Source organism: Pseudomonas sp. Irchel s3h14 (assembly GCF_900187425.1).
Taxonomy (GTDB): domain Bacteria; phylum Pseudomonadota; class Gammaproteobacteria; order Pseudomonadales; family Pseudomonadaceae; genus Aquipseudomonas.
On record NZ_FYDJ01000001.1, the window covers coordinates 453,027 to 508,747 of the forward strand.

A 55,721-nucleotide genomic window follows, 5' to 3' on the forward strand; every position below is an offset into this window, starting at 1 on the left:
CCTGGCAATTGCCGACCTGGCGAACGCCGCCAACATGAGCGCCCGCAACTTTTCCCGGGTGTTTGCCAAAGAGGCGAAAGTCACCCCGGCGGAATTCGTCGAACGGGCCAGGGTGGACGCGGCGCGGGTGCTGCTTGAAAGCACCCACTCGCCGCTGAAGACCGTGGCCTATCAGTGCGGATTTCGCGATGCCCAGCACATGCGCAGTGTGTTCAATCGCAGGCTGGGCGTGACACCGCAGCAATTCAGGCTGAACTTTGCGGCGATGGTTTGACCTGACATTGTTGTTGCCTGTCAGGGCCTCTTCGCGAGCAAGCCCGCTCCCACACTGGACCGAGTTGCCCAGGCAGACACGGTTCAATGTGGGAGCGGGCTTGCTCGCGAAGGCGTCAGCCCGGCCAACGAAAATCTATTGAGCCGCTCTCGCTGGCAACAGTTTCAACGTGCTGCGCGTGTTGGCCGTGACTTCTTCGTCGTTGAGGTGCGCCTGGTAGTAGATCCCTTCGATATACGCCTCAGCCTGGTCGTCATAGTGGCTGTCGAACGGCACGCCACTCTGGCCAACCGGGTTGACGGTCAGGCTGTGGGTCGGGTCGGCGAAGTCGATCAGGCGACGGGTCGAGGGACCATAAGTTACTGGCCACGGCGCCGGGCCGATTTTGGCCGAGAGGTTGTTCGGTACTTCGTGAGTGCCAGGTGCCGCGAACGGGCCGACATTGAAGATACGATCCAGCGGCTTTTGCTGCCCCAGCGGATGGCCATGGGTCAGCGTATGGGCCTTGCCCCACTGCCATTGCGCGAAATCGGCGCCGAGGGTGATCTTGAGGTGAGCGATGCTCGCCTGCCACGCAACCTTGACCGTATCGGCGCGGGTTTCCTTGCCGAGGGTGTTGCGGTTGTCCCACCACGGTGAATCGGCCGTCGCGGCCAGGCGAGGCAGTGCGGAATCAATCACCCGGGTCGACAGCAAAGTCTCGAAGAAGTCATTGCCCAGTTCATCGTGCATCGTCGCGTCAGCCAGATTGAACAGGAACTGGTTGAACAGCGTGGCGCTGGTGGAATCGAGCGGGTAGTCGCCTTTCCATTGGGCCAATTGCTCAACCAGTTTGAGCTCGGCGGGATCGCTCACCCCTTCACGCAGTACGGGCAGCAACGGCGCCAACAGGCGCGGGCCGTAGGCGGTGGTGGTACCCAGTTGCAGCTTCTGGCTGGCGTCCAGATCCCACTTGATGGTTTTGTCGCTGAGCTGGCGATTGAGCTGCTGACCTCGATCGGCCAGGTTGTAGTAACCGGGAATCTCCATGCCGGTCGGCGACACTGGCTGGAAGTTGGCCGAGACGATGTAACCGCGTGCCGGATTCTCTTCCTGTGGGTTGGCGCTGAACGGGTAGAAACCTTCCTTGTCCGCGTCGGCGGTGCTGCCGTCGAGAATGAACCCCGGACGCACACCCGCCGGACGTTTTGGCAGTTGCGCCGCTGCCCACCAGCCGATGTCGCCCTTGGCGTTGGCCCAGACGATGTTCAGGCCCGGCGCCTGAACCTTTGCGGAAGCACTGCGCGCTTTGGCCAGGGTGTCGGCGCGGTTGAGCTGGTAGAAGCCCTCAAGGATCGGATTCTGGCTTTCGAGAAAACCCCACCACATGGCGATCGGCGTTTTGCCGACGCTGCTGCCCAGCGCATCGTTGACAATCGGCCCGTGGGGCGACTGGCGCAGCACCACTGTTACCGGCGCCTGGCCCTTGACCGCGATCTGCTGTTCGCTGGTCACCATGTCCACCCACTTGCCGCGATACCAGACCTGATTGGAGTTGTCCGGGTTGACCTTCTCGGCGATCAGGTCCAGGTCGTCGTTCTGGAACATGGTGATGCTCCAGCCGAAGTCGCGGTTCATCCCGAGGGAGGCGAACGGCATCAATGCCTGATAATGGCCGTAGAGCTCAAAACCCGGCGCCGAGAGCTGCGCTTCATACCACACCGACGGTGCGGAAAAGCGGATATGCGGGTCGCCGGCCAGCAGCGGTTTGCCGCTTTTGGTACGACTGCCGGAGATAGCCCAGGCATTGCTGCCCTCGAACTGCGGCAAGCCATTGTCTGCCAGTGACTGTTCGCTGAGGCGGGCGAGGGCGTTGAGGTCTTTCCAGTCGGTACTGGCGAGGGGTGGCATGGCACCGCTGCGGTTTTTCGCCAGCACGCCCTTGGGCTGCCAGTCGAGATCGAAGACGTTCAGGTAGTTGGCGCCCAACTGATCGCGCACGTAGGTCAGCAGCGGTTCGGTGCGAAACGCTGCGGCAAAACTGTAGGCCATGTAACCGGTAATACTGATGGTGTCTTGGGCGGTGAACGGGCGTTTGGGAATGCCCAGTACATCAAACTCCGCAGGTTTTGGATGGCTGTCCTGATACTGGTTGATGCCATCCAGATAGGCTTGCATGGCGATATAGGCCGGCGACTGTTTGTCCATGTTCGCCAGGTAGGTGTCGGCACGTTCGCGAATGCGCAGGCTGCGCATCAGCTTGTCGGTATCGAGCAGTTTCGGGCCCAGAACCTCGGCCAGCTCGCCGCGGGCGAGGCGGCGCAGGGCTTCCATCTGAAACAGCCGGTCCTGGGCGTGCACGTACCCGAGGGCACGGTACAGGTCGGTTTCGTTCTCGGCGCGGATGTGCGGGATGCCGCGCTCGTCGTAGCGCACGGTGACCGAACCTTGCAGGTGTTGCAGCTCCACCATGCCCTGGCGTGTCGGCTGCTTGCTGTAGACGTACCAACCTGCACCTGCGGCGAGCGCAACAATCAGCAGGGCGAGGACGGTCAGGCTACGTTTCATGGTGATTCCTTGTTGTTATCAGTGGCTGCAGTTCCCTGGCGCCACTGTTTACCACGGCTTGCCGACATGGCCATCGCACTTAGGAGGGATTCGCGTCTCCTGTCAGCCTTACTTCACTGCGTCGACAGGCCACGGGCAGTAACAACCCACTGCCAGTGTGTGCGTGGCATTCACCGCGCGGCCTTCGTTCAACGCTTGCAGAATCGGTTCGATAAAGCTGTTGTTCGAATTGCAGGTCAGGCCTTCGCTGTACGGGCCGAAATATGCCAGTTTGCCGCTGCGATCCCAGATCGCCACGGCCGGGCTCGCGGGGATCTGTTCGGAGCCTGGCAAAACGGCGATGCTTTTCAGGCTGCTTAAGGTGTTCGGTAACTGCCCGTGGCTGCCAGGCTTTTGTACCGCATAAAACTCCACGCCTTGCGGTACATAGTGCTCAACCAGTTCGCTCAGGTGTTGTTGGTTACCGACGTTGCACGGGCAGGCCGGGTCCCAGAAGTGCACGAGGCGGATGGCGCCGGGGCCGGCGAGATTGTCGGGCAGGCGCAGCGGGTCACCGGAGAACACCGCGGTGTGCTCGCTGAACGCTCGCAGGTAGCGCCCCTCAAACCAGTCGTAAGCAGCCCACAGCACGCCGGCACACACGAGGGCGAGCAGGCTGGCAAGCAGTGTGGCGCGGTAGGGCGAGCGCATGGATTTCAGTCCTCGAAGGTGCGCTAGCTTGCCATGCTTGCCCCAACAGATGAATATCGCAGGCCCATAAAGTCCGTTTCGCGTTCTGGAATTGCTCATGTCTGCCACTTTCGACTCCGATCATCTGCGTGCCAGCCTGCGGCCGCTGGCCGACTGGCAGCCGCTGTCGGAGGAAGCGCTGGCTTACCAGCGTTTCTACGGGCTGGATTTTGCGGGGCGCAACGTGCGCAGTGGCCTTGGGCGTTTCGCGGTCGATGGTTATGAAGTGGTCAGCCATGTCTGGTGGCCCGAGCGGGCGAAGGCGACGCTGTTTTTGTTCCACGGTTTTTACGATCACACCGGGCTTTACCGGCATGTGATCGAATGGGCGCTGGATCAGAATTTCGCGGTGATTGCCTGCGACCTGCCGGGACACGGGCTGTCCAGTGGCGAACGGGCCAGCATCAAGGATTTCACCGAGTATCAGGACACGCTGCAAGGGTTGTTCACCGAAGCGCAATCCCTCGATCTGCCGCAGCCGTGGCACCTGTGCGGGCAAAGTACTGGCGGCGCGATCGTGATTGATCATGTGCTCAATCAGGGCGCCAGCAGTCCGGCCCAGGGCCAGGTCATTCTGCTATCGCCGTTGGTAAGACCGCGGGCTTGGGGCTGGTCGCAACTCAGCTATTACCTGCTCAAGCCTTTCGTCAAAGCCATCGCCCGGCGCTTCAGCGAGAACTCCAACGACCCGGATTTTCTGCCCTTCCTGCAAGCCGATCCGTTGCAGCCGTTACGTTTGCCGACCGCCTGGGTCGGTGCGTTGGCGCGCTGGATCAAACGCATCGAAGCCGCACCGTACAGCATGCGGCGACCGCTGATTGTGCAGGGGCAGGCGGACATGACCGTGGACTGGGAGCATAACCTTGAAGTGTTGCGGGGCAAGTTCGATCGGCCGCAGGTGTTGATGTTGCCTGAGGCGCGGCATCACCTGGCGAATGAGACGCTGGCGTTGCGGCGGGAGTATTTCGGGTTTTTGAGCAAGCGGATTAAAGGCCGGAATCTTTAGCGGCTGTGGCGGCCCCTTCGCGAGCAAGCTTTGCTCCTACGGATTTGGGTCGTTCGCAAAAATGGCGATCCCCCACCGATCCGTAGGAGCAAAGCTTGCTCGCGATAGCGATCTATCAGGCACCGAAGATTATTGGGTGAGGCTCGGCGTATCCTGCCCCACCGCCAACCCCGCGCGAATCGCCGCCAATGCGGCCTGGTAGTAAGCCTTGCCCTCGGTGGACTCGGCGAAGGTCGCGAACTCTTCCAGCTCTTCATCCGACAGGTCGCGATAGACATACAACAGCGTGTTGTTCAGGTCGCTACCGATCTGGTCCATCAAGCGCTGACGCTGACCGTTCAACATGCCTTGAGCCTGACCACCGCCGAGCAGGCCGGGGATCATCGAACTGAGGCTGTCGGCCGCAACGCCGGCAATCGCCAGGCTGACTTCCGCGCCAGCCTCGCGAGCGGGCAGGGCCTGGGCCAGATGACCGATGATCAGCATGCGGCTGTCGCTGGCCTGAATCTTGGGTAAGCCCTTGGCGTTTTTTGCCAGCTGATCGCGACGGGTCGCGAGCAATTCGGCGGCCACGATTTTCTTGCCCAAGGGTGACTGAAAGAACGTCAGCGCAGGTTTCGGATCGGCGAGGGTCTTGCGCAATTGCGCTTCGGCGCGCTGGTCCACGGCCTGAGGGGCAAAGCGCTGATTGCTGTTATTCACCAGCGCCTGGAACACTGCCGGCGGCAGGCTGTTCTGGTACCGCTGCTGAGCGGCCGAGAGAGCGTCGTTGAAATGCGCGCGTTGTTCTGGCCAACCGGCGACCTTGTACAACTGGTCGTGGCCGTCTGCCCAAGCGGGCAATACACAGAACATCAACAGTGAAAAAAGCAAACGGCGCATAGGGACTCCTGTCAGCAGGCGACTATTCTCCGTGTGGCATTCGTCCTTGTCGAGAATTCGTATCAACCCGCTGCGCGGCTCTGTCGGATTTTCAGGCACAGGAATACTATGCGCGGCATGCGAATACCCTCTGATCACCCGCTGCTGTTACGTATCGTCGACGACCTGGCCGAACACGGCTGGTCGCAGCAGAATATTTTCCTTCCTCTGGGTCTGACCCGGGAACTGGCGGCTGAGTGCCGTAAACGTGCTGCCGAGGGCGAATTGGCCCCGGCCGCCGTGGGTCGAGGGGCAACATCCGAGATTCGCGAGGGGATTCGCGGCGATCATATCCAGTGGATCGAGCCCGGCCAGGCGTTGGCGTGCGACAGCTATCTGGATTTGATGGACAGCCTGCGCGAGGCGATGAATCGCGGTTTGTTTCTGGGCCTGGAAGATTTCGAAAGCCATTTCGCGCTGTACCCGCCCGGCGCGTTCTACCTCAAACATGTCGACCGCTTTCGCGACGACGACCGGCGCATGGTGTCGGCGGTGGTTTATCTCAATGACGACTGGCTGCCCGAGCACGGCGGCCAGTTGCGCATGTACCTGGGTGAAGGCGTCGAGCACGATGTAGTGCCTGCCGGCGGATGCCTGGTGGTGTTCCTGTCGGGTGAAGTGCCCCACGAAGTCCTGCCCGCGACCCGGGATCGCCTGTCGTTGACCGGCTGGTTCCGGCGGCGTGGCAACGAGCCGTTCTGATCATGCAAAAAATTCTGGTTAGCCGCTGTCTGCTGGGCCACCGCGTACGTTACGACGGCGGGGCGAGTGGGCCGTTCGATCAGCTTCAGCAGTGGCTTGATGAAGGTCGGGTGGTGCCGTTGTGTCCGGAGGTTGCTGGCGGGTTGCCGACGCCAAGGGCGGCTGCGGAAATTCCGGGCGGGCAGGGTATTGAAGTGCTTGATGGCCATGCCTCAGTGATCACCACCGAGGGCGAGGACGTCAGCGCCGAGTTTCTCTCGGGGGCGTATCAGGCGTTGGAGCTGGTGCAAAAGCACGGCATCCGCATTGCCGTGCTCAAGGCCAACAGCCCGTCTTGCGGGAATCTGTTGACTTATGACGGGACGTTCAGTGGGGTGAAGGTGAGTGGCGAGGGAGTGACGGCGGCGTTGCTCAGGCGCCATGGCGTGCAAGTCTTCAGTGAGCTGGAGTTGCCGCAAGCGGCGGCAGCCCTGGCAACCCTGAACTAACGCCCTACACAAAACCATTGTAGGAGCTGAGCTTGCTCGCGATGAGGCCATACCAGTCAACATCAATGTTGAATGTTCGACCGCCATCGCGAGCAAGCTCAGCTCCTACAGGTTCCAGCGATTTCAGGGTTTCGGCGCCACACTCGTATCCGCCCCCAACCACTTCTGTTCCAGTGCCTCCAATCGCCCATCCGCCTTGATCCGCTGCAACGCATTCTCCAGGCTGGCATGAAACGCCGGGTTACCCTTCTGAAACGGAATCGCCAGGCTAACCGGCGAGCTGTCTTTTGGTTTTTCTTCAGTCAGCGATTGCACCAGCAGGATTGAGCGTGGTTCTTCCTTCTGCGCGATCAATTGCGTGTTGGTGTGAATGTAAGGTTCGCTGAAGTCGAAACGATCCTCGAGGTCCGGGGTCACTGCTATGTGGTTGATGGCGACGTCGTACTTGCCGGTTTCAACACCTTGCAACAGATCGCTGGAATCGGTAACGACGAAGTCGGCCCGTACGTCCAGTTCGTCAGCCAGCAGTTGCCCCAATTCGACTTCGAAGCCCGTAAGTTTGCCATCTTCCTTGAAATTGAAGGGCGGTGTATTAGCCTCAAGGGCAATACGCAATTCGCCTCGGTCGTTTACATCGTCAATCAGTTCGGCATGAGCCAAAGGGCTCAGAAGGGGTAGCAGGCAGATCAGGCCAGGCAAAAAACGCATGGTCACTCCTTTGAATTCATTTATCGCGATGCTCTGATTCAGGCTCGCTTTGCTATGGTTGTCGAGTGCCTTCGACAACGATTGGCCGTGAAGTTGTCATGGCCACACGGATTTTACGGAAAAACTGGAGAAGAGAATGAAAACCTTTATGTCACGAGCAGCATTGGCTGGCCTGTTGATGGGTGCTTCGATGCTGGCAACGGCTGCTACACCGGCTCCCAAAGGTGCAGAAGTGTCCATCGTTTCTCCTGCGGATGGAGCCACGGTTCCGCAAACCGTCGTCGTCAAGTTTGCTGTCGAGAACATTGCGCTGGCGCCAGCGGGCGATGTCACCAAGAACACCGGCCATCACCACTTGCTGATCGATGTCGATGAACTGCCAGCCGCCGGTGCGCCGATCCCCAACGATGCCAACCACCTGCATTTCGGCAAGGCGCAGACCCAGGCTGAAGTAACGCTGACGCCGGGCAAGCACACCTTGCAGCTGGAACTGGGCGATAGCGGCCACATGCCGTTCGATCCGCCGATCGTGTCGGAGAAAATCACCGTCAACGTTAAGTAACATCAGTCGCGCCCATGAAAAAGGAGACCCGAAGGTCTCCTTTTTTTGTCGCTCAAGTCACTATCAGAACAACACGCGGCAACGAATGGTGCCGTTGATGTGCTGCAGCTTCTCTTGCGCCATTTCCGAGTAATCGGCGTCGACGTCGATCACGACGTAGCCGACTTTCTCGTTGGTTTGCAAGAACTGACCGGAGATGTTGATACCGTTTTCGGCGAAGACCTTGTTGATCTCGCTCATCACACCCGGAATGTTCTCGTGGATGTGCAGCAGACGGTGCTTGCCAGGGTGAGCTGGCAGGGCCACTTCCGGGAAGTTCACCGACGATACCGAGGTACCGTTGTCGCTGTACTTGACCAGCTTTTCAGCCACTTCCAGACCGATGTTGGCTTGCGCTTCAGCGGTGGAACCGCCGATGTGCGGGGTCAGGATCACATTGTCCAGGCCTCGCAGCGGGCTTTCGAACTCTTCTTCGTTGGAGCGAGGCTCTACCGGGAATACGTCGATGGCCGCGCCGATCAGGTGCTTGTCCTTGATCGCGTCCGCCAGCGCTTGCAGTTCAACTACAGTGCCGCGAGCCGCGTTGATCAGAATGCCGCCCTTCTTGATCGCACGGATTTCTTTCTCGCCGATCATCCACTGGGTCGCAGCGGTTTCCGGAACGTGCAGGGTGACGATGTCGGACATGCCCAGCAACTCGGTCAGGCTGGCAACTTGCGTTGCGTTGCCCAATGGCAGCTTGGTCACGGTGTCGTAGAAGTACACCTGCATGCCCAGGCCTTCAGCCAGGACCGACAGTTGAGTGCCGATCGAGCCGTAACCGACGATGCCCAGCTTCTTGCCACGGATTTCGAAGGAGTTGGCTGCGCTCTTGATCCAGCCGCCACGGTGGCAGGAAGCGTTCTTCTCAGGGATGCCGCGCAGCAACAGGATCGCTTCGGCCAGCACCAGCTCGGCAACGGAGCGAGTGTTGGAGTACGGAGCGTTGAACACTGCGATGCCGCGTTCGCGGGCAGCATTAAGGTCAACCTGGTTGGTGCCGATGCAGAAACAGCCGACAGCGACCAGTTTCTTCGCGTGATCGAAGATCTCTTCGGTCAGTTGAGTGCGGGAGCGAATGCCGATGAAGTGAGCATCAGCGATCTTTTCCTTCAGCTGGGCTTCCGGCAGAGAACCTGTGAGGTACTCGATGCTGGTGTAGCCCGCCGACTTGAGGACGTCGACAGCCGATTGGTGGACGCCTTCGAGAAGAAGGAACTTGATCTTGCTCTTATCGAGAGAAGTCTTGCTCATCTGCGTAAACCTGTATCCCGGAGAAAAATGGCAGGAAATAGCCAGCAGACGCTGACCCGGACGGCAGGAAAGCCGTCGCCACAGAATAGCCGTTGGGCACTATCCTGCGGGGTCGGTATGCTAGCATATGCACCCCGCTAAACACTCATTCCTGCGACGTGAAGCGTTCTCAGGATGACCATGAATTGTTCGAGAGTTCTGTCGATGACCAATCCTGCCCTGATTGAAGAGCTGAAGACCCTGGTTGAGCCTGGCAAGGTGCTGACCGATGCCGACTCCCTGAATGCTTACGGTAAGGATTGGACCAAGCATTTCGCCCCGGCCCCGACCGCCATCGTGTTCCCCAAGACCACCGAGCAGGTTCAGGCCATTGTTCGTTGGGCCAATGAGCACAAAATTGCGCTGGTACCGTCCGGCGGTCGCACCGGGCTGTCCGCCGCGGCCGTGGCTGCCAATGGCGAAGTCGTTGTGTCCTTCGACTACATGAACCAGATCCTCGACGTGAACATGACCGACCGCACCGCGGTCTGCCAGCCGGGCGTGGTCACCGAACACTTGCAGAACGTCGCCGAAGAAAAAGGCCTGTACTACCCGGTGGATTTCGCCTCCGCAGGTTCGAGCCAGATTGGCGGCAATATCGGCACCAATGCCGGCGGAATCAAGGTGATTCGCTACGGCATGACCCGTAACTGGGTCGCTGGCATGAAAGTGGTCACCGGCAAAGGTGATCTGCTGGAACTGAACAAAGACCTGATCAAGAACGCTACCGGCTACGACCTGCGTCAGCTGTTCATTGGCGCTGAAGGCACCCTCGGTTTTGTGGTCGAAGCCACCATGCGTCTGGACCGCGCGCCGAAAAGCCTCACCGCGATGGTCCTTGGCACCACCGATTTCGACTCGATCATGCCGGTGTTGCACGCGTTCCAGAGCAAGCTCGACCTGACCGCTTTCGAATTCTTCTCCGACAAAGCCTTGGCCAAGGTCATGGGCCGGGGCGACGTACCCGCGCCATTCGAAACAGATTGCCCGTTCTACGCGCTGCTGGAATTCGAAGCGACCACCGAAGAAGTGGCCAACCACGCCCTGGAAACCTTCGAGCACTGCGTTGAGCAGGGTTGGGTGCTGGACGGCGTGATGAGCCAGAGCGAAACCCAGCTGCAGAACCTCTGGAAGCTGCGCGAATACATCTCCGAGACCATTTCCCACTGGACGCCGTACAAGAACGACATTTCGGTCACTGTGTCGAAAGTCCCGGCGTTCCTGAAGGAAATCGACGCGATCGTCGGCGAACACTACCCGGATTTCGAAATCGTCTGGTTCGGCCACATCGGCGACGGCAACCTGCACTTGAACATCCTCAAGCCGGAAAACCTGAGCAAGGACGAGTTTTTCGCCAAGTGCGCGACCGTCAACAAGTGGGTGTTCGAAACCGTCGAGAAGTACAACGGCTCGATTTCCGCCGAACATGGCGTGGGCATGACCAAGCGTGATTACTTGACCTACAGCCGCTCGCCGGTCGAGATCGAGTACATGAAAGCCGTCAAAGCGGTGTTCGATCCGAACGGCATCATGAACCCGGGCAAAATTTTCGCTGTTTGACTTTTGAATTTAAGAGCTACGAAACAGGAGTCGGTAATGAGCTATCAGCACCAGTATGTCGACGGTACGCGTATTCACTTCCCGCTGGGGAAAGTGGTGTGCATTGGCCGTAACTACGCCGAACACGCCAAGGAACTGGACAACCCGGTGCCTACAGAGCCGCTGCTGTTCATTAAGCCGGGCAGTTGCGTAGTGCCGCTGGAAGGTGGTTTCAGCATTCCGACCGAACGTGGTTCGGTGCATTACGAAGCGGAAATCGCGGTGTTGATCGGCAAGCCTTTGTCGACCAAACCGAGCCGTGAAGAAGTGCTCGATGCTATCTCCGGCTTCGCCCCGGCCCTTGACCTGACCCTGCGCGACAAGCAGGCCGAGCTGAAAGCCAAGGGCCTGCCGTGGGAAATCGCCAAGTCCTTCGACGGTGCGGCGGTGATTGCGCCATTCGTGTCCGGTAGCACGTTCGCCGACCTGACCGACATCGGCATCCGCCTGACCATCAACGGCGAAGTGCGCCAGGACGGCAACAGCAGCGCAATGCTCAATCCGATCGTGCCGATGATCCAGCACATGGCCGGCTGCTTCTCGCTGCAGGCCGGCGACGTGATCCTGACGGGTACGCCGGTTGGCGTCGGTCCGCTGAATGTCGGCGATGAACTGGTGATTGAATTGCCGGGCGCCAGCAGCTTCACCAGCAGCGTCCGCTGATCCAGAAGCGCTGGTGATCGTTCCCACGCTCTGCGTGGGAATGCATCCCGTGACGCTCCGCGTCACATCCTGAAGCGGACGCGGAGCGTCCATGGCGGCATTCCCACGCAGAGCGTGGGAACGATCACTGTGCAGGGCTTTCCCGCCATTTCCCGTTTTTTTCACATCTCGTCCGGATAATTCCGGGACTTGCGGCGTCTTAGCCGGTCCCAATTGTGCTATTACCCTTAGCCTGAATTTCTGGAACGCATCCCTCGATGGTCACCCAACCACTGCCCAAGCTTAAAACTGCCCGCCGCTCGCGCTTTGTCATGCGTTGGTATTCCTGGCTTTTGCTGGTAGCCGCCGCCGCGTATGGCCTCGCGTTTGCGATGCACTGGGATGACCGAGGCGTGCTCTGGGTGCTGGAGCGTTTCGAAAGCCCCGCCGAACGCCAGGAGAGCATCTGGCTGCCGGATTACCGGGCAGTGATCGATGCCAAGGTGCTGCCGGGCATGGAAAAGGACGAGGCGTCGGACCTGGCCTACGACCCGCAGTCCAAAACCCTGTTTTCAGTCATGGGCAATAAACCGTTCCTGGTCGAGCTGACATTGCAGGGCGACGTGCTGCGCAAGATGCCGTTGGTGGGCTGGAGCAACCCGGAAGGCGTGACTGTAATGGGCAACGGTCTGCTGGCCATCGTCGATGAGCGCGAACACATGCTCTCCATCGTCAAGGTCGATGCCGATACCCGCGAGCTGAACATCGCCGACTTCCCGAAATACGACCTCGGCCCTTCGAAGGACCAGAACAAGGCCTTCGAAGCCATCGTCTGGGATTCGCGCAATCAGCAAATGTTGCTGGGTGAAGAGCGTCCACCAGCGTTGTTCACCTGGAAAAGCAACGACGGCCAGACACTCACCGGTGACAAGCAGAAACTCGCCAATGACGAACTGGACATCCGCAACCTCTCGGCGCTGGCCATCGACCCGCGCACCGGGCACACCCTGGTGCTGTCTGCCGACTCCCATTTGTTGCTGGAGCTGGACGAGAAGGGCGAGCAGGTCAGCTTCATGACCTTGCTGGGCGGCTTCAATGGTTTGAAGAAGACCATTCCTCGCGCCGAAGGCGTGACCATGGACGATGCGGGCACGCTGTACCTGGTGAGCGAACCAAACCTGTTCTACCGCTTCGAAAAGCAGAAATAAGCCCGCCGTGAGGGTGGCGCGCGGTCCCCTGTTGGGGTACACCTGCGGGACCGCGGCCAGTGGCCATTAAGCTTCAATTCAGACTGTCGTGGTATTTCATCCCCCCGTCCTGATTCCGAGCTTGCCCGAATGCGCCGTCTTGCCCGCCCCAAACCCCTGATTCTGATCCTGTCGGTCATTGCGTTGATCGCGCTGGTTGCGGCCGGCCAGTACCTGCGCCTGTTCGAGCGCGCCTGGTTCAACCTGCACACCCTTTGGCAGCCAGTGAACGGTCAGTCCATCGCTCTGGATCAGTACCAGGTGGCGGTTGAGGCGCGAGTCATTGTCGGGCTGGACGACGATGTCTCGGCGCTGACTTTCGATCCGGTGCGCAAAAGCCTGTTCACCGTCACCAACAAGAACTCAGAGCTGATCGAACTGTCGCTGGACGGCCAGATTATTCGACGCATTGCGCTGATCGGGTTTGGCGATCCGGAAGCCGTGGAATTTATCAGCGCCGACACTTACGTGATCACTGACGAGCGTCAGCAACGGCTGATCAAGATTCATCTGGAGACGGACACAACGTTCCTCGACGCAGCGGATGCCGAGCAGATGACCCTTGGCGTGCACATGAGCGGCAACAAGGGCTTCGAAGGTCTGGCTTACGACTCGGTGGGCAAACGGTTGTTTGTCGCCAAGGAGCGCGACCCGATGCTGATCTACGAAGTGCACGGCTTTCCCCATTACAACCCGGAAAAATCCTACGCGGTGCACGTAGTGAACAACCCCAAGCGCGATGCCGGGATGTTCGTGCGAGATCTGTCGAGCCTGCAATACGACGAGCGCAGCGGCCATCTGTTGGCGTTGTCGGATGAGTCGCGGCTGATTCTGGAACTCGATGTGGACGGGCGACCGCTGAGCACCCTGTCACTGAGCAAGGGGCGTCAGGGGTTGCAGAAGACAGTGCCGCAAGCGGAAGGGATCGCCATGGATGACGACGGCACGATGTACCTGGTGAGCGAGCCGAACCTGTTCTACGTCTTCAAAAAACCAGCATTGTAGGCTTCTGTAGGAGCAAAGCTTGCTCGCGATGAACGATAACGCGGTGTGCCAGACGCACCGCCATCGCGAGCAAGCTTTGCTCCTACAGAAGCGGAAAAAATCAGGCCTTGAGGGTTTTCACGCCTTCGCTGGTGCCCAGCAGCAGCAAATCTGCTGGACGTGCCGCGAACAAACCGTTGGTGACCACGCCGACGATGGCGTTGATTTGCGTCTCCAGCTCCACCGGGTTGGTGATCCGCATGTTGAACACGTCGAGGATGATGTTGCCGTTGTCGGTCAACACGCCTTCACGGTAGACCGGGTCGCCGCCCAGCTTCACCAGTTCGCGGGCCACGTGGCTGCGGGCCATCGGGATCACTTCCACCGGCAGCGGGAACGCGCCGAGTACCGGCACCAGTTTGCTGCCATCGGCAATGCAAATGAACGTCTTGGCCACGGCCGCCACAATCTTCTCGCGGGTCAGGGCTGCGCCGCCGCCCTTGATCAGGTTCAGGTGCTCGTCGCTTTCATCGGCGCCATCGACGTAGAACTCCAGGTCGCTGACGGTGTTCAGCTCATACACCGGAATGCCGTGGCCCTTGAGGCGGGCAGCGGTGGCTTCGGAACTGGCGACCGCGCCGTCGAACGCGCCTTTGTGCTTGGCCAGTGCGTCGATGAAGCAGTTGGCGGTGGAGCCGGTGCCGACCCCGACGATGCTCTTGTCGTCGAGTTTCGGAAGGATGAAGTCGACGGCGGCCTGAGCCACTGCCTGTTTGAGTTGATCCTGGGTCATGCGGGCTCCGAAGCGGGCAAGGGGAGAACGGAAAGGCCGGCATTATAGCCCCATGCCGGGCTAAAACCTCTTGATTCGTGTGGTCGCCCGGCCGAAAGCCGGGTTAGACTCCTTGGCCCTGCCCAACCCGCTCAGTGATGCTTTCCGATGCTCGAACAGTACGTCAAAAAGATCCTCACCTCGCGCGTTTATGACGTTGCCGTAGAAACCCCATTGCAGACTGCCCGCCAGCTCTCCGAGCGGCTGGGCAACAGTGTTTGGCTCAAGCGCGAAGACTTGCAGCCGGTGTTCTCGTTCAAGATTCGCGGCGCCTACAACAAGCTCACACAGCTTTCCGATGAAGAGCGCGCTCGCGGTGTCGTCACTGCTTCCGCGGGCAACCACGCGCAAGGCCTGGCCCTGGCGGCGAAAGTGTTGGGCGTGAAAGCGACCATCGTGATGCCCAAGACCACCCCGGAAATCAAAGTCGAAGGCGTGCGTTCACGCGGCGGCAAAGTGGTGCTGCACGGGGATTCGTTCCCGGAAGCCCTAGCCTACTCGCTGAAACTGGTCGACGAAAAAGGCTACGTCTACATCCACCCTTACGACGATCCCCACACCATTGCCGGGCAGGGCACGGTGGCGATGGAGATTCTGCGCCAGCACCCTGGCCGTCTGGACGCGATCTTCGTCCCGGTGGGCGGTGGCGGATTGATCGCCGGCATCGCGGCGTACGTGAAGTACTTGCGGCCTGAAATCAAAATCATCGGCGTCGAGCCGGACGATTCCAACTGCCTGCAAGCCGCCATGGCCGCTGGCGAACGTGTGATCCTGCCGACCGTGGGCCTCTTCGCCGATGGCGTCGCAGTGGCGCAGATCGGTCAGCACACCTTTGATATCTGCAAAGACTATGTCGATGAAGTGATCACTGTCAGCACCGATGAAATCTGCGCGGCGATCAAGGACATCTACGACGATACCCGCTCGATCACCGAACCTGCCGGCGCCTTGGGCGTGGCCGGGATCAAGAAATACGTCGAGCAACGCGGCGTCACCGGTCACACCTTTGTGGCCATCGACTCTGGCGCCAACGTCAACTTCGACCGCCTGCGCCACGTCGCCGAGCGCGCTGAACTGGGCGAGGGCCGCGAAGCGATTATCGCTGTGACGATTCCCGAGAAACCGGGCAGCTTCAAGGCGTTCTGTGAAGCCATCGGCAAGCGCCAGATCACCGAATTCAACTACCGCTACAACACCGGCAGCGAGGCGCACATCTTTGTTGGCGTGCAGACGCACCCGGAAAACGATCCGCGCAGTGCGCTGCTGGCCAGCCTGACCGAGCAGGGTTTTCCGGTGCTCGACCTGACCGACAACGAATTGGCCAAGTTGCACATCCGCCACATGGTCGGCGGCCGTGCGGCTCATGTGGTTGATGAAGTGATTCTGCGCTTCGAATTCCCGGAGCGTCCGGGTGCGCTGTTCAACTTCCTCAACAAGCTCGGCGGGCGTTGGAACATCTCGATGTTCCACTACCGCAACCATGGCGCGGCGGATGGTCGTGTGGTCGCGGGCCTGCAAGTGCCTCACGATGAACGCCACCTGGTGCCCGCAGCGCTGGAAGAAATCGGCTACCCGTACTGGGACGAAAGCGACAACCCGGCCTATCAACTGTTTCTCGGCTGAGCGGCTACGCTGATGGCCAGGCCATAAGGAAATCGAACAATGGAAACGTTAACCGCCCTGAAAGTCGCTCATATGGTGGCGACGGTGTTGCTGCTGGTCAGCGCACTGGGACTGGCGATCTGGGTCTGGCGCACGCGACGCAACGGTGATGCGACTGCTCCTGCGCGGACCTTGCAGCGGCCGCGGGTGTTTATCTGGCTGCTGATGGGCCTGGCATTGCTGAGCATGCCATTTACGGGATGGTGGATGGTGCATCTGGTGGGCTGGCCGTTGGGACAGACGTGGTTGCTGGCGTCCAGTGTGCTTTACACCGTGGCGGCATTGGGCTGGTTCTGGTTGCTGGTGCGGCTTAACAAACTGCGCACCGTTCCGGGTGGCAACGGCAAGTTCACCTTTGCCTTGGCGTTGTTCAGTTTTGTCTGCTTTATCGCCATTGCGGGGTTGATGGGCGCCAAGCCTGTTTAAGGCTTGAAACCGGGTTGACCCCTTCGCGGGCGAGCCTCGCTCCTACAGATTATGCGTCGTGTGACCAACACAAATCCTGTAGGAGCGAGGCTTGCCCGCGAAGGCGATTTCAATCGCGCAACGACATCACCGGCCAGCCACGCTTCTCAGCTTCGGCCCGCAGATTTGGATCAGGATCGACCGCAACCGGATTGGCCACTTGCTTAAGCAGCGCCAAATCATTCATCGAGTCGCTGTAGAAATAGCTGTCCTCCAACGAATACCCGGTTTCTTCCAGCCAACGATTCAACCGCGTCACCTTGCCTTCACGAAAGCACGGGACGTCGGTGCTGCGCCCGGTGTAGCGGCCATCAACCATTTCACATTCCGTGGCGATCAGGGTTTCGACGCCCAGACGCTGGGCAATTGGCCCGGTAACAAAACGGTTGGTGGCGGTGATGATCACCAGTTTGTCACCCGCCTTGCGGTGCTTGGCCAGCAGTTCGAGACCCTTGGGCAACACAATCGGCTCAATGCAATCGCGCATGTAATCCTGGTGCCATTGACCCAGCGTGGCCATCTCGGTGCGGCCGAGCACTTCCAGGCAGAAGTTCAGGTAAGCGTCGTTATCCAGCTTGCCGGCCAGGTAATCCTGATAGAACTCATCGTTGCGCGCCTTGTAGGCGACGGCGTCGAGGAAGCCGCGCTCGCACAGGTAATCGCCCCAAGCGTGGTCACTGTCACCGCCCAAGAGCGTGTTGTCCAAGTCGAATAAAGCCAGCCGCATTGCAGTTACTCGCTGAAAAGTCTGTAGAAAGGCGTCCAGAATACGGACTTTTCACAAGAGTGCACATAAGGTAGACCGGCTCGTTGCTGCTATCACAACCTTTGTGGAACAATGCGGCGACATGCGTTTGCGAGGTTGTTGCCGTGATCGACCCCGATGGTTTCCGCCCCAATGTCGGGATCATTCTCACGAATGATGCCGGACAGGTGCTATGGGCTCGCCGTATCAATCAAGATGCCTGGCAGTTTCCACAGGGCGGGATCAACCCCCAGGAGACGCCGGAAGACGCCTTGTACCGCGAGTTGAACGAAGAAGTGGGTCTTGAGCGCGAAGATGTTGAAATTCTCGCCTGCACCCGGGGCTGGTTGCGCTATCGTTTGCCGCAACGTCTGGTCAGGACGCACAGCCAACCGCTGTGCATTGGCCAGAAACAGAAATGGTTTCTCCTGCGCCTGGTCTCCAACGAGCAGCGGGTGCGGATGGATTTGACCGGTAAACCGGAATTCGATGGCTGGCGCTGGGTCAGCTATTGGTATCCGTTGGGCCAGGTGGTGACATTCAAGCGCGAAGTGTATCGACGCGCTCTCAAAGAGCTTGCCCCGCGCCTTTTATCGCGCGACTGACGACGGAGTTCGACCCCGAGCCATGCTCAATACGCTGCGCAAGATCGTCCAGGAAGTTAACTCCGCCAAGGATCTCAAGGCGGCGTTGGGGATTATTGTGTTGCGCGTCAAAGAGGCCATGGGCAGCCAGGTCTGCTCGGTCTACCTGCTTGACCCTGAGACCAACCGCTTCGTGCTGATGGCCACCGAGGGCTTGAACAAGCGCTCGATCGGCAAAGTCAGCATGGCACCCAACGAAGGTCTGGTTGGCCTGGTCGGCACGCGTGAAGAACCCCTGAACCTCGAAAACGCCGCGGATCACCCGCGCTACCGCTACTTCGCCGAGACCGGTGAAGAGCGCTACGCCTCATTCCTCGGGGCGCCGATCATTCACCACCGCCGCGTCGTCGGCGTGTTGGTCATTCAGCAAAAGGAACGTCGCCAGTTCGACGAAGGTGAAGAAGCCTTCCTCGTGACCATGAGCGCGCAGCTCGCCGGCGTTATCGCCCACGCCGAAGCCACCGGTTCGATCCGGGGTCTGGGCCGTCAGGGCAAGGGCATTCAGGAAGCCAAGTTCATCGGCGTACCGGGTTCGCCGGGTGCGGCGGTCGGTACCGCGGTGGTCATGCTGCCGCCGGCCGATCTGGATGTGGTGCCCGACAAAACCATCACCGACATCACCGCCGAACTCGGGTTGTTCAAGACAGCTATCGAAGGCGTGCGCGCCGACATGCGCGCCTTGTCGGCCAAGCTCGCGAACCAGTTGCGCCCGGAAGAGCGCGCGCTGTTCGATGTCTACTTGATGATGCTCGACGATGCCTCGCTCGGCAGCGAAATCACCACCGTGATCAAGACCGGTCAGTGGGCCCAGGGCGCGTTGCGTCAGGTGGTCACCGAGCACGTCAACCGTTTCGAATTGATGGACGACGCCTATCTGCGTGAGCGCGCCTCCGACGTCAAAGACCTCGGCCGGCGCTTGCTGGCTTATCTGCAGGAAGAGCGTCAACAGACCCTGGTCTACCCCGACAACACCATCCTGATCAGCGAAGAACTGACGCCGGCAATGCTCGGCGAGGTGCCGGAAGGCAAGCTGGTCGGTCTGGTGTCGGTACTCGGTTCCGGCAACTCCCACGTGGCGATCCTGGCGCGAGCCATGGGTATCCCGACGGTGATGGGCCTGGTCGACTTGCCGTATTCCAAGGTCGACGGCATCCAGATGATCGTCGACGGCTACCACGGCGAGGTCTACACCAACCCCAGCGAAGTGTTGCGCAAGCAGTTCGCCGAAGTGGTCGAGGAAGAGAAGCAACTGGCCCTCGGGCTGGATGCACTGCGTGACTTGCCGTGCGTGACCCTCGATGGTCACCGCATGCCGCTGTGGGTCAACACCGGCCTGCTGGCGGACGTGGCGCGAGCGCAGAAGCGTGGCGCTGAAGGCGTTGGCCTGTACCGCACCGAAGTGCCGTTCATGATCAACCAGCGCTTCCCGAGTGAAAAAGAGCAGTTGGCGATTTATCGCGAGCAACTCGCCGCGTTCCACCCGCAACCGGTGACCATGCGCAGCCTGGACATTGGTGGCGACAAGTCGCTGTCGTACTTCCCGATCAAGGAAGACAACCCGTTCCTCGGCTGGCGCGGTATTCGCGTCACGCTCGACCACCCGGAAATTTTCCTGGTGCAGACCCGCGCCATGCTCAAGGCCAGCGAAGGCTTGAACAATCTGCGGATTCTGCTGCCGATGATCTCCGGCACCCACGAGCTGGAAGAAGCCCTGCACCTGATTCACCGGGCCTGGGGCGAAGTCCGCGACGAAGGCTGTGACGTGCCTATGCCGCCGATCGGCGTGATGATCGAAATTCCGGCGGCGGTTTATCAGACCAAGGAGCTGGCGCGGCAAGTGGACTTCCTGTCGGTCGGCTCCAACGACCTGACCCAGTACTTGTTGGCGGTGGACCGAAACAACCCGCGGGTAGCCGACCTCTACGACTACCTGCACCCAGCGGTGCTGCAAGCCCTTCAGAGCGTGGTGCGTGATGCTCATGCCGAAGGCAAGCCAGTAAGTATCTGCGGTGAGATGGCCGGCGATCCGGCAGCGGCGGTGCTGTTGATGGCGATGGGCTTCGACAGCCTGTCGATGAACGCCACCAACTTGCCGAAAGTGAAGTGGATGCTGCGTCAGATCAACCTGAGCAAGGCCAAGGAATTGCTCGCCGAGCTGATGACCATAGACAACCCGCAAGTTATCCACAGCTCGCTGCAACTGGCGCTGAAGAACCTTGGGTTGGCGCGGATGATTAATCCGGCTTCGGCGAAAACCCTCTAAACGTTCAGCGGCCCCTTCGCGAGCAAGCCCGCTCCCACATTGGATTTGTGATCGACACAGATCCAATGTGGGAGCGGGCTTGCTCGCGAAGGGGCCAGACCAGACAACACCAATCTAAACCCGCACCTCAACCTCCCCCAAATGCCCGCCATACGGCCCAAAACTCCGTTCAACCATCCACCGCGTCCCATCCGCCTGAACAATCAGCGCCGTACTCGCTCGCGTCCCATAAGTCGGACTGGCAATAAACACACTCGACAGCAACGTCTCGGTGGCCAACCCGACCCCGGTATCCGGCAATTCGGCAAAGGGCGCAGTCTGCGGATCATTCAGCAACGCCAATAAAGCCTGAGGTTGCGGATCGTCCAGCACCTCCTCCAGCGCTGCCCGTGCCTTGAGCAGTTTCGGCCACGGCGTATCCAGCCCCGCATTCGACAAACCATAAACCCCCGGTGGCAGCATCACCGCCTCAGTCTCCCGGGCATTGAAGTGCCACAGTTCGTTGGAATTACCGACCAGCAGGTTAAATCCGGCATATTCCAGCGAACGTCCGCCAACGTCCGCCAAGTAGTCATCTATCGGCATATCCCCGCTAAGAAATCGCGCCACAAGCTCCCCCCGCGACTTGCGCGCGGGCGGCTGATGCGGATCGCGGATATTGGTCAGTGCGGCGAAGCGTCCATTGGCGCCAACACCGAGCCAGGTGCCTCCCGCCTCCAGATCGCGTCCGGCATGCACGTGCGGTGCTTCGGGCCATTGCGCCAGGGGCAGGCTGGGCCGTGCATAGAATTCGTCGCGGTTGGCCGCCACGATCAGCGGCTGGGCGTGACCCGGTCGCCAAGCGAAAACAATCAGGCACATAAGGTAGTCCTTGTGTGTTTTCTGCCCACTCTACTCAGTCATCGTGTGGGTATCCATCGCCATCCAGTGGAGCTTGAGGCCATGCATCCGTTACCATGCCGCTCTCATTTGGGGATGCACATGGAATTTCTGCTCTATCTGGCGCTCGGCGCCTGCGCAGGTGTGCTGGCCGGGCTGTTCGGGGTCGGCGGCGGGATCATTATCGTTCCGGTGCTGGTTTACAGTTTCAAGCTGCAAGGGTTCGATCCGTCGATCCTCACGCACCTGGCGGTCGGCACGTCCCTGGCGACAATCATATTTACCTCGGTCAATGCGATCCGCGAACATCATCGCCGCGGTGCTGTGCGTTGGCCGATTTTTGCCTGGATGACCCTCGGTATTCTCATCGGTGCCGGTTTCGGCGCGCTGACGGCTGAAGCGATCTCCGGGCCCAACCTGCAGAAAATCATTGGCGTCTTTGCGCTGGTCATCGCTGCGCAGCTGGCACTGGATTTCAAACCCAAGGCCAGCCGAACGGTGCCGGGTAAAGTCGGTCTGACCGTGGCCGGCAGTGTGATTGGCTGGGCCTCGGCGATTTTCGGGATTGGCGGCGGTTCGCTGACGGTGCCGTTCCTGACCTGGCGCAGCGTACCGATGCAGCAAGCCGTGGCGACTTCATCCGCCTGCGGCTTGCCGATTGCCTTGTCCAGTGCATTATTTTTCATGATTCTGGGCTGGCATGATCCATTGCTGCCGGCCCATAGTCTCGGTTTTGTTTATTTGCCGGCGTTGCTGGGGATCGCCCTGACCAGCATGTTTTTCGCCCGACTCGGCGCCCGACTGGCCCACAGCCTGTCGCCGAAGTTGCTGAAAAGACTGTTCGCCGCTTTGCTGTTCTGCGTGGGCCTGAATTTCCTGCTCTGACGCACCGCAATCCTGACTTAATCCTGGCGTGACAGCGTCGCCCGGGAATTTTAAAGGTTTCAACTCTAACAAGGAGTCGCAATGCTGCCTTACCCGCAGATCGACCCGGTGGCATTGGCCATCGGTCCGCTGAAAATCCACTGGTACGGCTTGATGTACCTGATCGGCATCGGCGGCGCCTGGCTGCTGGCGTCGCGCCGGTTGAACCGCTTCGACCCGACCTGGAGTAAAGAGAAACTCTCCGACATGGTGTTCTGGATGTCGATGGGGGTCATTGTCGGCGGCCGCTTGGGTTATGTGCTGTTCTACGATCTGAGTGCTTACCTCGCCAACCCGCTGTTGATTTTTGAAGTGTGGAAGGGCGGCATGTCGTTCCACGGCGGCTTCATCGGCGTGATGTTGGCCGCGTTGTGGTTCGGTAAAAAGAACGGCAAGTCGTTCTTCCAGCTGATGGACTTCGTCGCACCGATGGTGCCGATCGGTCTGGGCGCCGGACGTATTGGCAACTTCATCAACGCCGAGTTGTGGGGCAAGGCCACCGATGTGCCGTGGGCGATGGTCTTCCCGACCGATCCGGCGCAACTGGCGCGTCACCCGTCGCAGCTGTACCAGTTCGCCCTCGAAGGCGTGGCGCTGTTCGCCATTCTCTGGTTGTTCTCGCGCAAGCCGCGGCCGACCATGGCAGTGTCCGGGATGTTCGCGCTGTTCTATGGCATTTTCCGTTTCATCGTCGAATTCGTCCGGGTGCCGGACGCGCAACTGGGCTATCTGGCCTGGAACTGGCTGACCATGGGTCAGGTACTGTGCGTACCGATGGTCGTCGGCGGTCTGTACTTGATCTGGCTGGCGTATCACCGTGCACCGGCGGCTCCAGCGGCAGCTGTATAAATTCGAATCCCGGGGCGACGGTCCCGGGTTCAAGGACACAGGTAACTCATGAAGCAATATCTCGAACTGGTCGCCCACGTCATCAAGAACGGCACCAAGCAGGCCAACCGCACCGGCGTGAACACCATCAGCTTCCCTGGCGCGATGCTGCGTTATGACCTGAAGGAAGGTTTCCCGGCGATCACCACGCGCAAGATGGCCTTCAAATCGGCCATCGGCGAGATGTGTGGTTTTCTGCGCGGGGTGAACAACGCCGCCGAATTCCGTGCGCTGGGCTGCAAGGTCTGGGATCAGAACGCCAACGAAAACGCCCAGTGGCTGGCCAACCCGTTCCGTCAGGGCGAAGATGACCTCGGCGAGATCTACGGCGTGCAATGGCGCAAATGGCCGGCGTACAAGCAGATCCCGGTCAGCAACCAGGCCGCCATCGAGCAGACCCTGAGCCAAGGTTATCGTCAGATTGCTGAAGGCGAAGAGGGCGGTCAGGCTTACGTGGTGCTGTACAAGGCGATCGACCAGATCCGCCAGTGCGTCGACACCATCATCAAAGACCCGGGCAGCCGCCGCATTCTGTTCCACGGCTGGAACGTCGCCCAGCTCGATGAAATGGCTTTGCCGCCGTGCCATCTGCTGTACCAGTTCCACCCGAATGTCGAGACGAAGGAAATCTCCCTGACCCTCTACATCCGTTCGAACGACCTGGGCCTGGGCACGCCGTTCAACCTCACCGAAGGCGCCGCGCTGCTGAGCCTGATCGGTCGCTTGACCGGCTACACGCCGCGCTGGTTCACCTATTTCATCGGTGATGCCCACGTCTACGAAAACCATTTGGACATGCTGAATGAACAGCTCAAGCGCGAGCCGTTCCCGATGCCGAAACTGGTGATTAGTGATCGTGTGCCGGAATTTGCCAAGACCGGTGTGTATCAGCCGGAGTGGCTGGAGTTGATCGAGCCGAGCGATTTCTCGCTGGAAGGCTACGAGCACCACGCGCCAATGACTGCGCCGATGGCGGTCTAAGCCTTAACACCGACCAAATGTGGGAGCGGGCTTGCTCGCGAATGCGTCGTGTCAGTCAACGATGATGTCGACTGGCATACCGCTTTCGCGAGCAAGTCGGATCGCCGCACCGCCGCTCCCACATTTGATTTTCGGTGGCCTTAGTGACCGTGGCTTCTCCCTACATGAGAATGCTCAACCTCCGTCGCCACAACCCCGCCGCTGACCTCCAACCGCTGCAAAATCCCGCACTGATCAATATCCGGCCCTTCGCTGCAACGTTGGCGCAGGTCGAGCAGTTGTGTCTGCAACGCCAGCAACCCATCGATCCGCGCCTTGACGTGATGAATGTGTTCGTCGATCAACGCATTCACGCTTTCACACTGATCCTGCGGACTGTCACGCAGGGCCAGCAGGCTGCGGATTTCTTCCAGCGTCATGTCGAGGGTGCGGCAGTTGCGGATGAAGGTCAGGCGCTCGGCATGAGCCTGGGTGTAGACGCGGTAGTTACCGTCGCTGCGGGCCGGTTCCGGCAGCAGGTTTTCGCGCTCGTAGTAGCGGATGGTTTCCACGGCGCAGTCAGTGAGTTTGGCCAGTTCTCCGATCTTCATGACGGCAATCTCCAAATAGGTGCTTGACCCTATAGTGGCTACAGGGTCTTTACTTGGCAACAGGCACCTTTCCGGACGCGACCCAATGAGCGATTCCCTTCACACGCACAAACCCGAAGACGGGCATAATCACGATCACAAGCTGCAGCCTGTGCAGAAGAAGCATGACCACGGCGGCCACGGGGATTCCTGCTGTTCCTCAAAAGTGGCGGCACCGTCGCTGATCAAATTGAGCGAAACCCCAACGGCCGGCGCACGGCTGAGCAGCTTCCGCATCGACGCCATGGATTGCCCGACCGAGCAGACGCTGATCGAGAACAAACTCGGCAAACTCGTCGGCGTGCAGCAACTGGAATTCAACCTGATCAACCGCGTGTTGGGCGTCACCCATGATCTGCCGAACACCGCGCCGATCATCGACGCCATCAAGTCCCTCGGCATGCAGGCCGAGCCGCTGGAACAGGGCGTTGAACCGCCAGCGCCGGCCCCCGAGAAAAAGCCCTGGTGGCCCTTGGCGCTGTCGGGTGTTGGCGCACTGCTCGCAGAAGTTATCCACTTCACCAACGCTGCGCCGAACTGGGTCGTGGCAGTCATTGCGTTGATCTCGATCCTCAGCGGCGGCCTCGGCACCTATAAGAAGGGCTGGATCGCACTTAAAAACCTCAACCTGAACATCAACGCACTGATGAGCATCGCGGTGACCGGCGCGATCCTGATCGGTCAGTGGCCGGAAGCGGCGATGGTGATGTTCCTGTTCACCGTGGCCGAGTTGATCGAAGCCAAGTCGCTGGACCGGGCGCGCAACGCCATCGGCGGCTTGATGCAGATGGCCCCGGAACAGGCCACGGTGCAGCAGGCTGACGGCAGTTGGACCGAGCAGGACGTCAAAGCGATCGAGCTAGGCGCGCGAGTGCGGGTACGTCCCGGTGAGCGGATTGGTCTGGACGGTGAAGTGGTGGCTGGCAGTTCAACCATCGATCAGGCGCCGATCACCGGTGAAAGCTTGCCGGTGGAGAAGACTGTCGGCGACAAGGTTTTCGCCGGGACCATCAATCAGGCCGGTTCCCTGGAGTACTCGGTAACCGCAGCGGCCAACAACTCGACCCTGGCGCGAATCATCCACGCCGTCGAACAGGCCCAGGGTGCGCGGGCACCGACCCAGCGTTTCGTCGACAGCTTCTCGAAAATCTACACTCCGGCGGTGTTCATCCTGGCCCTCGCGGTGGCGGTGATTCCGCCACTGTTTATGGGCGCGCTGTGGTTCGACTGGATCTACCGGGCGTTGGTGTTGTTGGTGGTTGCCTGCCCATGTGCGCTGGTGATTTCCACCCCGGTGACCATTGTCAGCGGCCTCGCGGCGGCGGCGCGCAAAGGCATTCTGGTGAAGGGCGGCGTTTATCTGGAGGGCGGTTACAAGCTCGATTACCTGGCCTTGGACAAGACCGGCACGATCACACACGGCAAACCGGTGCAGACCGATTACCTGTCGCTTGATCCAACTGCCGATGAATTGGCCCCGGCGATTGCGGCGGCGCTGGCCGGTCGCTCCGATCACCCAGTGTCCTTGGCCATCGCCAACGCGGCTGTGGATAAACAATTCGCGCCGCTCGTTGTGGATAACTTCGAAGCGCTGGCCGGTCGCGGTGTGCGCGGCGAAATCAATGGTCAGGTTTACCACTTGGGTAATCACCGTTTAGTGGAAGAACTGAACCTGTGCTCGCCCGAACTGGAAGAAAAGCTGTTCGCGCTGGAGAAACAGGGCAAGTCCGTGGTGCTGCTGCTCGACAAATCCGGCCCATTGGCGCTGTTCGCCGTGGCCGACACCGTGAAAGAGTCCAGCCGCGAGGCGATCCAGCAACTGCACGACCTGGGCATCAAAACCCTGATGCTCACCGGCGACAACGTCCACACCGCTCAGGCGATTGCCGCGCAAGTCGGCATCGACGAAGCCAAGGGCGATCTGCTGCCGACCGACAAGCTGCAAGCCATCGAAGCCCTTTATGCACGGGGCCATAACGTCGGCATGGTCGGCGACGGCATCAACGACGCACCGGCGCTGGCGCGAGCCGAGATCGGTTTTGCCATGGCGGCGGCGGGCACCGATACCGCCATCGAGACTGCCGATGTCGCCCTGATGGACGACGATCTGCGCAAGATTCCGACCTTCATCCGGCTGTCCCGACAAACCTCAAGCATCCTCAAACAGAACATTGCCCTGGCATTGGTCATCAAAGCGATCTTTCTTGGGGTAACCTTCGCCGGGATCGCCACCATGTGGATGGCGGTGTTCGCCGACATGGGCGTGAGTCTGTTGGTGGTGTTTAACGGTTTGCGCCTGCTGCGCAAATAGACGATGAGGAAAGGGTGTGCTGAGTGCCGAGCTGAAGGCGTTTTACATGGTTGCCCGCCTGGGCAGCATTACCCTGGCGGCGAAAAAACTCGGCCTGAGCCAACCCACGGTGACCACGCAGATTCGCAATCTGGAAAGTCAGTACTCGGTTGAGCTGTTCTACCGTGGCGGCCGCCGCCTCAGTGTCAGCGATGAAGGCGCGCGGTTGCTGCCGATGGTCAAGGCGCTGTTGCAGCAGGAAGCCGACATCGAGTTTTTCCTGCGTAACAGCGGTCAGGTCCAGGGCACGCTGCGCATTGCGGCCACGGCGCCTTACTACATCCTCGATCTGGTGAAGACCTTTCGCGAACGCTTGCCGCAGGTGGAAGTGTCAGTGGAGATCGGCAACTCCCAGCAGGTACTTGAAGCGCTGGAGGATTACCGGGTCGATATCGCTGCGTCTTCGCAGTTGCTCGATGATGCGCGGCTGATTCGCCGGGTGCTCGGCAGCGATCCGCTGGTGCTGGCGGTTCATCGCAATCATCCGCTGGCGGTCCACGACCATGTGCCGCTCAGTGCATTGGCCGGGCATACGTTATTGATGCGCGAAACGGGCTCGACCACTCGACGTCTGACCGAGGAATTGCTGGCTAGCGCCGGGGTGAGTTTCGGGCCTTTGTTGGAAATTGGCAGCCGTGAGTCGATTCGTGAGGCCGTGTTGCGCAACATTGGCATCAGCATCATTGCCCGGCAGGAAGTGCCGCATGATCCGCAACTGCGCGTGCTGACTATCGAGAATGCGCCGCAGATTCCCGAGTATTTGTACTGCCTCAAAGAGCGAAAAGGCGCGCGGCTGCCGGCGGCGTTTCTCGGCCTGGCGCAGGAAATGGCCCCGGCCTGAAATCTCTATTGCCTGTTCTGGCCTCATCGCGGGCAAGCCTTGCTCCTACAGGGGAATGCGGTCAACTGTAGGAGCAAGGCTTGCCCGCGATGGCGTCAGTTCAGGCACCGCATGACTTCAACCAAAATCCCTGAATACCACTATCAGCCGTTTTTGCCTCACTGCCACATGACGGACGCATTACAAATCTAGGATGGCCTTCATCTGCTTGATGAGGCCTGTCCATGAACCACTCGATCGCAACTGCCCTGACCAACCCCGGCGCCCCGATGAAAGTGCGCGGCGTGCAGAAACGCTTCGGCGCCTTCACCGCGCTGGATAACGTTTCCCTCGACGTGGCGGCCGGTGAACTGGTGTGTTTGCTCGGTCCGTCGGGCTGTGGCAAAACCACCTTGCTGCGCTGCATCGCCGGTCTTGAGAAACAGGACAGCGGCGAGTTGTACCTCGGTGATCGCGACGTTTCCCACCTGGCGCCCCAGGCTCGGGACTACGGCATTCTTTTTCAGTCCTACGCGCTGTTCCCCAATCTCACCGTCGAAGCGAACATCGCCTACGGCCTCGCCGGCAGTGGTCGCGATGAAGTGCGCAAGCGTGTCGGTCAGATGCTGGAACTGGTCGGCCTGATCGGCAGTGAGAAAAAGTACCCCGGCCAATTGTCCGGCGGCCAACAGCAGCGCGTCGCACTGGCTCGGGCCCTGGCGCCGGCGCCTTCGTTGCTGCTGCTGGACGAACCGATGTCGGCCCTCGACGCCCGGGTCCGCGAGCATCTGTGCACCGAACTGCGCCAACTGCAGCGCAACCTCGGCATCACCACCCTGATGGTCACGCACAATCAGGACGAAGCCATGCTGATGGCCGACCGCATCGCCGTGATGAACAACGGCAAGGTCGAGCAATACGCCACGCCGCAGGAAATCTACGACCGCCCGGCCACACCGTTTGTGGCGGAGTTCGTCGGCCAGGGCAACTGGCTGCCATTCCAGCGCAGCAGCGACAGCCACGCCCAGGTCGGCGGTATGAACATGCGCCTGGCCGACGGCAGCGCCAAAACCGCGTCCGGACGTTTGTTCTGCCGCCCGGAAGCGATCAACGTCAATCCGCCCGTGCACGAAGAAAATCTGTTCCCGGCCAAGGTTCGCGAAATCACCTTCCTCGGCAACCGTTGCCGCATGAGCTTCGAACTCGATCAACTGCCCGGCCACGCATTGCTCGCGGAACTGGCGCCAGAAGCCATGCCACGCCTCGGCGCCCAGCAGATCATGGTCGCCTTGCCGCCACGTAGCCTGCAGGTGTTTGCCTGATGAGCGCGAACCTCGTGCTGCCGATACCGCACAAGCAGGTTCGGCAGACCTCCCGTGCCGAGATCGGCGACCGGGTGTTCGTGGTCGGCGGCAAGGTCCTGTTGCTGGTGTTGCTCGGCGTTGCGGTACTGATGCCGTTGCTGGCGATCTTCTGGCGCGGCTTCAGCTCGGAAGCCGGGCAGGGCGGCGGTTTGGCGGCCGCCCGTGAACTGGTGACCAGTGCCAATTTCCACTGGCTGCTCGGCAACAGCCTGAAAGTGTCCCTCAGCGTCGCAGCGATTGTCGTACCGCTGGCCTACCTGTTTGCCTACGCCCTGCAACGCACATTGATTCCAGGCAAAGGCATCTGGCGCGGCATGTCGCTGTTGCCACTGATGGCTCCGTCGATGCTGCCGGGGATTGCGCTGGTTTATCTGTTCGGCAACCAGGGCATGTTGCGCGGTTTGCTCTCGGACAATATCTACGGCTTCTGGGGGATTGTTCTGGGCGAGGTCATCTACACCTTCCCACACGCCTTGATGATTTTGCTGTCGGCGCTGTCCCTGGCGGATGCGCGACTGTTCGATGCTGCCTCCAGCATGGGCGCGAGTCCGGCGAAGGCCTTTCGCAGCATCACTTGGCCGGCAACGCGTCAGGCTGTGTTCGCGGCGTTCTGTCTGGTGTTCACCCTGACCATCACCGACTTCGGCGTGCCAGTGGTGGTCGGTGGCGATTATCAGGTGCTGGCGCTGGAAGCCTACAAAGCCGTGGTCGGCCAGCAACAGTTCGGTCGCGGCGCGTTGATCGGCATGGTCCTGCTGCTGCCAGCACTGTTCAGCTTCGGTGTCGACGCCTGGCTGCGTCGCCGTCACGGCGACTCCATGAGCGGTCGGGCGCAGGTCTTTCAACCGGCGCCGTCGAAATTGCGGGACGGCTGCTACCTGGCGATCGTGCTGCTGATCTGCGCGGTGTTGCTGCTGGTGTTCGGCATGGCGGTGTATTCGTCGCTGGTGAAATTCTGGCCGTACAACCTGTCGCTGTCGCTCAATCATTACCAGTTCAACGACACGGCGGGCGGTGGCTGGCTGGCCTACGGCAACAGCGTGAAAATGGCGTTGTGCACGGCGCTGATCGGCAGCGTGCTGATCTTTACCGGCGCTTATCTGATGGAAAAAACCAAGGGCCAGCGCGGGCTGAATCTGATACTGCGCATGCTCAGTTTCGTACCGATGGCGGTGCCGGGTCTGGTGCTGGGCCTGGGTTACGTCTTTTTCTTCAACCTCACCGGCAACCCGCTGCATGTGCTCTACGGGACCATGACCCTGCTGGTGGTCTGCACCATTGCTCACTATTTGACCACCGCGCAAATGACCGCCACCACCGCGCTGCGCCAACTCGACGCCGAGTTCGAAGCCGCTGCGTTGTCGCTCAAGGCGCCGCTGTATCGGCATTACCTGCGCGTCACCGTGCCGATCTGCCTGCCGGCGCTGCTGGACATCGTGCGCTACCTGTTCGTCTCGGCCATGACCACCGTCTCGGCGGCGATCTTCCTCTACAGCCCCGACACCATCCTCGCGGCGGTGGCGGTGCTGAACATGGACGACGCCGGCAACGTCGGCGGCGCGGCAGCGATGTCGACCCTGATTCTGTTCACCTCGGCGGGCGTGTCCCTGCTGCTGGCCTGGGCTTCGCGCGGTTTGTTGCGCCGCTCCCAGGCCTGGCGGCAGACCGCGCCGGGTCATTGATTCGCTGCTCCTAAAACCGAAAGCCCCTCAACTCAAAAACAGGAAAAGATCATGTTCAAGCCTATGGCCCTGGCCGCTGCTGTCCTCACCGCTTTCAGCCTGAACGCCTTCGCGGCGAAAACCGAGTTGACGGTGTACACCGCCCTCGAAGCCGAACAACTGAAGACCTATAAAGCGGCTTTCGAAAAGGCCAACCCGGACGTCGAGATCAAGTGGGTGCGCGATTCCACCGGCATCATCACCGCCAAACTGCTGGCCGAAAAAGCTCGCCCGCAGGCTGACGCGGTGTGGGGCCTGGCGGCTTCAAGCCTGGCGATCCTCGATCAGCAAGGCATGCTGCAAAGCTACGCGCCGAAGGACTTGGGCAAGATCGGCGGCAACTATCGCGACGCGGCCAACCCGCCAGCCTGGGTCGGCATGGACGTCTGGGCCGCGACCATTTGCTTCAACACCGTCGAAGCCGAAAAGCAGGGCCTGAGTAAGCCAGTGAGCTGGCAGGATCTGACCAAGCCTGAGTACAAAGGCAAGATCGTCATGCCCAACCCGGCCTCGTCCGGCACCGGTTTCCTCGACGTCAGCGCCTGGCTGCAAACCTTCGGCGAGAAGCAGGGCTGGCAGTACATGGACGACCTGCACCAGAACATCGGCCAGTACGTTCACTCCGGTTCCAAGCCGTGCAAGCTGGCGGCTTCGGGTGAGTTCCCGATCGGTATTTCCTTTGAATACCCGGCTGTTCAGTTGAAGCGCCAAGGCGCACCGCTGGACATCATCCTGCCGAAAGAAGGCCTGGGTTGGGAGATCGAAGCGACGGCTGTGATCAAGGGCACACCGCACGAAGAGGCGGCGAAGAAACTGGCTGACTTCTCCGCCAGTCCGGCGGCGATGGAGCTTTATAAAGAGAACTTCGCCGTCCTCGCGCAACCGGGTATTGCCAAGCCGCAGACCGAATTGCCGGCGGATTACGAGCAGCGTTTGATCAAGAACGACTTTGCCTGGGCGTCGAAGAATCGCGATGAAATCCTCACCGAGTGGCGCAAGCGCTATGACGGCAAGTCCGAGAAAGTGGCTGCCAAGTAAGATCTTCATCGGCTGTGAGGGCCCTTTCGCGGGCAAGTCGGATCGCCGCACCGCTCGCTCCTACAGGGATACGCGTTCCCCTGTAGGAGCGAGGCTTGCCCGCGAAGGCGGCTTCGAGTTCAGGACAAAACCCCATGACACAACACAACGACATGCTGATCGTCGGCGCCGGCATTCTCGGCCTGTCCCACGCCTACGCCGCCGCCAAGCGCGGTCTGAAAGTCACCGTTTTCGAACGCAGCGAAACGCCCTTAGGTGCATCGGTACGCAACTTCGGTCAGGCATTGGTCACCGGCCAACCACCGGGTCCGATGCTTGAGCTGGCCAAGGCCAGCCGCGAGATCTGGGGCCAATGGGCGCAACTCGCCGGCTTGCAACTCAAGCGCAACGGCTCGTACCTGTTTGCCCGCACCGAAGCCGAAGAACACCTGCTGGAATCCTTCTGCGCCGGTCGCGCCGTGGAGCACGGTTACCGCGTCGACCTGCTGCGCGGCGCCGCATTGCGCGATTTGTACCGCGGCCAATTCAGCCATCACCGCGCCGCGTTGCACGGCATGGACGATCAGCAGCTGTATTCCCGCGAAGCAATTCCAGCGCTGATCGACTACCTGCGCCGAGAACTCGGTGTCGCGTTTCACTTCTCCACCCTGGTGCGCGACATCGAACCCGGCCGCTTGCACAGCACCGCCGGATCCTTCCGTGCCGAGCAGATCATCGTCTGTTCCGGCCATGATTATCAGACGCTGCTGGCCGAGCCGATCGCCGAACTCAAACCGCAAATCTGCCGCCTGCAAATGCTCCGCGCTCGACCGCAAATCAACCTCAACCTGCAACACGCGTTGCTCACCGGTTTGAGCTGCGTGCACTACGGCGCCTTCGCCGATCTGCCGGAAGCGGCGGCGGTGCAGGCGCAGATTCTGCGAGATGAACCGCACCTGCATGAAAACGGCATTCACCTGCTGATCAGCCCAACGCCGTATGGTGAACTGATCATCGGCGACTCCCACCATTACGGCCGCGACCCGTCGCCGTTCAACGCCGAGCAGGTGGACAACTGGATGATTGAACTGGCCGAGCAGACGTTGGGTTGCAAGGTGCAAGTGGTCGAACGCTGGCAGGGCGTCTATGGTTCACGGGGACCGGGGCCGTTCTCGTTCCTGCGTCCGATGCCGGGTGTGAGCGTGGCACTGATGCACACTGGTGTCGGCATGAGCGTCGGGCCGGCGATGGCCGAACGTAACGTTGCGACCTTATTGGGAGACAGTTGATGGACCGCCATGAGCAAGTCATCGCCGAAGTGTTCGGTCTGTACGAGCGCTTTGGTGACAGCGATTACATCGGCGAGCCGGTGTCGCAAATCGAGCACATGTCCCAGGCCGCCGAACTGGCCATGGCCGAGGGCTTCGATGACGAAGTGGTGCTGGCCGCGTTCTTCCACGATATCGGCCATATCTGCGCCGAGAGCGCCGAGAACATGGGCGGCTTCGGCGTGGTCAGCCATGAGCGCTTGGGCGCCGATTACTTGCGTCGGGCTGGTTTCAGCGAACGCATGGCGCGGCTGGTGGAATATCACGTTCAGGCCAAGCGTTATCTGACGCTCAAAGAGCCCGGGTACTACGAGCGATTGAGCGAAGCCAGTCGCCGCACGCTGGCGTATCAGGGTGGGGTGATGACGGTTGGCGAGGCTGAGGCGTTCGAGCGCGATCCGTTATGTGGGGTCAGTTTGCGCATGCGCCAGTGGGATGAACAAGCCAAGGAAATGGGGATGCCGGTGATTGATCTTGAGGTGCTGAAGGCGAAAGCGGCGGCGCTACTGGTCCAGGGGGAATGCCCTTCGTTCACTGATCACTCTACGGGCAATGTTTAGCGAAACTCCCTACGCCTCGCGGCGATTTGGCGCCATGGCGCGCAACGCGGTGGAGGCGCTAGTGTTTGAGCTTCTTTAATTGCCAAGGAATGCTCATGCGCTATTTGAAAGTCACCGTTCAGGATCGAATCGGCAACGGCCGGGCAGACTCTGTGTTACTGCAGTTCTATGAGACAGCCTGTACCCCCGGCGGCGACATCCTGCTCAACAAGGCCTTTGCACTGGATTTCGACGCTGATGGCAACGTCGATTACAAAATGGGCGATGTCACTAACAACGGTGCGGAAAACAATACTGATCAGCGATTGCTGAAGACCTTCGCCAATGCGTGTCTGAAACTCAACTGGTTCAATCCCGGTGCCTCCACGAAACGTTATCTGAAAATGTTCGTTGAAGACTTCGCCGGGGATGGCAGCCCGGATACCGTGCGTTTGCACTTTCACGAAGGCACCGGCAAAACGACCGACAGGACACTGGCCTATACCGCAGCGGCCTACGACACGGATAACAACGGCACACTGGACTGGGTGATCCACTTCGATGTGGACAACGATGGCGATACCGACGCTGTGGATCAGGGGCTGGTGTCATTACTGAGTGGTACCTACCTCAAGTTCAAATGGAAGTGATCGCTCCAGCGCGCTACTTGAAGGTTATCGCCCAGAACTCGACTGGCCAGGGGCATGCGGACACTGTGCTATATCAGTTTTTTGAGCATGATCACTTGCAGCGCGTGGCAGCGGACGCTGATCTTCGCCGGCTCAAGATTTTTGGTAAAACCTATTTGAAATGCGCCTGGTTCAACGCAGGCGAAAGTGAGGAGCGGCACCTGCGAATCTTCTCGCAGAATCGTTCCGCTGATGGCAGCCCGGAAACGGTACGGCTGCATTTTCACGAGGGATCGCTTATTACCTATAAGGCTGCGGCCCACGATCTGGATAACGATGGTGGGTTGGAGGTGATATTGAGTTCGGATGTGGACAACGACGGGCGTGCTGATCGCACGGATCGGCGACGAGTCGCGTCGCTGGTGCGAGAATTTTTGAAGCTCGGCTTTTGATCGTTCCCACGCAGAGCGTAGGAACGATCAGGTTCAGAGCTGCTGCGCCAGCACTTCGATTTGTTCCTGCCTTTCCGCCTGATTCAACTTCGGATGCGGGTTAAGCGACGACCACTGCGGATGCGCCCGAGCCTTGTTCAGTGCCTCGGGCAGTTTGCCTTCGCGCCAGGATTTGTCCTGGGGTGTGGCGACCTGAATGCTGTCCATCGCCGCATGCCCACGCGCATTGAGCGCTTGCAGCAGTTGCCGCTGACGCAATGCCAATAGCCGCAGCACGCTGTCATCGACGGTCAGCTCTCGCTGGCCTTTGATCTTGCCCAGCAAGCGGCTGCCATAACTGCGCGCGGTTTGCAGGGCGCCGCCGGCAATTGCGCCGGCGAGTGCCGCTGCGCCAAGGGTCAGCCCGCCCACCAATAAATCGACCCCGGCCCCGGCTGCCGCGCCGGCCGCGATACCGCCACCGACTCGCACGCCGAGCTGTTTCAGGGTTTCCGGGTTGAACAAGTCATCGCCCCAGCGGCCATCGAGCAGAGGCAGGTCACTGGCCGCCGCGTCCTGTGGGCGGAAGGCATAGAGCTTGAGCAGCGCTTCGACGCAGCGTTGTTCCCGCTGTCGAACCGCTTTGCGCAGTTCGTTGATGGCTTGCTGTTCTTGCTCGGCTTCGCTGACCACGCTGCGCCGGCACGCGGCACAGTCGATCAATAATTCTGCAATCAGCCGCGCCGCACTCTGTTGCCGGGCCTGGCGTTGGGCCTGCTGATCGGCGATCAAGCGTTCCAGTTGCGGGCGGGCGTTTTCCAGCAGCAGCGCGAGGCTTTCATACAGTCGACGTTCGCCATCTTCCGGCGGCGCGACGCTGTCGAAACGCACCAGTGCGTGCAGGCCCAACCGCGCCAGCGCTTCACGCCAGTCCGGCTCGCGGTGGTTGGCGCTGCTGACAAAGTTCAGCACCGGCAACAGCGGTTTGCCGCAGCTGGCCAACACTTCCAGTTCGTCGCGGTACTTGGCCAGCACCGGTTCCCGGGCGTCGATCACGTAGAGACCGGCGTCGCAGGTCAGCAGTTGCCGCAGCACCTTGGCCTCCTGTTCGAAACGCTGCCGGGCTTCGCTGCCCTCAAGAAATCGCGCCAGACGTGCGGGACCGTCGAGGCGTTCACCCGGTCGTTCCAGACGTTCGAGGTAGTCGAGCAGGGCGATCGCGTCTTCCAGGCCGGGGGTGTCGTAGAGGTCGAGCAAAGGCTCGCCGTCCACCGACAACCGCGCGCCTTCGACGTGTCGTGTGGTGCTGGGGCGATGGGAGACTTCGCCGAAACCGACATCGCGGGTCAGGGTGCGCAGCAATGAGGTTTTGCCGACGTTGGTGTGGCCGACCACTGCCAGCTTCAAGGGCGCTTTCCATGGATTAGTCATGGCCGCTCTCCAGCCAGTTCAATGGCGCGCAATCGGCGAACGGCAGCTCCAGCTGTTGCAGCGCCACGTGCCAGTCACCCAGCCTTTCGGCGTCCAGCGCTTCGCCCGGCGGAGCTTGCAGCAGCCAGATGCGGGTGGCGCTGGCGTTGCGCGCCAGTTCGGCGATCAGTGCCAGACTGCCGCGGTCCGGCGAACGCCGCGGATCGCAAGCGATGGCCAATCGGGCCGGGGGGAAACGGCTCAGCTGTTCGAGGAGTTTGTGCCGCGATTCGCGACTGTCGAGAATCCCGGCGTTGCCCACGGTTTTCGGCAGTGGCGGCGGCCAGGGGCGTTGATCGTCCAGCTCGATGGCCACCAACAGCGCGCCATCGCTTGGCAGGTCGTTGACGCCGCTTTCAATACGATGCAATTGCTCTGGTGCAGCGTCGCTGATGCCCAGGCGTTCACTGGTCGGCATCAGCCGTTCGCGCAGTTGGGCATAATCGGGCAGGTTCAAATCCAGATGTAATGTCGCTTGGCCGGTTTTCCAGCGCCACAGGCAAAACAGCGCCAGCAACAGTCGCGGCAAAACACCGTAGACCACCAACACACCGACCAGCCATGTAGCCCAGGCCTGACGGGCGCTTTCGATGTTCAGTGCGGCATCGCCACTGGCGCGGATCATCTCCACGGTCGGTACGTTGAAACCCAGCATGGCTGGCAGGGCGCCGAGGGCCTGGGTCATGGCGACGAAGGTGTCGCCGCCGAGGAGCGTGGTTTCCCAGACGAAGCCATAACGCCGGGTCGCCATCAGCATCAACAGCATCACCAGCGCGCTGAGCATCGCCAGCAACCACAAACCGTTGACCAGTACGCCGACCGCCCAGCGATTGAGTTTCTGTCGTTGCAGCAATAGCAGCAGGGCCGGGGCCAGTTGCGCGGCTTTGGCATCGCGAGCGAGTTTTTCGCTGAGCCATAACCACAAGCGTCCGAGGGTGGTGCCGTGTTCGCCAGCGAAGGCCAGGCCCAATGCCCAGCTCAGCAATAGAATCAGGTTCAGCCCAAGCAAACTGCCCAAGGCCCAGAACACATTCACCGGAGTTTGTCCGTCGCCCAACGCGGCAAACGCCAGGCCGGCGCCGCTGGCGACGGCGAGAACAGCCAGCACCAACAGCGCCAGCCGCGCACCTTGCAGCCAATGTTTGAGGGCACTGGTCAGTCCATCGCGCTCGGCCAGCCACAGGGCGCGGCGTTGAATACGCGTCGGCAGATCACCGCCCGCGCTGCGGGCCAGTCGGTTGGCTTCCAGATCATCCAGGGGGCCGGCGTGTTCTTCACGCAGGCGCACCGTCTCGGTCAGCCAGAGGTTTTGCAGTGGAGTCAGTTCAGTCACGCGGCATCCCGTCGCTCAATTGAACGGTGAGCATAACCGCTGTGGCGCTTATCGGGGTACGGGAGGCTCTGGTATCCTCGCCGGCATGACTAAATCTCTCTCCCTCAGCCTGATCGCAGCCCTCGGTGAAAACCGTGTGATCGGCGTCGACAACAGCATGCCCTGGCACTTGCCGGGGGACTTCAAATACTTCAAGGCCACCACCCTGGGCAAGCCGATCATCATGGGTCGCAAGACCTGGGATTCCCTCGGTCGCCCGTTACCGGGCCGGTTGAACATCGTGGTCAGTCGTCAGGTGGATCTGCAGCTCGAAGGCGCGGAGGTTTATCCGTCGCTGGAGGCTGCAGTGGTTCGCGCTGAAGAGTGGGCTCGGGAACAGGGCGTCGATGAGTTGATGCTGATTGGTGGGGCGCAGTTGTATGCGCAAGGGCTGGCTCAGGCTGATCGGTTGTATTTGACGCGCGTGGCGCTGAGCCCGGAAGGGGATGCGTGGTTTCCGGAGTTTGATTTGGGGCAGTGGAAACTGGTGTCGAATGTTCCGAATCCAGCGGAAGGCGATAAGCCGGCATACAACTTTGAGGTGTGGGAAAAGGCCTAAAAGCATCGCGGGCAAGCCTTGCTCCTACAGGATTTGTGTCGTACGCAATTTTCGAGACTGACATAAATCCTGTAGGAGCAAGGCTTGCCCGCGATGGCGGTCTATCTAATGACGATTAAGCGTGAGCCAACTCCGAATGCTCATCCGCATCCAGCAGTTCTTTATCGGTCTGCTGCATGATCTGGCTGGTGATCGCACCGGCCGTTATCGAACCGCTGACGTTCAACGCCGTACGGCCCATATCAATCAACGGTTCAACCGAAATCAGCAACGCCACCAGTGACACCGGCAAGCCCATCGCCGGCAACACGATCAACGCGGCAAACGTCGCGCCACCGCCCACGCCGGCCACACCGGCCGAACTCAGCGTCACAATCGCCACCAGCGTCGCGATCCACAGCGGGTCCAGCGGGTTGATGCCCACGGTTGGTGCAACCATCACCGCCAACATCGCCGGGTACAGACCGGCACACCCGTTCTGGCCAATGGTCGCGCCGAACGAGGCGGCGAAACTGGCGATGGACTGCGGAATACCCAAACGGCTGGTCTGGGCTTCGATGCTCAGCGGAATGGTCGCGGCGCTGGAGCGGCTGGTGAAAGCAAACGTCAGCACCGGCCAGATCTTGCGGAAGAAACGCAGCGGATTGATCCCGGCCGCCGACACCAGCAGGCCATGGACCACAAACATCAGACCCAGCCCGATGTAGGAAACCACCACGAAACTGCCGAGTTTGATGATGTCTTGCAGGTTGGAGCCGGCGACCACTTTGGTCATCAGCGCCAATACGCCGTACGGAGTCAGCTTCATCACCAGACGCACCAGACGCATCACCCAGGCTTGCAGGGTGTCGATGGCGTTGATCACTTTCTGACCTTTTTCGACGTCATCTTTCAGCAGTTGCAGCGCCGCGACGCCAAGGAATGCAGCAAAAATCACCACGCTGATGATCGAGGTCGGCTTCGCGCGAGCGAGGTCGGCGAACGGGTTTTGCGGAAGGAACGACAGCAACAGCTGCGGCACATTCAGGTCGGCAACCTTGCCCGCGTAGTCGGTCTGGATGGTTTGCAGACGCGCCATTTCCTGAGTGCCAGCCACCAGGCCTTCGGCGGTCAGACCAAACAGGTTGGTCAAACCGATACCGATCAGCGCCGCGATGGCGGTGGTGAACAACAGCGTGCCGACGGTCAGGAAGCTGATCTTGCCCAGCGACGAGGCGTTATGCAGACGGGCCACGGCACTGAGGATCGAGGCGAACACCAGCGGGATCACGATCATTTGCAGCAACTGCACGTAACCGTTGCCTACCAGATCGAACCAGCCGATCGAGGCTTTCAGTACCGGGTTGCCGGCACCGTAAACGGTGTGCAGAGCCACACCGAAGACCACGCCCAGCACCAACGCGAGCAGGACTTTTTTCGCCAGGCTCCACGTGGTGTGACGGGTTTGCGCCAGGCCAAAGAGCAGGGCGAGGAACACCAGCAGATTGAGGATCAGCGGCAGATTCATTGGAACTCCGATAAAGACTTGTGCCGGCTACCTTCCGGGGCAGCCGCGAACCGGCAAGCCTAACAGCTTGATATTTAATGAATTAATATCAAAAACGTCTGAGTACTGTCGTTTTTGGAATAAGCGAGTGTCGCTGACGGGGATGCAACTGGCGCAATAGGTACGGTAGCGGTCGCTGACAGACGAGGACCGTCACACTTATTTGTTAGCGTCGATGTCTTTCACATTCAGGGTCTTTTAACAAGGAAGCATGCCGATGAAGCTCGCACCGAAATTTCTGGTCGCTGCACTCTGCCTGGGCCTCGCCGGCCAGGTATTCGCTACGGATTTGAAGCATTGGCCAGCCGAACAGGCCAAGGCGCTGGACGCAATGATTGCCGCCAACGCCAACAAAGGTAACTACGCGGTGTTCGACATGGACAACACCAGTTACCGCTACGATCTCGAAGAGTCGTTGCTGCCGTTCATGGAAAACAAGGGCCTGATCACCCGCGAGAAACTCGACCCCTCCCTGAAACTGATGCCGTTCAAAGACACCGCCGACCACAAGGAAAGCCTGTTCAGCTACTACTATCGCCTCTGCGAACTCGACGACATGGTCTGCTATCCATGGGTCGCGCAAGTGTTCTCCGGCTTCACCCTCCAGGAACTCAAAGGCTACGTCGATGAGCTGATGGCTTCCGGTAAACCGGTGCCGGCGACGTATTACGAAGGCGACGTGGTCAAGAAACTCGACGTCAACCCGCCGAAAATCTTCACCGGCCAGAAAGAGCTCTACAACAAGCTGATGGAGAACGGCATCGAGGTCTACGTGATGACCGCCGCCTCCGAAGAACTGGTGCGGATGGTCGCTGCCGATCCGAAGTACGGCTACAACGTCAAACCGCAGAACGTGATCGGGGTGAGCTTGTTGCTCAAGGACCCGAAGACCGGCGAGCTGACCACGGCGCGCAAGCAGATCACTGCGGGCAAGTATGACGAGAAGGCTAACCTCGGCCTCGAACTGACCCCGTACCTGTGGACTCCGGCGACCTGGATGGCCGGCAAGCACGCGGCGATCCTGACTTACATCGACGAGTGGAAAAAACCGGTATTGGTTGGCGGCGATACGCCGACCAGCGACGGTTACATGCTGTTCCACGATGTCGACGTGGCCAAGGGCGGCATCCACTTGTGGGTCAACCGCAAAGACAAATACATGACCCAGATTAACGGGATGATGGCCAAGCACGCCGCAGCTCAGGCCAAGGAAGGGTTGCAGGTCACGGCGGACAAGAACTGGGTGATCGTGAAGCCAGAAGAAATCCAGTAATAGATAGCCCGATCCTGCAGGCAACATAGATCCAATGTGGGAGCGGGCTTGCTCGCGAAAGCGGTCTGTCAGGAAAAATTGGTGTCGACTGACACTCCCTCTTCGCGAGCAATTCGAATCGTCGCACCGCCGCTCCCACACTTGACCGAGCTGGTCAAAAAAATGCCCCGCACTTGGCGGGGCATTTTTTTGTTCAACGGTTAAGCATCACAGCCCGTCGAGCATTGCCTTGTTACGCACGGCACCCTTGTCGGCGCTGGTCGCCAACAGGGCGTAGGCCTTCAGTGCGGTGGTCACCTTGCGTGGACGTTTTTCCACAGGCTTCCAGCCTTTCTGATCCTGCTCGGCACGACGGCCGGCCATTTCTTCGTCGCTGATCAACAGGTTGATCGAGCGGTTCGGAATGTCGATCAGCACTTTGTCGCCATCCTGCACCAGACCAATCGCGCCACCCGCCGCCGCTTCCGGGGATGCGTGGCCGATGGACAGGCCCGAGGTGCCGCCGGAGAAGCGGCCATCGGTGAGCAGGGCGCAAGCTTTGCCCAGGCCTTTGGATTTCAGGTACGACGTCGGGTACAGCATTTCCTGCATGCCCGGGCCGCCTTTCGGGCCTTCGTAACGGATGATCACGATGTCGCCAGCCTTCACTTCATCCGCAAGGATGCCGCGTACGGCGCTGTCCTGGCTTTCGAAGATCTTCGCGTTGCCTTCGAAGACGTGGATCGACTCGTCGACGCCAGCGGTTTTCACTACGCAGCCATCCAGCGCGATGTTGCCGTAGAGAACGGCCAGGCCGCCTTCTTTCGAGTAAGCGTGTTCGACACTGCGGATGCAGCCGTTTTCACGGTCGTCGTCCAGGGTTTCCCAACGGGTCGACTGGCTGAACGCGGTTTGTGTCGGGATGCCCGCCGGACCGGCCTTGAAGAAGTGATGCACCGCTTCGTCGTCAGTCTGGGTGATGTCCCACTTGGCGATGCCTTCAGCCAGGGTCTTGCTGTGCACGGTCGGCAGGTCGGTGTGCAGCAGGCCGCCACGGGCCAGCGAGCCGAGGATGCTGAAGATCCCGCCAGCGCGGTGCACGTCTTCCATGTGGTACTTCTGGATGTTCGGCGCAACTTTGCACAGTTGCGGCACGTGACGGGAGAGACGGTCGATGTCGCGCAGGTCGAAATCGATCTCGGCTTCCTGGGCCGCGGCCAGCAAGTGCAGGATGGTGTTGGTGGAACCGCCCATGGCGATGTCCAGCGTCATGGCGTTTTCGAACGCCTTGAAGTTGGCGATGTTGCGCGGCAATACCGACTCATCGTTGTCGCCGTAGTAACGCTTGCACAGCTCGACGATGGTGCGGCCGGCCTGCAGGAACAGCTGTTCGCGGTCGCTGTGGGTGGCGAGGGTCGAACCGTTGCCCGGCAATGCCAGACCCAGGGCTTCAACCAGGCAGTTCATCGAGTTGGCGGTGAACATGCCGGAGCACGAACCGCACGTCGGGCAGGCGCTACGCTCGTACTCAGCGACTTTCTCGTCAGAAGCGCTGGAGTCGGCGGCGATCACCATGGCGTCGACGAGGTCGAGACCGTGGCTGGCCAGTTTGGTCTTGCCGGCTTCCATCGGGCCGCCGGAAACGAAGATCACCGGGATGTTCAGGCGCAGGGCAGCCATCAGCATGCCTGGGGTGATCTTGTCGCAGTTGGAGATGCAGACGATGGCGTCGGCGCAGTGGGCGTTGACCATGTACTCGACGGAGTCGGCGATGATCTCGCGGCTCGGCAGCGAATACAGCATGCCGTCGTGGCCCATGGCGATGCCGTCATCCACGGCGATGGTGTTGAATTCTTTGGCTACACCGCCGGCGCGTTCGATTTCGCGGGCGACCAGTTGGCCCAGGTCCTTGAGGTGGACGTGGCCTGGTACGAACTGGGTGAAGGAGTTGGAAATGGCGATGATCGGCTTTTTGAAGTCGTCATCTTTCATCCCCGTTGCGCGCCACAGTGCGCGGGCGCCGGCCATGTTGCGGCCATGGGTGGATGTTTTCGAGCGGTAATCAGGCATGAAGCACTCCGGGCGGCTAATCAGGTATCAAAAGGGAAGTGAGCTTCTATTGACGTCTGGAACACTCAGAAATGGCCGTGTGTCCGGAAGTTGCCGATAACTTTGCGGGATCGCCGCGCGCTTCAGCTTGAGCTCATAAACCCGCCGGGGGATGACTGGCGATGAATGTCGCGATTCTACACGGCTGGCGTCAGGAGGGAATGCCGGAAAAGGGGGATCCAGCGCTGACGGAACGTGTGGGATGACGACCGGCAGGAATCACCCGCTATTCAGCGAGAGCTGCCGACGTGTGATCAGTGCATTGAAGGAAACGCCGACGGTGCTCAAGGCTAGGAAACTCAATGCGAGAGTCGTTTGCAGATGGGCTCCACTCAGATTGATCAGGGCGCTGATCAGGCCACCGAAGATAAATACCAGTGTGTTCCCGGCCGACGCCGAGGTACCGGCCATGTCCGGGAATACCTCCATCGCCTTCGAGGTGGCGACCGGCCGGGCGATGGTGGTGCCGGCGGTGCAGACAATCATCGGGATCAGCACCGTCAGGGTCGACAGCCCCATCACGTTTGAGAGCATGAGCATTACCAGCCCCGATAAGAAGATCAGGCTCAAACCAACAATGATCTGTGTATTGGGTGCGATCCGCCCGGCGAGGACTCGAGCGACAATGCCGCCGATGATGTAGGCCACGCCATACAGCAGCAGTGTCAGGGAAAACTCGTAGGCCGAAAGCCGTAACTGCTCCATGAAGATCAGGGGCGACATGACAATGAAGGAAAAGTGGCAGGTGAAGGCGATTGCGGCGATCAGCCAATAGCCGAGGAAACCCGCATCGCGACAGACGCGCCGGTAGGACTGAAGAATGCTTCGGCGCGGGGTTGTGGCGGTGTGCCGGTTTTCAAGAAAGAAGCAGGCCTTCAGGAACACGGCGGCGGCGAGGGCAATAAAGACAATGAAGCTTGCGGGCCAGTCCAGTGCCTGTTGCAACAGGGTGCCAGCCAGTGGCGAGACGGAAATGAAGATCCCGCTGACGGTGACCATCAGAATCCGTAGTTGATCCCGCTCCTTGCCGTCGAACAGGTCCTGGACCAGCGCCTGCGAGAGTACGAAGCAACCGCAGCCGATGGCCTGCACCACCCGGAACATCAGGAACCAGGCGTAGTCGGTGGACAGCACGCAACCAGTCGCGCCGACAATCGAGACCGCCATTCCCGCCAGCAGCAAACTTTTGCGCCCGATGACATCCGAGAGCGGCCCGACCAGTAGTTGGGAAAGTGCGATCCCGATGGCAAACAGGCTGATGGAAAACGCGATGTCACCTGGCGTGGTCCGGAAGTGTTCGGCCAGCGCCGGGAACGATGGCAGCAGAACATCCAGAGGGAAGACCCCGAGCATTACCATGGTCATTAACAGGGTGATTGCAGAGCGGCGGTGTTTGACACCGACCGCAGACTTTTCTTCATCCATCGACAAGGCCTGCCTGTGCGAAGAGCTGCTGGTTAAAAGGCAGTTCGAAAAAACCTGCCTTTTCCATTGCCTGTAGCGTCGCGCCTGCACCTGATCGGGCGCGCTGAAGGCAGGCTTGCGGGCCGGTCAGGGCACTGAGGATTTCTGCGACGCAATTCTCCCCGAGGCCCACGCTGTTCAGGCTTTCCTTCAGCCATCGCTCATCGACCTCAAAGAAAATCAGGAGGATGTCCACCAGCAGCTTCGCGGCGAACGTGCGTTGGCTGCTGTTCAGGGTCAGCCACAGATAATGGAACACTTCGCAAAAATAACGACTGTGTCGGGCCTCGTCGGTGAGGTGGTCCCTGAGCATTTCCTGGACGCTGGACACCAGTTCGTTGCGGCAAACCTCGAGCAGTTCCCTGGCGATGATGGTCTCGGACACGAAGCCGACGAGAAACCAGGCCAGCGCCTTATGCCTGTCAGGTGCGTGGTCAAGCAGGGCGTTCAGGCGGGTAATGCGGTGCGGCATCACCGGGCGTTGGGTCATGCCATAGAGGTCGGCTATCTGCTCGGCGAGACTATTGGAGAACAGCGCGTGATAACCCTCATCGGTATAGAGCTGGAGGGCGGCCGTTTTCATCCGTCGGGGGATGGACACACCGAGCTCATCATGAACGATGGTTTCCACGGAGCGGTTGACGATCCGATGTTCGAGCCGGGTGGTGTAGTCGAGGAAATACACCAGATGGTTGGCCGATAGTCGATGGGTGATCGCACTGCCGGCTGCTTCGATCACCGGGTGATTCAGGTAGGGCAAGAAGGCGGGTGGGAACCAGTGTCGTGTTTCCAGTTGCCGTTCCAGATCTGATGGCAATTGGTAGGTGTGCTCGCTGGTGCGTACCGAGGCCCGGGCATTCCAGTCGCCGAGTGTGAAGCGTTGGGCCCAGGCGTTGGGCAGTGACAGGTCGTCTGTGCAGGGCTCGGTCATTGTTGTGAGCCTCGGTTGCGCAGCAGCGCTTTCAATTCCTTGCACATCACTTGCCCGTCACTCTGGCCACAGCCAACAAAGAACAACGGTTGTTCGGCGCTGTCCTCGATCCCCAGCAACGTTTCGACCTGATCGTCGGCCAACGCACCGGTCAGCCAGGTGCTTAATCCAAGTGCGGTGGCCACCAGTTGAAAGGTCTGGGAAATATGACCTGCCTCGACGTAAGCCATTCGGTAGGCCCGCGAGTGTTCATATTTCCACCACAGTTTGTCGAAGCGAGCGGTGATGAACAGGCCGACTGGCAGGTTGTTGATGAAATGCTGCCCACACAACAACTGGCCCAAGGGCGAGTCAGGCACCGGATTGACGAAGCTCAAAGCATGTTCGTCGGGGTGGTAGGCGTAGAGCCCGGGATTCAGGCCGCTGACGTTCTGAACATGCAGAAAACCTTCGCAGGCATTCAGCCCGCCACCGGATGGACTGCTGCGCCGGGCGCCAAGACCTTCCGCGATGGTTTCGTCTATGTCGTTGTCGCGCTCACGTAGATAGCCAAGGGACAAATACAAAAGAGTGCCCACATCGTCGAGAGAAACCCCTTCACCCGTGAAGGAGCGACAGGTCTTTCGGTCGATCAACGTCTTTGCAAGTGCGCTTTGCGGCAGACAGGAAGGTTGGGGCAGGGCAATCCGCTCGCTTGTCGGGCGTTCTGTGAGGCTGATCTCCGGGGCAGGAGTGGCCAGTACTACAGCGCAATGGTCCAGATAGTGTCTCGACCATTCATTAATATCCTGGGGGACATATTCACAAGGAATGTTCTTGGTGCCGATATGAAATATCTTCGACAGTTCATCCCAGCCCCATTCAAGGGGGGCTTGTATTGAAGATGTGAGTATTCCTGCGTTCAGTAGTTGCGTGTCTATTATGTTGTTGTCATCAAATTTTTCAGGGTCGTCGATAAGGTGTGCGAGACGAATTGAATATTCAAGGTTCAATTCGAACTGTTTGTGGTTCTTGTAATCCCAGACTATTTGGTCGGGCGAACGAGGAAGTATAAATATATAAGGATTTATCTGCATGGTTGGCGATTCACTCTGGTCTTTGCCATAGAAAACGCTGGGTAGCCGGCACTCCCCAGCGTTTCATTTACTTAGCGGACTTTTGGCGCAACCAGAAAAGCCAGGTTGGCGATTTTGTTGGTTTCCAGAGTAATTGCTTTCATGTTTTGAACTCCTTGTAATTGATAGTGAGTGTCACTCCTTTGTGACGACTTAATCATAGTTTGTAATGAGTTCTTATCAAGGGGAGATTAGGTAGGAATGTTCCAGTAATTTTGTCGGATCGGTCTGAGGGTTGGATGAATCTTGTAAGTTCTGTCCGCTAAAATAAAAGACACAGCGAAACGTCCTGCAAGTCATTAAGACTGCTGGAGTAGGAAGTTGGAGAGTTCAATAACAGAAAACAGAACGGGGAGCCGGCTGGCTCCCCGTCAAACCGGCGAAATCAGCTGTTTGGCAGCAGGCGGCAGGTGATGCTCTTGATGTAGCGGGTTTCGGCGATGGCCGGGTGAACCGGGTGATCCGGGCCCTGACCGCCGCGCTCCAGCATCTGGATGTTGCGGTCCAGGTGACGGGCGCTGGTCAGCAGGATGTTCTGCAGATCGTCTTCCGGCAGGTGCATCGAGCACGAAGCGCTGACCAGGATGCCGTCCTTGCTGAGCAGGCGCATGGCTTGCTCGTTCAGGCGACGGTAGGCACCTTCACCGTTTTTCATGTCTTTCTTGCGTTTGATGAACGCCGGAGGATCGGCAACGATCACGTCGAAACGCTCTTCGCTGGCTTTCAGCTCTTTCAGGGCTTCGAACACGTCACCTTCAATGCAGGTCATCTTGTCGGCGAAACCGTTCAGCGCGGCGTTGCGCTCGACGCCGTCGAGGGCGAAGGCCGATGCGTCGACGCAGAACACTTCACTGGCGCCGAACGCAGCCGCTTGCACGCCCCAGCCACCGATGTAGCTGTACAGGTCGAGAACGCGCTTGCCTTTGGCATAAGGTGCCAGGCGTGCGCGGTTCATGCGGTGGTCGTAGAACCAGCCGGTTTTCTGTCCCTGGATGACGGGCGCTTCGAATTTCACGCCGTTCTCTTCCAGGGCAACCCACTCCGGCACCAGGCCGAACACGGTTTCGACGTAGCGGTTGAGGCCTTCGGCATCACGGGCAGCGGAGTCGTTCTTGAACAGAATGCCGCTAGGCTTGATCACTTGGGTCAGCGCTGCGATCACGTCTTCTTTATGGGCTTCCATGGTTGCCGAAGCGATCTGTACCACCAGGATGTCGCCGAAACGGTCGACTACCAGACCTGGCAACAGGTCGGAATCGCCGTAGACCAAGCGATAGAACGGCTTGTCGAACAGGCGATCGCGCAGGGACAGCGCGACGTTCAGGCGATGCACCAGCAGCGACTTGTCCAGCGGCAACTTGATGTCGCGCGACAAGAGGCGGGCGCAGATCAGGTTGTTCGGGCTCATGGCAACGATGCCCAGCGGCTTGCCGCTGGCCGCTTCGAGGATCGCCTGGTCGCCGGCCTTGAAACCGTGCAAAGGAGTAGCGGCTACATCGATTTCGTTGCTATAGACCCACAAGTGGCCGTTTCGCAGGCGACGGTCGGCGTTGGCTTTGAGGCGCAGGCTAGGCAGGGACATGACGTCGCTCCGGAAAAAAGAGCGGGAGTATAGCGTGTTGCGCACGGCCACGGTTTGGCGGATGGACATGCGGTGAGGAAGGGTCCGGCATTTGATGAAACTTCAGGCGATGGACCGGCCAGGGTGTCGGATCCAACTTTATAAGGGTTAGAATCGCCGCCTGTCCAAGAGTGTGTACTTATGTCCCCAGAGCTGACTTCCGAACAGATTCAACAGTCCCTGCAAGGCATCAGCGTGCCGGCCCAGCCGCAAATCATGGTGGATTTGCAGATGGAACAGTACATGCCCGATCCGGATCTGGAGGTGATCGCGAAGCTGATCTCCCAGGACCCGGGCCTCTCTGGCGCCTTGTTGAAAATCGTCAACTCGCCGTATTACGGCTTGAGCAACAAGATCGCCTCGATTCAGCGTGCGGTGAATCTGCTGGGCAGCCGCTCGATCATCAACCTGATCAACGCGCAGTCGATCAAGGGCGAGATGAACGACGACACCATCGTCACCTTGAATCGTTTCTGGGATACCGCTCAGGACGTGGCGATGACCTGCCTGACCCTGGCCAAGCGCATTGGCACCCAGGCCGGCGATGAAGCGTACGCGTTGGGCCTGTTCCATGACTGCGGCGTGCCGCTGATGCTCCAGCGCTTCCCCAACTACATGACCGTTCTGGAAGAGGCCTACGCCAATGCCAGCGCCGAATGCCGGGTGGTGGATACCGAGAATCGGGTGTTCAATACCAATCATGCGGTGGTGGGTTATTACACCGCCAAATCCTGGCGCCTGCCGGAGCATGTGACCGCCGCCATCGCCAATCACCACAATGCGTTGGCGATTTTCAGCGATGAGTCGTCGCGCAACAGTCAGCTGAAGAACCTGCTGGCGATCCTGAAAATGGCCGAGCACATTTGTGCGTCCTTCCGGGTGCTGGGCAACCAGCGTGATGACCACGAGTGGAACAGCATCGCACCGCTGGTCCTCGATTATGTCGGTCTCTCGGACTACGACTTCGAGACCCTCAAACAAACGATTCGTGACCTTGGCGCTCACCGCTGAGCGTTGCACAGCCTGATTCGAGAGCACCATGCCGGAACTGCCTGAAGTCGAAACCACCCGCCGCGGAATTGCGCCGCACCTGGAAGGCCAGCGCGTCAGCCGGGTGATCGTGCGTGAGCGGCGCTTGCGCTGGCCGATTCCCGAAGACCTGGATGTGCGGCTGTCCGGCCAGCGCATCGTGCTGGTGGAGCGACGCGCGAAGTACCTGTTGATCAATGCCGAGGTCGGCACGCTGATCAGCCATTTGGGGATGTCGGGAAATCTGCGTCTGGTGGAAGTCGGCACGCCGGTGGCCAAGCATGAGCATGTGGACATCGAGCTGGAATCCGGCCTGGCCTTGCGTTACACCGACCCGCGACGGTTTGGCGCGATGCTCTGGAGCCTCGACCCGCTCAACCATGAATTGTTGATTCGCCTGGGGCCGGAGCCGTTGACCGATCTGTTCGACGGCGAACGCTTGTTCCAGCAGTCCCGCGGGCGATCCATGGCGGTCAAACCGTTCATCATGGACAACGCGGTGGTGGTCGGCGTGGGCAATATCTACGCCACCGAAGCGTTGTTCGCGGCAGGTATCGACCCGCGTCGTGAGGCCAAGAGCATCTCTCGGGGGCGTTATCTGAAACTGGCGATCGAGATCAAACGCATTCTGGCGGCCGCTATCGAGCGCGGCGGCACCACACTGCGGGACTTTATCGGCGGTGACGGTCAGCCGGGTTATTTCCAGCAGGAGCTGTTCGTGTACGGTCGTGGCGGTGCGCCCTGCAAGGTTTGTGGCACGGAGTTGCGGGAAGTGAAGCTCGGGCAGCGCGCCAGCGTCTTTTGCCCGCGTTGTCAGAGCTGATACGCCTACGGTCTATAGTCAGTGTTCTGACTGCCCAACCCAAGGACCGTGCCATGAACCTGTTTCGAACCGTTGTCGTCGTTTTGCTGCTGAGCGTCGGTGCGCCAGCGCTGGCAGCAAACACGGGCAGCGGCGACCCGCGTTACACCATCCAGAATCCCCCGGCGTACGCCATGCTCGGCGATTTGCTGATTGCCCGACCCTTGCTGGTCGTGGCGACGGTGATTGGTGCCGGAGCGTTTGTGGTGTCGTTGCCGTTTACCGCATTGGGTGGCGGCGTTGGCGATGCGGGACAGGCGTTGGTGGTCGACCCGGCGAAAGCGGCGTTCGTGCGGTGTCTTGGGTGTGTCGGGGAAGGGTTTGAGCAGAGGGAGTGAGCCAGTTCGATCTTCGGTTTGGCTGATGACGTCTTCGCGAGCAAGCCCGCTCCCACATTGATCTGTGTCGCACTGCAGATCAACTGTGGGAGCGGGCTTGCTCGCGAAGAGGCCCGAATAAGCGCTACAAAAACCTCAGATTCAAGCCTTGCCGGTAATCTTCCGGTACTTCTCCATCAACTGCTCTTCAGTCTCCGGATGCGCCTCGTCCAGCGGAATGCAATCCACCGGGCACACTTGCTGGCACTGAGGTTCGTCGTAGTGGCCGACGCACTGGGTGCACAGGTTCGGGTCGATCACGTAGATCTCTTCGCCCTGGGAGATGGCGGCGTTCGGACACTCGGGTTCGCAGACGTCGCAGTTGATGCAATCGTCGGTGATGATCAGGGACATGCTAACTCCAGCCAGGGCGGAAAGCCCGGGCGCAATAAACCAATGCGCACAATTGTGCCGCATTGGCGCCCGCAGTGCACGCGGGCGCCGCTTGAGCGGTTGTTACTTCTTGAAGCGCTCGTTCAGGGCGTCCGCCACCGCGGGGTGGACGAACTTGGTGATATCGCCGCCCAGGGCTGCGATTTCACGGACCAGCGTCGAGGAAATGTACGAATAACGTTCGGACGGGGTAAGAAACAGACTTTCCACATCCGGCGCCAGCTGACGGTTCATGTTGGCCAGCTGGAATTCGTATTCGAAGTCCGACACTGCACGCAAACCACGCAGGAACACGTTGGCGTTCTTCTCTTTGGCGAAATGCGCCAGCAACGTCGAGAAGCCGACGACTTCAACGTTCGGCAGATGTTTAGTGACCTCGCGCGCCAGCTCCACACGCTGTTCCAGGGGAAACAACGGGTTTTTCTTCGGGCTGGCGGCGACGGCGATGATCACATGATCGAACAGGCGCGCGGCGCGTTCGACCAGATCGCCATGGCCCTTGGTAATAGGGTCGAAGGTACCTGGGTACAACACTCGGTTCATCGCGTCGTCCTGGCGGGAGTCCGTTGGGGAGTCGGATGGTATCGCAGCCTTCCCGGTCGGCCAAGTCGCCTTTTGGGTAAGAAAGCACTATGGACGATTGGAATATTCTCCCTTTTCATGGGTTTTTCAAACGTTCGGCCAAAGAAGTTGCCAGCTGCGCCGTCAGCCCGTAGACCGACAATTGCGGGTTTGCGCCAATGCTGGTGGGGAACAGCGAGCCGTCATGAATCGACAGATTGCCTAGTTGATGATGCCGGCCGAGGCTGTCGGTCACGGCGTTTTTCGGGTCTTCACCCATGGCACAACCGCCCATCACATGGGCGCTGCCCAGGCGTGTGCGATACAGCTCAAGGTTCAGGCCGTCGATCAGCGTGCGCGCTTCGGCCAGGGTTTTCACGTACCGAGCGTCGGCGTGCATCGGCATCACCGCATTGGCACCGCCCGCGAACTGGATTTCGGCCATGCTGTGGAACGCCCGGCGCAACCCGTCCCAGGCATACGGTGAAACCTGATAGTCGAGCACCGGCGTGCCGTCACCGCGCAACTCGACGCTGCCGCCGGGGCTGTCCGGGTGAAAGCCGTCCCGCAGCAACGCCAACATGGCGTGGGTGTGGGGCAGGTTTTCCATGTGTTGGGCGTTTTCCTTGCCGAAACCGCTGAGCAGGGTCGTGGCCAGTGCCGGGTGCAGCGGCGGCACTTCGAGTTTGTAAGACATTTTTCCGGTGGTGCCGTCCTGCCATTGGAAATGGTCGGAATAGATCGACTGTGGCGCGCCATAAAACGGGTTGATCACTTCGTCGAAAAGCCCTGCCGACATGTTCACCAGGTGCAGAAAAGTCCGTTTACCCAGCCGTTTGTGTGGGTCCGGCGCCTCAGAGCGCATCAGCAGCGCCGGACTGTTGATCCCGCCGCCAGCCAGCACGTAATGCCGCGCCTTGACCGTGATCGCGTGTCCGGTAGGCGCGACGCAGCGGTCGTCCATCGCTACGCAGTGCAAGCCTTTGACCTTGTCGCCGGCGATCAAGAGCTTTTCGGCGCGAGCCAGATAGAGCAACTCCCCACCTTTTTCCAGGGTCGCCGGGATGGTCGTGACCAGCATCGATTGCTTGGCGTTGGTCGGGCAGCCCATGCCGCAGTAGCCCAGGTTCCAACAGCCACGCACGTTGCGCGGGATCACATGCCAGGCGTAGCCGAGTTTTTCGCAGCCTTTGCGGATCACGTTGTTGTTGGCGTTGGGCGGGATCATCCAGGGGGCGACGCCCAGGCGTTGCTCCATTTTCTCGAACCACGGCGCCATCTCGGCCGGCGTGTGGCCTTTGACGTCGTGTTCCTTGGCCCAGTGGTCGAGGGTCGGGTCCGGCGTGCGAAAACTTGAGGTCCAATTGATCAGCGTGGTGCCGCCCACCGCCCGGCCCTGAAGGATGGTGATTGCGCCGTCCTTGCTCATGCGGCCGATACCTTCCTGATAGAGGCTGGTGTAGGCCTGGTCTTCGAGCATCTTGAAGTCGCTGCTGGTCTTGAGCGGGCCTTCTTCTATCAGCAATACCTTGTAGCCCGCGGCGCTGAGGATTTCGGCGGTGGTGCCACCGCCCGCGCCGCTGCCGATTATCGCCACGTCCGCTTCGAGGGTCAGGTCCTGGGTCAGTTGTGAACCGTTGTAGGTTTTCCAGCCACGGGCCAGGCCTTCGCGGAACGGATCGGGTACGGGCATCTTCAGGCTCTCTTGTTGTTATGTTGGTGAGGCGGCTGACGCCTTCGCGAGCAAGCCCGCTCCCACATGGGTATACGCGGTCCCCTGTGGGAGCGGGCTTGCTCGCGAAGGGCGCGCTGCGGTTTTAGACCGTTGGCGGTCCGGGATACCCGCAATGCGCCCACGACTCCGCCCGGCTGTACCACGCCATCATCACCAGTTGCTGTAACGAGCTATGGCCCATGCGCAGCAGACTCAACGAGCTGTTTTCCCAGCGATCGAGAAAGTGCCGAATATCGTCGGCACTGGCGTTTTCCCAGCTGCCCCAGATCCCGGTCAGTGGTCCGCGGGTGATGCTCATTCCCAGCACATCGAATAACTGCCGGGTCAGCTTGAGCATTTCCGGCGACAGATGATTCAGACCGTTATCCAGGCAGTGCAGGGTTTCACCGACGGCCGCCGGTGTTTTTTCGATGGCCACAGCACCGTCGAGCATTACCGGAATCAGAGCCTGCAGAAACAGCAAGTCACCGCTGCGCAGAATCGCGAAACCGCTGGCCGGCAGGCTCGATGAGCAGCCGCTGAGGCTCGCGCCCAAACCGGCGGTGGCGAGAAACGCGCTGGCGCCCAGGCTGAATTTAAGCAAGCCGCGCCGTGACAGCGCGGGTGTATCGGACAGACTTGGGCTCATTATTGTTATTACCCGAAGGGAATGATCGTTAGCGGATAAACAGTTTCTGAATCAGCTTCTGAATGGATTTTCCGTACGGCGGGTAGATCAATTTCGCCGCATTGAACCGCTGTTTGATCAGCACACCTTTGGCTTTGCTGAAGGTCAGGAAACCTTCGTGGCCGTGGTAATGGCCCATGCCCGAGGCGCCGATCCCGCCGAATGGCATGTCGTCCTGAGCGACGTGCAGCAGGGTGTCGTTCAGGCACACGCCGCCGGAATGGGTTTCGTGAAGTACGCGGTGTTGCTCACGCTTGTCGTAGCCGAAGTAATACAGGGCCAGTGGACGGGGTCGTTGATTGATGTAGGCAAAGGCCTGATCCAGATCCTTGTAGGGGACGATCGGCAACAGCGGGCCGAAGATTTCATCCTGCATCACCATCATGTCGTTGCTGACGTTGAGCAGCAGGCTGTGGCCCATGCGACGCCCCTGACCCTTGTCGAACAGCGGAATTAGCAGCGCGCCCTTGCTGGTGGCGTCGCTGATGTAACCGTTGAGACGCGCCAATTGTCGGTCATTGATGATCGCTGTGTAGTCTGGGTTGTCGGTCAAGGTCGGATAAAACCCGCGAACCGCCTGACGATAGGCTTCGACGAAAGCGCCTACGCGATCTTCCGGCACCAGTACATAGTCCGGGGCCACGCAAGTCTGCCCGGCGTTGAGCGTCTTGCCGAAGGCGATGCGTTCGGCAGCGTCCTTGAGTGGCACGTCGTGCGACACGATGGCCGGGGATTTGCCTCCGAGTTCGAGGGTCACCGGGGTCAGGTTCTCGGCCGCCGCACGCATCACGTGTTTGCCGATGCTGGTGGCGCCGGTGAACAGCAGGTGATCGAAACGCAATCTAGAGAAGGCCACACCGATATCGGCTTCGCCCAGTACCACGCAGACCAGGTCGTGCGGGAAGATTCGGCCCAGCAGTTCCTTGAGCAGCAAACCGGTGGCCGGGGTCGATTCGCTGAGCTTGAGCATCACCCGATTGCCTGCCGACAACGCGCCGACCAATGGCCCGATGGCCAGATACAGCGGGTAGTTCCACGGCACGATCACCCCGACCACACCCAAAGGTTGATAAACGACTTTGGCCGCCGCGGGTTGAAAGGCAATCCCGACCTTGCGCTTCGACGCCTTCATCCAGCCTTTGAGGTGCTGGCTGGCGTAGTGAATACCGTGCAGGCTGGGCATCAGTTCGGCGAGCAGGGTTTCATCGGCGCTGCGATGGCTGAAATCCTGGCTGATGGCATCGATCAATGCCTGGCGCTCATTGCTCAACAGATCGCGCAAGACTTTCAGCCATTGCTGGCGCTGGGCGGCGGGCGGCATCGGGTTGGCGGCATACGCCGAGCGTTGGGCGTCGAACAGGGTCTGGAGCTCTTCCAGGGGCTGCTGCAGGTTCTGCAAGTAGGCGATGTCAGCAGTCATGGTCGGCTCCGGATTTATTGTAATAAGGGTCTTTTTAGAGTCTATGCTCTAGAAAGTCAAATGACATCCTGGTGCAGCTTTGTTTTATCCACTCGCAGATAGGTCGTAAGATGCCGGTCAACGCACTTTGAATTAAAGCCCAAGCCATGGCCCCTCGGATCAAAACCAGCGAGCGCATCGTGCAGAACAGCCTGGAGCTGTTCAATCAGCAGGGTGAGCGCAGCATCAGCACCAACCACATTGCTGCCCATATGGAAATTTCCCCGGGCAACCTGTACTACCACTTCCCCAACAAGCAGGCGATCATCGCCGTGTTGTTCAGTGAGTACGAAAGCCTGGTGGACAGCTTCCTGCGCCCGCCCCAGGGTCGTGCCGCCACGGTCGAA

Annotated in this window: 53 protein-coding genes (2 of these 53 cut by a window edge); 31 read left to right on the forward strand and 22 right to left on the reverse strand. The window is 60.0% G+C overall.

What is annotated here, in order from left to right; all coding sequences use genetic code 11:
* Positions 1-274 carry the end of a GlxA family transcriptional regulator gene (locus CKW16_RS02180; protein ID WP_095127253.1) on the forward strand. Its footprint begins 692 nt before the window's first position, so the window shows 274 of its 966 coding nt (coding positions 693-966); its start codon lies beyond the left edge, outside the window; it ends in the stop codon at positions 272-274.
* Between the two features lie 135 nt (positions 275-409).
* Here CKW16_RS02180 and CKW16_RS02185 read toward each other — a convergent pair whose 3' ends face one another.
* Both CKW16_RS02185 and CKW16_RS02190 read right to left on the reverse strand, forming a co-directional pair.
* A complete protein-coding gene (locus CKW16_RS02185) occupies positions 410-2,821 on the reverse strand; it encodes a penicillin acylase family protein (protein WP_095127025.1) in 2,412 nt (803 codons plus the stop codon).
* 108 nt (positions 2,822-2,929) lie between these two features.
* Positions 2,930-3,511 (reverse strand): DUF6436 domain-containing protein, encoded by a 582-nt coding sequence (locus CKW16_RS02190; protein WP_095127026.1) that lies wholly within the window; start codon positions 3,509-3,511, stop codon positions 2,930-2,932.
* Between the two features lie 97 nt (positions 3,512-3,608).
* Here CKW16_RS02190 and CKW16_RS02195 point away from each other — a divergent pair, with 97 nt between their 5' ends.
* Entirely contained in the window at positions 3,609-4,556 is a 948-nt protein-coding gene (locus tag CKW16_RS02195) for an alpha/beta hydrolase (RefSeq protein WP_095127027.1), read from the forward strand.
* A gap of 129 nt (positions 4,557-4,685) precedes the next feature.
* Here CKW16_RS02195 and CKW16_RS02200 read toward each other — a convergent pair whose 3' ends face one another.
* Complete coding sequence (locus CKW16_RS02200) at positions 4,686-5,438, reverse strand: DUF2059 domain-containing protein (protein ID WP_095127028.1); 753 nt, start codon at positions 5,436-5,438, stop codon at positions 4,686-4,688.
* A gap of 108 nt (positions 5,439-5,546) precedes the next feature.
* Here CKW16_RS02200 and CKW16_RS02205 point away from each other — a divergent pair, with 108 nt between their 5' ends.
* Positions 5,547-6,179 (forward strand): 2OG-Fe(II) oxygenase, encoded by a 633-nt coding sequence (locus CKW16_RS02205; protein WP_095127029.1) that lies wholly within the window; start codon positions 5,547-5,549, stop codon positions 6,177-6,179.
* A 2-nt stretch (positions 6,180-6,181) separates the two neighbouring features.
* A complete protein-coding gene (locus CKW16_RS02210; RefSeq protein ID WP_095127030.1) occupies positions 6,182-6,667 on the forward strand; it encodes a DUF523 domain-containing protein in 486 nt (161 codons plus the stop codon).
* Positions 6,668-6,790: 123 nt separating this feature from the next.
* Here CKW16_RS02210 and CKW16_RS02215 read toward each other — a convergent pair whose 3' ends face one another.
* Complete coding sequence (locus CKW16_RS02215) at positions 6,791-7,375, reverse strand: transporter substrate-binding domain-containing protein (protein WP_095127031.1); 585 nt, start codon at positions 7,373-7,375, stop codon at positions 6,791-6,793.
* 136 nt (positions 7,376-7,511) lie between these two features.
* Between CKW16_RS02215 and CKW16_RS02220 the strand changes: the two genes are divergently transcribed.
* On the forward strand, positions 7,512-7,937 hold the full coding sequence (locus tag CKW16_RS02220) for a DUF4399 domain-containing protein (RefSeq protein ID WP_095127032.1): 426 nt from the start codon (positions 7,512-7,514) through the stop codon (positions 7,935-7,937).
* A 63-nt stretch (positions 7,938-8,000) separates the two neighbouring features.
* Here the strand turns inward: CKW16_RS02220 and serA are convergent, their stop codons facing one another.
* Positions 8,001-9,230 (reverse strand): phosphoglycerate dehydrogenase, encoded by a 1,230-nt coding sequence (gene serA, locus CKW16_RS02225; RefSeq protein WP_095127033.1) that lies wholly within the window; start codon positions 9,228-9,230, stop codon positions 8,001-8,003.
* A 204-nt stretch (positions 9,231-9,434) separates the two neighbouring features.
* Between serA and CKW16_RS02230 the strand changes: the two genes are divergently transcribed.
* The 4 genes from CKW16_RS02230 to CKW16_RS02245 all read left to right on the forward strand — a co-directional run bounded on the left by CKW16_RS02230 (position 9,435) and on the right by CKW16_RS02245 (position 13,762).
* Positions 9,435-10,829, forward strand: a complete 1,395-nt coding sequence (locus tag CKW16_RS02230) for an FAD-binding oxidoreductase (RefSeq protein ID WP_095127034.1) — start codon at positions 9,435-9,437, stop codon at positions 10,827-10,829.
* Between the two features lie 36 nt (positions 10,830-10,865).
* A complete protein-coding gene (locus tag CKW16_RS02235) occupies positions 10,866-11,531 on the forward strand; it encodes a fumarylacetoacetate hydrolase family protein (RefSeq protein WP_046053735.1) in 666 nt (221 codons plus the stop codon).
* Positions 11,532-11,788: 257 nt separating this feature from the next.
* On the forward strand, positions 11,789-12,718 hold the full coding sequence (locus CKW16_RS02240) for an SdiA-regulated domain-containing protein (RefSeq protein ID WP_095127035.1): 930 nt from the start codon (positions 11,789-11,791) through the stop codon (positions 12,716-12,718).
* Between the two features lie 129 nt (positions 12,719-12,847).
* A complete protein-coding gene (locus tag CKW16_RS02245; protein WP_095127036.1) occupies positions 12,848-13,762 on the forward strand; it encodes an SdiA-regulated domain-containing protein in 915 nt (304 codons plus the stop codon).
* Positions 13,763-13,862: 100 nt separating this feature from the next.
* Here CKW16_RS02245 and rpiA read toward each other — a convergent pair whose 3' ends face one another.
* The gene (rpiA, locus tag CKW16_RS02250) at positions 13,863-14,534 is read right to left on the reverse strand and encodes a ribose-5-phosphate isomerase RpiA (protein ID WP_095127037.1); all 672 of its coding nucleotides are present in this window, start codon (positions 14,532-14,534) and stop codon (positions 13,863-13,865) included.
* A gap of 147 nt (positions 14,535-14,681) precedes the next feature.
* On the opposite strand from rpiA, the gene ilvA reads away from it, so the two are divergent.
* A complete protein-coding gene (ilvA, locus tag CKW16_RS02255; RefSeq protein WP_095127038.1) occupies positions 14,682-16,196 on the forward strand; it encodes a threonine ammonia-lyase, biosynthetic in 1,515 nt (504 codons plus the stop codon).
* Positions 16,197-16,235: 39 nt separating this feature from the next.
* Complete coding sequence (locus CKW16_RS02260) at positions 16,236-16,661, forward strand: DUF2269 domain-containing protein (protein WP_095127039.1); 426 nt, start codon at positions 16,236-16,238, stop codon at positions 16,659-16,661.
* A gap of 109 nt (positions 16,662-16,770) precedes the next feature.
* Here CKW16_RS02260 and CKW16_RS02265 read toward each other — a convergent pair whose 3' ends face one another.
* Positions 16,771-17,427 carry an HAD family phosphatase gene (locus CKW16_RS02265; protein WP_095127040.1) on the reverse strand — a complete coding sequence of 219 codons (657 nt, stop codon included), beginning with the start codon at positions 17,425-17,427 and terminating at the stop codon, positions 16,771-16,773.
* 143 nt (positions 17,428-17,570) lie between these two features.
* On the opposite strand from CKW16_RS02265, the gene CKW16_RS02270 reads away from it, so the two are divergent.
* Together CKW16_RS02270 and ptsP are read left to right on the forward strand one after the other, a co-directional pair.
* Positions 17,571-18,050, forward strand: a complete 480-nt coding sequence (locus CKW16_RS02270) for an RNA pyrophosphohydrolase (RefSeq protein WP_008150514.1) — start codon at positions 17,571-17,573, stop codon at positions 18,048-18,050.
* Between the two features lie 22 nt (positions 18,051-18,072).
* Positions 18,073-20,352: a phosphoenolpyruvate--protein phosphotransferase gene (gene ptsP, locus CKW16_RS02275; protein ID WP_056738869.1), complete on the forward strand. Its 2,280-nt coding sequence runs from the start codon at positions 18,073-18,075 to the stop codon at positions 20,350-20,352.
* A 114-nt stretch (positions 20,353-20,466) separates the two neighbouring features.
* Here ptsP and CKW16_RS02280 read toward each other — a convergent pair whose 3' ends face one another.
* Positions 20,467-21,213 (reverse strand): NRDE family protein, encoded by a 747-nt coding sequence (locus CKW16_RS02280; RefSeq protein WP_095127041.1) that lies wholly within the window; start codon positions 21,211-21,213, stop codon positions 20,467-20,469.
* A gap of 120 nt (positions 21,214-21,333) precedes the next feature.
* Between CKW16_RS02280 and CKW16_RS02285 the strand changes: the two genes are divergently transcribed.
* From CKW16_RS02285 to CKW16_RS02295, 3 genes are all read left to right on the forward strand, one after another.
* Positions 21,334-22,116, forward strand: coding sequence for a sulfite exporter TauE/SafE family protein (locus tag CKW16_RS02285; RefSeq protein WP_033060544.1), 783 nt, complete (start codon positions 21,334-21,336; stop codon positions 22,114-22,116).
* 81 nt (positions 22,117-22,197) lie between these two features.
* Positions 22,198-23,004, forward strand: a complete 807-nt coding sequence (lgt, locus tag CKW16_RS02290) for a prolipoprotein diacylglyceryl transferase (RefSeq protein WP_095127042.1) — start codon at positions 22,198-22,200, stop codon at positions 23,002-23,004.
* Between the two features lie 48 nt (positions 23,005-23,052).
* On the forward strand, positions 23,053-24,024 hold the full coding sequence (locus tag CKW16_RS02295; protein ID WP_095127043.1) for a thymidylate synthase: 972 nt from the start codon (positions 23,053-23,055) through the stop codon (positions 24,022-24,024).
* Between the two features lie 140 nt (positions 24,025-24,164).
* Here CKW16_RS02295 and cadR read toward each other — a convergent pair whose 3' ends face one another.
* Entirely contained in the window at positions 24,165-24,614 is a 450-nt protein-coding gene (gene cadR, locus CKW16_RS02300) for a Cd(II)/Pb(II)-responsive transcriptional regulator (RefSeq protein ID WP_046045180.1), read from the reverse strand.
* Between the two features lie 85 nt (positions 24,615-24,699).
* Here cadR and CKW16_RS02305 point away from each other — a divergent pair, with 85 nt between their 5' ends.
* The 9 genes from CKW16_RS02305 (at position 24,700) to CKW16_RS02345 (ending at position 34,873) form a co-directional block, all read left to right on the forward strand.
* Positions 24,700-26,964, forward strand: a complete 2,265-nt coding sequence (locus tag CKW16_RS02305; RefSeq protein WP_095127044.1) for a heavy metal translocating P-type ATPase — start codon at positions 24,700-24,702, stop codon at positions 26,962-26,964.
* Between the two features lie 16 nt (positions 26,965-26,980).
* A complete protein-coding gene (locus CKW16_RS02310) occupies positions 26,981-27,844 on the forward strand; it encodes a LysR family transcriptional regulator (RefSeq protein ID WP_095127045.1) in 864 nt (287 codons plus the stop codon).
* A gap of 224 nt (positions 27,845-28,068) precedes the next feature.
* Positions 28,069-29,145, forward strand: coding sequence for a putative 2-aminoethylphosphonate ABC transporter ATP-binding protein (locus CKW16_RS02315; RefSeq protein WP_095127046.1), 1,077 nt, complete (start codon positions 28,069-28,071; stop codon positions 29,143-29,145).
* Positions 29,145-30,869 (forward strand): putative 2-aminoethylphosphonate ABC transporter permease subunit, encoded by a 1,725-nt coding sequence (locus tag CKW16_RS02320; RefSeq protein WP_095127047.1) that lies wholly within the window; start codon positions 29,145-29,147, stop codon positions 30,867-30,869. The genes CKW16_RS02315 and CKW16_RS02320 overlap by 1 nt, the downstream gene beginning before the upstream one ends.
* Positions 30,870-30,920: 51 nt before the next feature.
* On the forward strand, positions 30,921-31,946 hold the full coding sequence (locus CKW16_RS02325; RefSeq protein WP_095127048.1) for a putative 2-aminoethylphosphonate ABC transporter substrate-binding protein: 1,026 nt from the start codon (positions 30,921-30,923) through the stop codon (positions 31,944-31,946).
* 134 nt (positions 31,947-32,080) lie between these two features.
* On the forward strand, positions 32,081-33,214 hold the full coding sequence (locus tag CKW16_RS02330) for a TIGR03364 family FAD-dependent oxidoreductase (protein ID WP_095127049.1): 1,134 nt from the start codon (positions 32,081-32,083) through the stop codon (positions 33,212-33,214).
* Positions 33,214-33,813, forward strand: coding sequence for a phosphonate degradation HD-domain oxygenase (locus tag CKW16_RS02335; protein WP_095127050.1), 600 nt, complete (start codon positions 33,214-33,216; stop codon positions 33,811-33,813). The genes CKW16_RS02330 and CKW16_RS02335 overlap by 1 nt, the downstream gene beginning before the upstream one ends.
* A 95-nt stretch (positions 33,814-33,908) precedes the next feature.
* Positions 33,909-34,442, forward strand: a complete 534-nt coding sequence (locus tag CKW16_RS02340) for a hypothetical protein (RefSeq protein WP_095127051.1) — start codon at positions 33,909-33,911, stop codon at positions 34,440-34,442.
* Complete coding sequence (locus tag CKW16_RS02345; RefSeq protein WP_095127052.1) at positions 34,433-34,873, forward strand: hypothetical protein; 441 nt, start codon at positions 34,433-34,435, stop codon at positions 34,871-34,873. The genes CKW16_RS02340 and CKW16_RS02345 overlap by 10 nt, the downstream gene beginning before the upstream one ends.
* Positions 34,874-34,906: 33 nt before the next feature.
* On the opposite strand, the gene CKW16_RS02350 is transcribed toward CKW16_RS02345, so the two are convergent.
* Positions 34,907-36,283 carry a GTPase/DUF3482 domain-containing protein gene (locus CKW16_RS02350; protein WP_095127053.1) on the reverse strand — a complete coding sequence of 459 codons (1,377 nt, stop codon included), beginning with the start codon at positions 36,281-36,283 and terminating at the stop codon, positions 34,907-34,909.
* Positions 36,276-37,655 (reverse strand): DUF2868 domain-containing protein, encoded by a 1,380-nt coding sequence (locus CKW16_RS02355; RefSeq protein WP_095127054.1) that lies wholly within the window; start codon positions 37,653-37,655, stop codon positions 36,276-36,278. Before CKW16_RS02355 ends, CKW16_RS02350 begins: the two co-directional genes overlap by 8 nt.
* Before the next feature lie 85 nt (positions 37,656-37,740).
* Here CKW16_RS02355 and CKW16_RS02360 point away from each other — a divergent pair, with 85 nt between their 5' ends.
* Positions 37,741-38,253 (forward strand): dihydrofolate reductase, encoded by a 513-nt coding sequence (locus CKW16_RS02360; protein WP_095127055.1) that lies wholly within the window; start codon positions 37,741-37,743, stop codon positions 38,251-38,253.
* A 115-nt stretch (positions 38,254-38,368) separates the two neighbouring features.
* On the opposite strand, the gene CKW16_RS02365 is transcribed toward CKW16_RS02360, so the two are convergent.
* The gene (locus CKW16_RS02365) at positions 38,369-39,760 is read right to left on the reverse strand and encodes an L-cystine transporter (RefSeq protein WP_095127056.1); all 1,392 of its coding nucleotides are present in this window, start codon (positions 39,758-39,760) and stop codon (positions 38,369-38,371) included.
* A 256-nt stretch (positions 39,761-40,016) separates the two neighbouring features.
* Between CKW16_RS02365 and CKW16_RS02370 the strand changes: the two genes are divergently transcribed.
* Entirely contained in the window at positions 40,017-41,072 is a 1,056-nt protein-coding gene (locus CKW16_RS02370) for a phosphorylcholine phosphatase (RefSeq protein WP_095127057.1), read from the forward strand.
* A 207-nt stretch (positions 41,073-41,279) separates the two neighbouring features.
* Here the strand turns inward: CKW16_RS02370 and ilvD are convergent, their stop codons facing one another.
* From ilvD to CKW16_RS02395, 5 genes are all read right to left on the reverse strand, one after another.
* On the reverse strand, positions 41,280-43,121 hold the full coding sequence (ilvD, locus tag CKW16_RS02375) for a dihydroxy-acid dehydratase (RefSeq protein ID WP_008150549.1): 1,842 nt from the start codon (positions 43,119-43,121) through the stop codon (positions 41,280-41,282).
* Positions 43,122-43,379: 258 nt separating this feature from the next.
* Positions 43,380-44,585 (reverse strand): multidrug effflux MFS transporter, encoded by a 1,206-nt coding sequence (locus CKW16_RS02380; protein WP_095127058.1) that lies wholly within the window; start codon positions 44,583-44,585, stop codon positions 43,380-43,382.
* Positions 44,578-45,555: a diiron oxygenase gene (locus CKW16_RS02385; protein ID WP_095127059.1), complete on the reverse strand. Its 978-nt coding sequence runs from the start codon at positions 45,553-45,555 to the stop codon at positions 44,578-44,580. Before CKW16_RS02385 ends, CKW16_RS02380 begins: the two co-directional genes overlap by 8 nt.
* Positions 45,552-46,631, reverse strand: coding sequence for a SagB family peptide dehydrogenase (locus CKW16_RS02390; protein ID WP_095127060.1), 1,080 nt, complete (start codon positions 46,629-46,631; stop codon positions 45,552-45,554). The genes CKW16_RS02385 and CKW16_RS02390 overlap by 4 nt, the downstream gene beginning before the upstream one ends.
* A gap of 424 nt (positions 46,632-47,055) precedes the next feature.
* Positions 47,056-48,252 carry a class I SAM-dependent rRNA methyltransferase gene (locus CKW16_RS02395; protein ID WP_033060516.1) on the reverse strand — a complete coding sequence of 399 codons (1,197 nt, stop codon included), beginning with the start codon at positions 48,250-48,252 and terminating at the stop codon, positions 47,056-47,058.
* Between the two features lie 234 nt (positions 48,253-48,486).
* On the opposite strand from CKW16_RS02395, the gene CKW16_RS02400 reads away from it, so the two are divergent.
* The 3 genes from CKW16_RS02400 to CKW16_RS02410 are packed head-to-tail and all read left to right on the forward strand — an operon-like array spanning position 48,487 to position 50,520.
* Positions 48,487-49,302 carry an HDOD domain-containing protein gene (locus tag CKW16_RS02400; protein WP_176471508.1) on the forward strand — a complete coding sequence of 272 codons (816 nt, stop codon included), beginning with the start codon at positions 48,487-48,489 and terminating at the stop codon, positions 49,300-49,302.
* 28 nt (positions 49,303-49,330) lie between these two features.
* Positions 49,331-50,143, forward strand: a complete 813-nt coding sequence (gene mutM / locus CKW16_RS02405; RefSeq protein ID WP_095127062.1) for a bifunctional DNA-formamidopyrimidine glycosylase/DNA-(apurinic or apyrimidinic site) lyase — start codon at positions 49,331-49,333, stop codon at positions 50,141-50,143.
* A 53-nt stretch (positions 50,144-50,196) separates the two neighbouring features.
* Entirely contained in the window at positions 50,197-50,520 is a 324-nt protein-coding gene (locus CKW16_RS02410; RefSeq protein ID WP_056738916.1) for a hypothetical protein, read from the forward strand.
* 141 nt (positions 50,521-50,661) lie between these two features.
* Here the strand turns inward: CKW16_RS02410 and CKW16_RS02415 are convergent, their stop codons facing one another.
* The 5 genes from CKW16_RS02415 to CKW16_RS02435 all read right to left on the reverse strand — a co-directional run bounded on the left by CKW16_RS02415 (position 50,662) and on the right by CKW16_RS02435 (position 55,335).
* Positions 50,662-50,913, reverse strand: coding sequence for a YfhL family 4Fe-4S dicluster ferredoxin (locus CKW16_RS02415; RefSeq protein WP_003195146.1), 252 nt, complete (start codon positions 50,911-50,913; stop codon positions 50,662-50,664).
* 102 nt (positions 50,914-51,015) lie between these two features.
* Positions 51,016-51,495 (reverse strand): pantetheine-phosphate adenylyltransferase, encoded by a 480-nt coding sequence (coaD, locus tag CKW16_RS02420; RefSeq protein ID WP_046053691.1) that lies wholly within the window; start codon positions 51,493-51,495, stop codon positions 51,016-51,018.
* A 115-nt stretch (positions 51,496-51,610) separates the two neighbouring features.
* On the reverse strand, positions 51,611-53,206 hold the full coding sequence (locus CKW16_RS02425; RefSeq protein WP_095127063.1) for a GMC family oxidoreductase: 1,596 nt from the start codon (positions 53,204-53,206) through the stop codon (positions 51,611-51,613).
* Positions 53,207-53,330: 124 nt separating this feature from the next.
* On the reverse strand, positions 53,331-53,876 hold the full coding sequence (locus tag CKW16_RS02430) for a twin-arginine translocation pathway signal protein (RefSeq protein ID WP_095127064.1): 546 nt from the start codon (positions 53,874-53,876) through the stop codon (positions 53,331-53,333).
* A 28-nt stretch (positions 53,877-53,904) separates the two neighbouring features.
* Positions 53,905-55,335 carry a coniferyl aldehyde dehydrogenase gene (locus CKW16_RS02435; protein WP_095127065.1) on the reverse strand — a complete coding sequence of 477 codons (1,431 nt, stop codon included), beginning with the start codon at positions 55,333-55,335 and terminating at the stop codon, positions 53,905-53,907.
* 146 nt (positions 55,336-55,481) lie between these two features.
* Between CKW16_RS02435 and CKW16_RS02440 the strand changes: the two genes are divergently transcribed.
* On the forward strand, positions 55,482-55,721 hold the beginning of the coding sequence (locus CKW16_RS02440; protein ID WP_095127066.1) for a TetR/AcrR family transcriptional regulator. The gene runs 432 nt beyond the window's last position; only the first 240 of its 672 coding nucleotides appear in the window; the start codon lies at positions 55,482-55,484; its stop codon lies off the right edge, out of view.

Coding starts and splice junctions, on each gene's coding strand:
- CKW16_RS02185 (WP_095127025.1), bottom strand. CDS start 2,821: ATGAAACGTAGCCTGACCGTCCTCGCCCTGCTGATTGTTGCGCTCGCC.
- CKW16_RS02190 (WP_095127026.1), bottom strand. CDS start 3,511: ATGCGCTCGCCCTACCGCGCCACACTGCTTGCCAGCCTGCTCGCCCTC.
- CKW16_RS02195 (WP_095127027.1), top strand. CDS start 3,609: ATGTCTGCCACTTTCGACTCCGATCATCTGCGTGCCAGCCTGCGGCCG.
- CKW16_RS02200 (WP_095127028.1), bottom strand. CDS start 5,438: ATGCGCCGTTTGCTTTTTTCACTGTTGATGTTCTGTGTATTGCCCGCT.
- CKW16_RS02205 (WP_095127029.1), top strand. CDS start 5,547: ATGCGCGGCATGCGAATACCCTCTGATCACCCGCTGCTGTTACGTATC.
- CKW16_RS02210 (WP_095127030.1), top strand. CDS start 6,182: ATGCAAAAAATTCTGGTTAGCCGCTGTCTGCTGGGCCACCGCGTACGT.
- CKW16_RS02215 (WP_095127031.1), bottom strand. CDS start 7,375: ATGCGTTTTTTGCCTGGCCTGATCTGCCTGCTACCCCTTCTGAGCCCT.
- CKW16_RS02220 (WP_095127032.1), top strand. CDS start 7,512: ATGAAAACCTTTATGTCACGAGCAGCATTGGCTGGCCTGTTGATGGGT.
- serA (WP_095127033.1), bottom strand. CDS start 9,230: ATGAGCAAGACTTCTCTCGATAAGAGCAAGATCAAGTTCCTTCTTCTC.
- CKW16_RS02230 (WP_095127034.1), top strand. CDS start 9,435: ATGACCAATCCTGCCCTGATTGAAGAGCTGAAGACCCTGGTTGAGCCT.
- CKW16_RS02235 (WP_046053735.1), top strand. CDS start 10,866: ATGAGCTATCAGCACCAGTATGTCGACGGTACGCGTATTCACTTCCCG.
- CKW16_RS02240 (WP_095127035.1), top strand. CDS start 11,789: ATGGTCACCCAACCACTGCCCAAGCTTAAAACTGCCCGCCGCTCGCGC.
- CKW16_RS02245 (WP_095127036.1), top strand. CDS start 12,848: ATGCGCCGTCTTGCCCGCCCCAAACCCCTGATTCTGATCCTGTCGGTC.
- rpiA (WP_095127037.1), bottom strand. CDS start 14,534: ATGACCCAGGATCAACTCAAACAGGCAGTGGCTCAGGCCGCCGTCGAC.
- ilvA (WP_095127038.1), top strand. CDS start 14,682: ATGCTCGAACAGTACGTCAAAAAGATCCTCACCTCGCGCGTTTATGAC.
- CKW16_RS02260 (WP_095127039.1), top strand. CDS start 16,236: ATGGAAACGTTAACCGCCCTGAAAGTCGCTCATATGGTGGCGACGGTG.
- CKW16_RS02265 (WP_095127040.1), bottom strand. CDS start 17,427: ATGCGGCTGGCTTTATTCGACTTGGACAACACGCTCTTGGGCGGTGAC.
- ptsP (WP_056738869.1), top strand. CDS start 18,073: ATGCTCAATACGCTGCGCAAGATCGTCCAGGAAGTTAACTCCGCCAAG.
- CKW16_RS02280 (WP_095127041.1), bottom strand. CDS start 21,213: ATGTGCCTGATTGTTTTCGCTTGGCGACCGGGTCACGCCCAGCCGCTG.
- CKW16_RS02285 (WP_033060544.1), top strand. CDS start 21,334: ATGGAATTTCTGCTCTATCTGGCGCTCGGCGCCTGCGCAGGTGTGCTG.
- lgt (WP_095127042.1), top strand. CDS start 22,198: ATGCTGCCTTACCCGCAGATCGACCCGGTGGCATTGGCCATCGGTCCG.
- CKW16_RS02295 (WP_095127043.1), top strand. CDS start 23,053: ATGAAGCAATATCTCGAACTGGTCGCCCACGTCATCAAGAACGGCACC.
- cadR (WP_046045180.1), bottom strand. CDS start 24,614: ATGAAGATCGGAGAACTGGCCAAACTCACTGACTGCGCCGTGGAAACC.
- CKW16_RS02305 (WP_095127044.1), top strand. CDS start 24,700: ATGAGCGATTCCCTTCACACGCACAAACCCGAAGACGGGCATAATCAC.
- CKW16_RS02315 (WP_095127046.1), top strand. CDS start 28,069: ATGAACCACTCGATCGCAACTGCCCTGACCAACCCCGGCGCCCCGATG.
- CKW16_RS02320 (WP_095127047.1), top strand. CDS start 29,145: ATGAGCGCGAACCTCGTGCTGCCGATACCGCACAAGCAGGTTCGGCAG.
- CKW16_RS02325 (WP_095127048.1), top strand. CDS start 30,921: ATGTTCAAGCCTATGGCCCTGGCCGCTGCTGTCCTCACCGCTTTCAGC.
- CKW16_RS02330 (WP_095127049.1), top strand. CDS start 32,081: ATGACACAACACAACGACATGCTGATCGTCGGCGCCGGCATTCTCGGC.
- CKW16_RS02335 (WP_095127050.1), top strand. CDS start 33,214: ATGGACCGCCATGAGCAAGTCATCGCCGAAGTGTTCGGTCTGTACGAG.
- CKW16_RS02340 (WP_095127051.1), top strand. CDS start 33,909: ATGCGCTATTTGAAAGTCACCGTTCAGGATCGAATCGGCAACGGCCGG.
- CKW16_RS02345 (WP_095127052.1), top strand. CDS start 34,433: ATGGAAGTGATCGCTCCAGCGCGCTACTTGAAGGTTATCGCCCAGAAC.
- CKW16_RS02350 (WP_095127053.1), bottom strand. CDS start 36,283: ATGACTAATCCATGGAAAGCGCCCTTGAAGCTGGCAGTGGTCGGCCAC.
- CKW16_RS02360 (WP_095127055.1), top strand. CDS start 37,741: ATGACTAAATCTCTCTCCCTCAGCCTGATCGCAGCCCTCGGTGAAAAC.
- CKW16_RS02365 (WP_095127056.1), bottom strand. CDS start 39,760: ATGAATCTGCCGCTGATCCTCAATCTGCTGGTGTTCCTCGCCCTGCTC.
- CKW16_RS02370 (WP_095127057.1), top strand. CDS start 40,017: ATGAAGCTCGCACCGAAATTTCTGGTCGCTGCACTCTGCCTGGGCCTC.
- ilvD (WP_008150549.1), bottom strand. CDS start 43,121: ATGCCTGATTACCGCTCGAAAACATCCACCCATGGCCGCAACATGGCC.
- CKW16_RS02380 (WP_095127058.1), bottom strand. CDS start 44,585: ATGGATGAAGAAAAGTCTGCGGTCGGTGTCAAACACCGCCGCTCTGCA.
- CKW16_RS02385 (WP_095127059.1), bottom strand. CDS start 45,555: ATGACCGAGCCCTGCACAGACGACCTGTCACTGCCCAACGCCTGGGCC.
- CKW16_RS02390 (WP_095127060.1), bottom strand. CDS start 46,631: ATGCAGATAAATCCTTATATATTTATACTTCCTCGTTCGCCCGACCAA.
- CKW16_RS02395 (WP_033060516.1), bottom strand. CDS start 48,252: ATGTCCCTGCCTAGCCTGCGCCTCAAAGCCAACGCCGACCGTCGCCTG.
- mutM (WP_095127062.1), top strand. CDS start 49,331: ATGCCGGAACTGCCTGAAGTCGAAACCACCCGCCGCGGAATTGCGCCG.
- CKW16_RS02410 (WP_056738916.1), top strand. CDS start 50,197: ATGAACCTGTTTCGAACCGTTGTCGTCGTTTTGCTGCTGAGCGTCGGT.
- CKW16_RS02415 (WP_003195146.1), bottom strand. CDS start 50,913: ATGTCCCTGATCATCACCGACGATTGCATCAACTGCGACGTCTGCGAA.
- coaD (WP_046053691.1), bottom strand. CDS start 51,495: ATGAACCGAGTGTTGTACCCAGGTACCTTCGACCCTATTACCAAGGGC.
- CKW16_RS02425 (WP_095127063.1), bottom strand. CDS start 53,206: ATGCCCGTACCCGATCCGTTCCGCGAAGGCCTGGCCCGTGGCTGGAAA.
- CKW16_RS02430 (WP_095127064.1), bottom strand. CDS start 53,876: ATGAGCCCAAGTCTGTCCGATACACCCGCGCTGTCACGGCGCGGCTTG.
- CKW16_RS02435 (WP_095127065.1), bottom strand. CDS start 55,335: ATGACTGCTGACATCGCCTACTTGCAGAACCTGCAGCAGCCCCTGGAA.